We start from the raw sequence: 57,671 nt of genomic DNA, 5'->3' as shown, positions 1-57,671 counted from the left end.
CGTCGTAATCAGTCCCATCTCAATATCTTTTTCTTTGACGATATCTTTGAGGCGACGGGAACAGATGACTTCGAGACCAGAAATTTCTTCACCGATCTTAAATGGATCACAGTCAAATGCGCCAACAATATGAAAACCGCGACGTCTAAAATCTTGATGACGCAACAGTGCCTTCCCTAGATTGCCAACACCAACAAGCGCTGCGCGCCACGGGCGATTGATACCCAATGACTGCTTGATGGAAGAAACGAGATCCTTCACATAATAGCCGACGCCACGGACGCCAAATTCACCAAAATACGCAAGGTCTTTGCGTATCTGAGAGGGGTTGACGTTACACGCCTTAGCCAATGTTTCCGAAGAAACGACTTCGGCACCCTCTCGAGAAAACGTTTCCAAAATCTGGACATAAAGGGCAAGCCGCTTGATAGTCGCTCTGGGGATATGTTCGCTTTTGAGGGGCACGATAGTTTCTTTTTATTACATGTTTCGATGAGTAATGTGAAAGAAGGAACAATCTATACAAAAAAATGGAGGCCGACAAGGTCGACCTCCATTTTTTTGTCAATAAAGTCTTAGCCAATGAAGGGGTTGGCGAAGAGCAGGATCAAGTTAACAACCAAGGCGTAAATGGCCAAGGATTCGATGAAGGCCAGACCCAGAATGAGGGTAACGGTGATTTTACCACCAGCTTCAGGATTGCGAGCGGTGCCTTCACAGGCGGCGCGCAGACCCAGGCCCTGACCCAGACCACAACCAGCGGCAGCAATGGCCATACCAATGGCGGTGGCGAGAGAAGTCATGGAGACAACTTCAGGAGCAGCTTCAGCGGCGAAAGCAACGCCAGCAAGGGCAACCAGAGCAACGGTGTTCAGGGCGGTAAGAAGCAGTTTACGCATTGTGGATTCCTCCAAAAAGGTTGTATTGTGTTGGTCTTAGGACCATTTCCCCTATATGGGTGTGTACGACGATGATCGTTCGTTCATTCGGCTTAGTGAGCGTGTTCGAACGCACCTTTCAGGTAGATCATCGACAGCATGAAGAAGACGAAGGCCTGGATGCAGTCGGCCAGCCCGAAGAGGAAGTACATCGGGAAGGTACCGAGGATCGGAGCCAAGCTGAACAAGAGAATCAAAACGATTTCCTCGCCGCGGATGTTCCCGAAAAGACGGAGTGTAAGGCTGAGCGGACGAGCAAGGTGAGAAATAATTTCGATGGGGAACATCAACCACGCCAACCACCAGAAGGGGCCCATAAAATGTTTGATGTAGCCCGGCCCCCAGTTGATGACGCCCCAGATGTTGTAATAAACGAAAACAGTCAGCGCCATGGCGGCGTTGGTATTTACGTTATTGGTCGGAGAGTCCATGCCGGGGAAAAGCCCGATGACGTTGGCAGAAATGATGAAGAGGAACAGCGCACACAGAAACGGAAAGACCTTACGGCCAGATTCGCCCATGTTGGCGACGACAAAATCTTCTAGCCCGCCAATAACGAACTCGAAGAAATTCTGCCCTCCTCGCGGTACCATAGACAGTTTGCGGGTAGCCATGACGCCCAGGAAAATGAGCAGGGCCATGACGAACCAGGCATACGCAACATGCGCAGGCACCGGCAATCCGACGAGTTTGAATCCTTCTTCTACAAGAAGAACCGGATGTGGAAGTCCACCAGCCATATCCCTTAAGCCTCCTTCACGTTAGAACCGGCGTACCGGGCAATGGCCCAGCACACGAAGTTTGCCACGATGGTCGAAATGCCGGCCAGAAGCGCTGTGATGGAGGCTCCCGCCCAAACGACCAGGGCGAACAACGCCACTCCGGTCAATCCCAGGCGAAGATAGAACCTCACGAGCACGGAGGCGATCGCGCCCTTCGTCGTCATCGTAACGACGTGCTGACCAAATTTGGCCAGCGAAAAGAAATTGAGCGTGATGAGCACTGCGCCGGCGGCGAACGACCATCCCCATGGCTTCATCCCGGCAGCCACCAAACACCCAATGCTGCTCGCCAGCGCAATCAGCACTTGATTGCGAACTAGTGAACGCACGTCCGAATGAGTGTAACCCATCCGATACAAGGCGCTGTCAATACTACTGAGAATCCGTTCCATTGGTGTCGTTTACCCGTGGTGGTGCGCTTTTTTCTTGCGCATTTTGAATCTTTTTGGCTTCCAGGAGTACATTTTTAAACCCGGCTGCCACACCGAAAACGAGAAGCAGAATTGTCAACCAAGGCTTTGTGCCAAGCCACTTATCGAGCCAATACCCCATAAGCAGCCCGACAAATGTCGCCGACACGAGGTGCAAGCCCACGACCGATGCATTCTGCACCATATCCCAAGTTTCTCGGGATTTGTCGTCTTTCGGTCGTTTTAAAAACATGTGAATCCTCTCTGCGGGACTCATGCCCGGTTACGAGATCGTGCAATGATTCACAAGATGGGTCCGACTACCACAGGCCCTTTGATTCGTCAACGCACGACACGGCTTTTTTTTCACATCAACGCGGTGCAGTTGATGCCTGCGGCACTATGCATGGAAATCACAATCCAAGCAAGACCACGTTTTGAGGCTATTTTTTATAACGACAGGCTGTAACACAGTATTAACCCTGCGCGGCACGATATCCTTCCTTAATACGTTGAATAAGGTAACCCGTCATTTCTTCGCTATCGTCATGATCGAAACAATATCCATCCTGCCCTGCCAATCCACCAGGTACGGTATCGCCGCGGTCGTCCGGGTCGGAAATCATGTCCTGATAAAAGCAGACCGAAAGCCACCGAAACTCGGGATCATCGTCAATAATGTCAACCAGCGCAAAAAGAGGTCTTTCGTTCTGGTTTTTATGCGTTGCACGCAAGGAGTAGCTGACACCAGGGCGAGCGTTCACAGTCAAGGTCACGTCGTCCATTTTTTCCAACTCTTCACGGATTGTGCAAAAAGCGTTTTTCGCGTCGCACGCCTCCCACGTTGCAAGCATAGCGTCCAATTCCTTCATGATTCCTCCTTAACGATGACGAGGTTGCCATCGATGCGTTGATGCAAATTAATTCCGCACGATGGAGAGGACAATACACTTGACACTCGGCATGTAAAGTCTGTTTTCTAAAAACAAAAGCGAAAAGGTCCCGAGGTAGGGACCTTTTCGCTAGGAGGCTGTTCGGAGGCTGATGCCAAGAGGGGTGGCAACCATCGATCTCTATGGCTGCGATGAATTTCTTATGTCATAAAAGACATAATATGTCCACATGAAAATTACCCATGGCGAATTTTTAGGAACAAGACCATCCCTGCCAAAAGAAAAGTGATAACATTGGCTGCAACAACGGAAAACGACTCAATCATAAGCCCATACACTATCCACAAAAATACGCCCGATACAAAAATCGAGTACATTGATAAAGAGAGGCTTTTGGTATCTTTCGTTTTCAGCGCCTTAAGCGCTTGAGGCAAGAAGGAAAACGTTGTGCACATGCCGGCAACAATGCCGACCGACTCCATAAGCATGGACTGCGTAGCGGACATGGTCATGTTCTCCACTTTTTTTCAACACTGTAGACGGGAAGCCTCAAACGAGCAAAACTTTTATTTCTGTCGAAATGCCCTTTTTTGCCTTCCGCGGGTAAGTGTCGTATGCTCGTATTACGTCCGGCCTGTTCGCAGAGCCGGTTTTTTTCACTTGGTCGTTATACCATGAGAACGTGCAAGGAGTTTTACGATCAATGCGTGACAATATACTGACAATTCTAAAGAGTCGAGTTGTACTGGCCGATGGCGCCATGGGAACCATGCTGTTTGAAAAAGGAGCTGAGTCGGCACGGTGCTTCGATGAGTTCAATCTCAGTCGCCCCGAACTTGTCGGTTCCATCCATGACGCTTATATTGATGCTGGTGCCGAACTTATAGAAACCAATACTTTCGGAGCCAACCGATACAAACTCGCCGGGTTCGGTCTGGAAGGCCACGTCGAGGAAATCAACCGAACCGGAGCACACATTGCACGCCAACGCGCCGGTGAAGACCGTTGGGTTGCCGGCTCTCTTGGTCCCCTTGGCCGATTGCGCGATATAGCACCCTCCCCAAAAGAAATTGAAGACATCTATATCGAGCAGGCACAGGCTCTGGTCGCTGGCGGTGTAGACATACTCATTTTGGAAACCTTTTCCAGCCTGACCACCCTGTTGACGGCCCTCAAGGCGGTCAAACAGACCGTTTCCATTCCTGTTGTGGCGCAAATGGTTTTTACAGGCCAAGGGCAGAGTTTGGATGGTCGTGATCCGGCAGCCTGTTTCGTTGCGTTATGCCAAGCCGGAGCCGACGTTGTCGGTCTCAACTGCGGCATCGGCCCCAAAGGCGCCTTTGATGTCCTTTCTCATGCGGGGACGATTGACTGTCCGTTGTCGGTCTTTCCCAATGCCGGTTTCCCTGAACAACTCAATGACCGGCTCATTTATAAAAGCACCCCTGAATATTTTGCCCGCGTCACCGCACAGTGCGCCAGCCTTGGTGCCAGACTGATCGGCGGATGTTGTGGCACCAGTGCCGAGCATATTGCCGCTCTGCGCACAGCGCTGGAAGCCAAGCCGGGAATCTCTATCACGGCCCGAGCGCCTCACAAGGCATCTGAAACGGTAACCGCACCTACCAAGAGTGCCTTTGCACAAAAGCTTGGCACAAAGAAAATGATTCTTGTCGAACTCGATCCGCCGAAGCACATGGATCTCAGTGGATTGATCAAAGGGTCGCACGCACTCGCTCAAGCCGGAGCCGATGCCGTCACCATGGCCGAAAACCCCCTGGCCATTTCACGCCTCTCCAATATTGCGGCCGCGCTTATTGCACGGGAGAAAACCGGCATTGAACCGATCATCCACCTGACCGGCCGAGATCGCAACCTTGTTGGTATGCAATCGGTGATTATGGGGCTCGCCGCCCTTGGTCTGCAAAACATCTTGGCAATTACCGGTGACCCCCCTTCCGTCGGGGAAGAACGTGTGACCGGGGTGTACGATTTGAAATCGTACGAACTGATCAAACTCCTCGATTCGTTCAACCACGGCAAGAACGCCTCCGGGGAAGACATGAAACAACCGGGATCGTTTTGTATTGGAGCTGCGTACAATCCCAATACGGCAAATATGGCACTGCAAGTTCGACGCATGGAACGCAAAATAGAACGCGGAGCCAATTATTTCCTCACGCAACCGGTCTATTCCCGTGAAAAAGTCGATCGCATCCTGGAAATGACATCACATATCAAAACGCCGATTTTTCTCGGCATCATGCCCCTTGCCAGCTCGCGCAATGCCGAATTCCTCCACAACGAATTCCCTGGCATTGATATTCCCGAGTCAATTCGCAAACGAATGCACGAGGCAGGAGAAAACGGCATGCATGTCGGTGTTGATATCGCCTGGGAACTGCTTGAATATAGCTGGCCCCACTTCGCTGGCGTCTACCTCATCCCGCCATTTAATCGTTACACCATGGCGCTGGAGCTTATGGAACGATTGGGAAGACGAGCATAAACGATATTGGCGGTGAGGGAAGAGCCCAAGAGCCTTCACCTCACCGCAAACACACGACGCTCTGGGGCTAGCACCACGTCTGCGCCAATGCGACCGCCTCATCTACATAAAGTTGACGATCCTCAGCGGAAGACGATTCGACAAGTTTGACGGCTCGAATGACATGCCGCTCGCCCATACCATACGCTTCCATGAAGTACTGATACTGATCGACTACATCGTGAAATTCCGTTTCTCCTTGCCCCTGCGAAAGAATCAAGAGCCCTTTCTTTCCTTGAGGCAGTCGACAGGGATCGGGACGATTGAAAAAGTTGGGTTTCAGAAAGGAAAAGGTACGATCGAAAAACGTTTTAAATTGGCCTGTAACGGTGTGGTAATAAATCGGCGATGCCATAACCACCGCGTCAGCCTCAACAATGTCCTCCAATAACGCGGTGAGATCATCCTTGAGTATACAGTGTTCGTGTTGTTTCTTGCAGGACATACACCCCTGACATCCTTGAAAATTCATTCCATTGAGGTAGTACACGGAAACATGTGCCCCCATCGACTGCGCTTTGCGAGTAAAGGCCATCGCGATAGAGCTGGAGTTTCCCTCTTTTCTCGGACTTCCCAGTACGGTGACAACGTTCATTCTAAGCTCCTTGATGTTTAGACTTCGAAATGTTTCGAATTAACTTACCAAAAAATTTTACACTTTCAGAAGAGCCTGCAAGGCATCGGTGGCCTCTTTATCCACCCAGAAAAGTAAATTTTTTCCTTCACGCTTCATGTGAACCAAGCCTGCTTGTCGAAGTTCCTTGAAATGGTGAGAAACTGTAGACGGTGCTAAACCAAGACGTTCGGCAAAGTCCCCCTGACAATTGGTAAAATTCTCAGCAGGACTCGAGACCACATTCCCAGCCCAACATGAAGAAAGCTCCATAAAAATACGAAGCCGATGTGGGTTGGAGAGCGCCTTGAACATGCGAGCAGCGTCTTCCAGTTCCTGTTCGGAAAGCAACAATTCAGAGTTCGACATTTCTCGAAGTCTAAACGAGTAAAAATCGTCTGTCAATGGCTCGAAACACGTATGACAGCATACACCAATAACTTAAGACGCCTCTCTCCCCTCTTTCGACACCGATCTCCTCAAAACTTTTATGTGGTATGAGGATATAATTCTCCTCATCGAAAAAAAGAAAATCTCCCCAAACAACTCACAAGAGAAGACAACACGCACATATTCACAAATCAACAACATGAAATAATTGAGTTTTCATCAAAGCACGTAAGAAGGCTCATTCAAAATTTTTTACGTCACCGACGAAACTCTCCGTTGACGACGAATCTCTCTGACTGCTATACACTCAAACCGCGCGCCCGTAGCTCAGCCGGATAGAGCGTCGGACTTCGAATCCGCAGGTCGGGAGTTCGAATCTCTCCGGGCGCGCCAAAAAATTTCAAGGAGCCAGACTAATGCCTGGCTCCTTTCTTTTTGCGACAGGAAACAAAGAGATCACAAGAAAAACTGCCCCCGAAAAATATTTCCGGGGGCAGTTTTTCTTGTGAGGCGAATATTCACTTTATCCGCATGGCATCTTGAACATCAAACTTTCAATTCTTCCCATGCACGCACTAAACGCGGAATTGCTTTTCCTTCATCGTTGAAGAGAGATGAGGCCGTTGTACAGAACAACAGCCCCACGTCGAAATGCGAGAGAACTATTTGGTGATGACCATAGGAACAATCATCAAATCTGTTTCCGGCGTACCGGGGCAGCCAGTGGAATCGACAAGGCTTTTTGCGGGAGTGTCCGCGCATTGGTCCCAAGTATCAGGCACACCATCGTTGTCGGCATCTGAAACTTGCGTCGTTCCCGGGCAACCGACTGAATCAACAAGGCTTCCGGTTGGGGTGTCGGCGCATTGATCCCACCCATCCTGAACACCGTCATTATCGGAGTCGGCGATTTGTGTTGAGCCAGGACAACCGGTAGCATCAACAAGGCTTCCTTCGGGTGTATCTGTGCATCGATCCCAATTATCCTGAACTCCATCGCCGTCGGAGTCGACAACTTGCGTCGTTCCTGGACATCCAATCGCATCGACAAGACTTCCGGTCGGCGTATCTGGACACTGATCCCAACAGTCTTGGACTCCATCATTGTCACTATCGATGACGCTCATTGTTCCTGGGCATCCCGTCTCATCGACAAGACTTCCAGCAGGTGTCAATGGGCATTCGTCCCATGCATCTGGAACGCCGTCGGAGTCTGTGTCATCGCAAGTACATATTGGCTCATCAGGTCCAGAACTGCCAAAGTCTGATGGATATTGAAATACTGTTCCATCATCATAGCGAAGAGAGAATGGATTGTTAAAATTAATACCGCAGTAGGATGATGAAGGCTTAAAAAATGTTGTCACTGATGATGTTATATATTGATAAAAATTAAATCCATACTCATCAATGGTGTACATCATACATGTTTTATCATCTTGAGCAGCAGTCCAGTCAGATAATCCAATATAAAATTTTGATGTCGTTGGATCATATCGAATATACATATTTTCTGACGTATCTCTCCATATATACACATCAGACTCATATTGAGTAGTTATATATCCTTTAATATGTAGAGGAATTGTACCACTCGGCACATCAGGAAAATCAGCACATGCAATACCAGCGTTCAATACAATGCCACATGCGACAAGCCACGAAAGAATACGTCTTCGAATCATTTATTCCGCCTTTTTTTGATTTATATTTCCACATATTATATAGAATTTCTTTTATTATCAGACGCGTCCATTTTTTGGTATCAGGAAAACCATGAGTCAACTTATTAACCAACCTCATTTAATCAGTCTGCACTCGGCAGAATTCATTTTTACATCAATTCAAGAGTCCCATCGATCTTTCCTTTACCGCCCAATGAACACTGACGGTGCCGTGACGGTAAACAGCTATCACAACAGAAAGCAGCCCCCGAAATTTTTTTCCGGGGGCTGCTTTCTGTAAGACAAATATTCGTATTTTTCGCGTGTTATCCTAAAATATGTCGCTCTCCCACGGGGCCTTTCTTAATGACCTCCCCGGTTCGGGACACGACCCATTTTTCCAGGGCAATGGTCTTTCCGGAGTGAGCAACACCAGCTAAAATAACATTATCCAAGGCCTGACAGCAGGGAACTTCCATCTCCACCACAACAAGCGATGTCAGGTCGTTAGCCTGAATGATCTCAGCCAGCTTTGCCGCGTTGGCTTCGGCTTCTTCAAACTTGGGACAGGCCAACGCGATGACATGGCCGGCCGCATATCCAGGATTAAAACCGGCCAAGGCAACGGTGGCGCAATCGGCCGTGATCATCAAATTGGCCCCTTTGAGAAACGGTGCCTGGGGATTCATTAGACGCAACTTGACCGGCCAATGCGTCAATGCCGAAGCCGACGTTTCGTGCTGAACAGATGGTGTCGCCGGTTTTGGAGTAAACACCATTTGCGCCGATCCAGGACATCCTCCACGCGCTTTCGGTTGTGGATTCACAGCGTTTTCCTTGGCCAGCATATCATGCACAGCCTCTTCATCGAACGGATCGGATTCTTCTTGAATAATAGTCAAAGCGCCTTGAGGGCAATTCCCAAGACATGCGCCCAGGCCATCGCAATATTTTTCCGCTTTCAGTCGAGCTTTTCCGTCGATAATTTGAATAGCGCCTTCCGCACAAGCAGGTACACACTCTCCGCAACCATTACACAGCTCTTCATCTATTTTTACGATATCACGCATTACTTTCATCGGTCGCTCCTTCCGTGGCGTTCTTGCAGATGGACCATGCAGGCGGTCTCATCGGGGGAATTTTTTGTATCGATATCAACATAGCATCATGTGCTTCATGTGTCGTTGACATCATGTAATTCCGGTATAGCAATCTGGCTACGGGAAGGAGTTGATTCAAGTCAAAAAGTATTACTTTTTCTCAAAAATCGAAGAAGAGAGGCCAAACAGGCAGGAAATGCAAATTTAGCGGAATGTATAACTATTCTTGTGTGTGCTAGAGACGAATTTCATCCACGTGTCTCCCGTCTTTGTATAAAACAACACTTTGCGTCCTTGGTTGCCCAAAACGTCTTCACACGCGACATCAAGACCGCGTTTACTCAAAATGGATCGCGCCATCTCCACATTCTTTCGTCCCACATCCAATATCTCACCGAATTGACGCTTTTCGTCTGAATACATCGTCAATCCGCCCCCAAAAAGACGGACGGTCAACGATCGCACACTGATCTTTCTGAGCTCGAACCGAGCAAACAGACTTTCCAGCGCATTATCGACAAAATTGCAGGGCTGGTTGGGATTGCGGGCATTTTCAATAGATGGCAACATTGCGTGAAACATGGCGGCAAAACCGGTCCGCGGATGATAGAGGGTTGCCCCGACACAACTCCCCAGGACCGTGCTGATGATAAGGGGTCTCGACGTGAAGATGCACTCCCCAATTTTGAGATGCTCTACGCTTACCCCGGAATCAACAAGGGATTTGAGTTTACGATTGCTATCTTCGACCACGAAATACCATTATCCTTGTCTTCATGCGACCATAATCACAACTTGCAGCCTTTGACGATTTGAGCAACAAAACGATTGTGCGATATACGAATACATCATCATGCGCAAGGAAGGATTCATGAGGTTTACCGGCAGATTTTCTTGGCCGATTCTACAGTGTTATGGGATGATTCTTCTCACGCTCATAACACTTCTTGCTTCTGGATGTGGAACAAGTGAAAATACGGCGGTGCGCCGTTCCGGCACACAACGCCCCTATTCGGTTCGAGGGAAAACATACTATCCTCTCTCGAATGCTTCAGGCTATAGCGAAGTCGGTCGTGCGTCGTGGTACGGTCCGGGTTTTCACGGCAAACGCACTTCATGTGGCGAAGTCTATGATATGGAAGGCATCACGGCTGCCCATAAAATTCTTCCCATGCATACCAAAGTCCGCGTGACCAATCTCGACAACGGAAAGACTCTGGTTGTTCGCGTCAATGATCGAGGACCGTTTGTTTCCGGGCGCATCATTGATCTCTCTCGCGGAGCAGCCAGCCAGCTAGGGGTACTGAAAACCGGTACTGCCCTTGTTCGCGTGGAAACCGTGGAAAGTCTTCCAGGGGGAGGTCGTATAGATGATCTTCCTGGTCCATTTTATGTTCAAGTCGGTGCGTTTCGTAACAAAGTCAATGCCGACCGACTCCTGAACCAACTCCGACAAGCAGGCTACACCGGATCACGCCTCCACTACGGCATTGTCAATGGCTTGGGATACAATCAGGTTCATGCCGGTGCCTTCAAAAGTCTTGGCGCCGCCAAGCACGCACGCAACAGACTGGAACCCCGTTTTGCCGACGCCTTTGTCATTGCACAATAGCATGGACAAACCGGGAGTCAGCACGCACACCACACTGTCCAAGCCTCTTCATCAAAGGCTCGAACAGACAAGACATTGCACAATACGTGATACTACCGCCTGGACTCTCCGAGAGACAATCCAGGCGGTAGCGTTCCGTCCACAACGCAGTGGGTTAGACGAGCCCGCGTCTTTCTAACTACGAATCGGACAGGACTTCGTCAGGGTTCAATTCAGCCCGGAACTTCCGAGAGAGACGGAAGACCACCACTCGTCGAGGTGGCAAGATAATGCTGTCATTGGTCTGAGGATTTCTCCCCTTACGGGCTTTTTTGGCGTAGGCCTCAAACTTACCAAACCCACTGACCAACAGTGAGCTATCTTTTTTGATGGCCTGTTTCATGAGATCGAGCAAATTGTCCACTGTCACTTTGACTTCGGCTCGGTTGCGCTCGGTTTTCTCATAGATGTAGTCAACGATATCGGCTTTCGTCAGCGTTTTTCCGCTCATGCCGTCCTCCACGTCGTTTCGACGCTACTTGATTTGCTGGCGAATAGCAGCAGCCAGCCGTTCCATTTCTTCCATATCGTCGTACTTCCCAGGAGGCCAAAGCTTAAAACCATCGTCGGGGAAACGGGGAACAACATGGAAATGTGCGTGAAACACAACCTGTCCTGCGGCTGCGTGATTGTTCATACCGACATTGAGACCAGCCGCGTTCGTCGCTTCCATAACACCGCGGCCGACGCGTTTTATCGCGTCCAGAAGCTCTTCTCCAAGATCGTTCGGGATATCCAAGAGAGTTGGATAATGCTCCTTTGGAATAACAAGCGTGTGCCCTTTAATCACGGGACCAATGTCCATGAATGCCAGAACACGGCTTGTCGCATACACTTCGGCACAGGGAATTTCCCCTCGCACGATTTTGCAAAAAATACAGTCAGGATCTTTCATATTCACCCTCATGGCGGCCTGTTCGACGTTCTCAGCAGCGATCCTCGAACACAGCAAGCTGGCCCCCTCGACAGGGACAGGTATTTGCCTGAATTGAAAACTCGGTGTATCGAGTCTCAATCTTGTTTCAGTCTAACCACCTAATAGCTAAGCGATTTTTTTTTGGCAAGAAAAAAACGGAAAAAAGGTGTTGTTTGTTCACATCATGCAGTTCTCTTTCCTCGCAGGACATGCGGTTATTCAACATTTTCCTCGCATCACCACGGGTGATAGCGTGGGATAACCCCGTGCCCGAAAGAGAAAAATCACGTATCTTCCCGATATTTCTGCCTCATGCCGGTTGCCCTGGCCGATGCTTGTTTTGCAACCAGACGGCGCAATCCGGAACGGACGCCGCAACCAGCCATATCGCCTTGGAACAAACGCTTTCCGTCATTGCAACCGAACTGGAAGAACGTCGCCGACGCGCAGCCCCCCCCGTGGAAGTCGGATTTTACGGAGGAACGTTTACCGCGCTTCCTTATCCATGGCCGGAACGATTTCTTCATCTCGTTGCCGGTTTTCAAGCTGACGGCATTGTTTCCAAAATCCGATGCTCCACCAGACCCGATGCCATTACGCCTGCCCGCCTTGCTGAACTCGCTCCGTGTGGACTCGATACCATCGAACTCGGTGTGCAAACGTTTGACGATACCGTCCTGCAAACGTCCGGACGCCATCTCAACGCCGACACGATACGAACCGCCTGTCAGCTCGTTAAAGATGCCGGCCTGCGACTTGGTATTCAACTTTTACCCGGTCTTCCTGGTCACACCCCTGAACATTTTTTTGCTGACATCGATGAATCGATTCGCTTGGCTCCCGATCTTATACGTATATACCCTTGTCTGGTGCTGCGTCACACCGGTCTGCATACGCTGTATAAAAAAGGACTCTTTGTTCCCTGGAAGGAAGAGGACACCGTGGAAGCATTACGCCAAGTTCTTCCTCGGCTCTGGGCCGCCCGTATTCACATTGCTCGTATCGGACTGGCAGCGACGGAGGAATTATCGGCGGCTTTTATCGCCGGTCCTCACCATCCGGCAATTGCCGCCAAAAGTGCCGGACTTGCCCTGTTCGATACCATAAGGCCGCGTCTTCACCGCATTCCCGGTCCTAAGACCCTGTTTTATCCCGCCCGACTTCAGGGCATGCTGTACGGACACCGCGGACAATGCCGCTCCCTTTACGCCCTGCATCACTTGACGACCAAAACCATGCGCCCTTGGTCGCACCCACACTTTGCCCTCATCGCCGGTGCGGAGATGTCCTTGCAGGGAGCAGATTCCCCACACTCCAATCAGAGGATCGCATAACTATGCTGCTTGCCGACGGTTTTTACCGAATCCCCCGACTCGTCACCATGCATGGAGAAGACCGTCTTCGTGAAGATATGGGCTGCATTGTCCATGCTGGTCGATTCACCGATGTGGGGCCGTACGCAGAGCTTGCGCGGCATACCTTCAAGCCTGTCGAACTCTCGAACGATATTTACGGACCGGCATTCATCAACAGTCATTGCCATCTCGAACTGTCGTTTCTTCGTGGCCAGGCTCCGCGCGGGCTTGGATTTGAGGGATGGGTTGCCTGGCTGATCCAACAAAAACCGGCTTCCCCTGAAGAACTTGATGTCCATCTGGACACGGTATTGAGCCAGGCGAAAGAGAGCGGAACCGTCTCATTTGCCGATATTACAAGTCGCGCTGTCGAACACGTTGCCGCCGCAATTGCGCGAAATACCCTGGATGCAACGCTGTTCTATGAATTTTTCGGATTTACACCGCCGCCCGAAACCCCTTTCTCTTTTCCGGCTCGTTTTCATGCGCTTACTTCCCGATATGATTCGGTGCGTCTTGCACCAGCCGGGCATGCTCTCTACTCTACCCATCCCGAGACACTGCGCCGAGCCAAAGCCTACGCCAATGCTGCCGGCCTTCCTTTCAGCTTGCATTTAGCAGAACATCCAGGCGAAATCGAAACACTGGCCACAGGACGTGGCGCGTTCGCCGACATGCTGCGGGTCCGGGTTATCCCCAAAGATTTTACGCCACCGGGGATGTCTCCGGTCGCTTATGCCGACAGTCTCGGACTCCTCGACGCCAACACCCTTGTCGTTCATGCTGTGCATGTCGATAATCGCGACCTTACCCTGTTACAGGCGCGCCGCGTCACGGTCTGTTTGTGTCCACGGTCCAATGCGTATATCGGCGTCGGAGAGGCCCCGGTTCGACAGTATCTTGACCACGGACTCCCGCTCTGTGTGGGAACGGACAGTCTCGCCTCCAATGATGATCTCGATATTGGCCAGGAACTCAGTGCTCTCGAACATCTCGCAGGCCGCGCTTTGACACCACAGGAGGCATTCACTATCGGATCGACAACCCCGGCGCGACTTCTCGCGCCTCAATTCGGGTGTATTGCTTCCAGCCAGATGGCCGCCGTCGCCTCGATTAAAACACACACGGCCTGATGTACGCCGTCACGGAGCATTTTGAAGCTCACTCCATGCGTCATAGGACACGCTGAAAACCTTCAAGGCCCCTCCACACATCACGTCAAAAATGCAATTTCGACCCGCACCGCCGAGGTATCATCTCCATTGGGATCAACGCCGATAACTCGACATTCAATCGGCACCTCTTGCGACAACATTCCTGCGATCCGTTCCTCTTCTTCAGGGGGGACCGCTCCAACAGGGGCTTCCCGGTACATCAGCCAAAGCCCAGACTCTCCATCGATTGCCCCAAACAGCAGGGTATCACCACGACGCAAACATTTGCGAATACGGGGCACACAAACCCGCTCCACATCGACGAGAGGAAACCGGGCCAAAGTAACGGATTGGCGTGGGACCGAAAGATCCGTCGTCTTGAATGTATTCTTAATGGCGCTCCATAATGATTGTTTTGCCATACGTCCTCCTTCGTCGCGGCATAACGGATACGACAACGACCATTTTCAAGTTTGAAATCACATGGCTTTCCGTACTCTCTGGTCAAAAGGTGTTTTCAATGAAAGCACTTTTCGCGACAAGACAAATCAGCTATGCAATCGACATCTGTCTACAACTCGCAATTGCGCCGCAATGCTCCACAAAGAGAGAAATCATGCTCGATACCCGTTTCAGTACAGCACGCGTCGGTGGGTTTGTTTTGCTTCTTTTTGTCATGTGGGCGGCATCTTTTTGCCCGGTCCATGCCGCTCCCATGCCGTTCAACCCCATGTCAGTCCTCCCGAAAAAAGCGGCCGAAACGCCAAAAGCAACGCCGGAACCAATGCCCACGAAGATACCGGCACTGAAATCAGACAAAACCGTCGAAGAATATTTCCACGAGGTCGTTGATGACCTTGATGAGACCGGCGATACAATCGAATCTCGTCTCGATGCCATTATCGCCGCAATCAACAATACCGGGGCTGGAGTGCGCATTGCGTTATCGCGTGTTTCCGATCAATACAGCGGCTCCATTTTTGCCGGGCTCATTGTCGCCGCCTGTATATTTCTTTTTGCCGGTTTTTTTGAATGGATCTTCAGGCGGATTATCCGTCCGGCCAGGCAACGCCTCGAATCCTATCCTTCGGAAAATCCATTTTCCAATTATCTCCGCGCGTTCCTTTTACTCCTTCTGCATGGCGCCGCCATTGCCATCTTTTTCAGCATTGCTCTTGCTTTAATCTCCTGGTTTCTTCCCAAAGAGAGCATGGCCCGACATCTTGCCGTTCTTTTTTTGCCGCATCTCTATTATATCCGAGTGTTCGTGTTGGGATTGCGCATTATTCTTGGGCCCAACGCTTCAGCCGCCCGCCTCATGCCGATTTCTGACAAGGCGGCCCTCTATTATTACCGTTGGATTGCGTTTATATTCATCCTGAGCCCTTGTCTCAGTTTTGCAAAGAGCATCCTCAAATCCGGCGGTATCAACCCCAATCTGGTTGATGCATTCGATATCATCAATGTCATCATTCCCTGCTTCATTATTGTCTTCTTGATTTGGGCCGGCAAAGAGAAAGGGCGTCGCGCCATACTCGCTATGGCAATGAACCCGGAACGTGACCGCTTCACTCCGGCATTTGCCAATTCCTGGCATGTGCTGGCCACAGCCTATGTCCTCGGTTTGATGCTTGTTCGAATCGCGGCCACCATCATGAATGTCCCCAATATGGGGTGGACATTGTTACTGAGCTTTTGCAGCGTTCCCGCGGTGATTACTCTCGACCGTATGGCTTGGAACACCTTGAAGTCGGCGCTTCCCCCGCCGCCTCATGAAGACCACGATCATGACTATGACCACGATGACGATAAGCCACGATTCAATCACCACGCCATCACTATTCAGACTGGTTTTCGATTGTGCCTTGCCTTTTCCCTGCTCTTTCTGCTCATGCGCATTTGGGGACTCGATTTCAAATTTGGCGACACATTCATTAAAGCCGTCTTCAGTATCATAGGTACGGCAGTTGCCGGATTTTTTGCTTGGGAATGGATTCGCTCTGCCATCGACAAACGCCTTGCTCCTGAGCCAGGAGAAGAGGAAGAAGAAGCCGAAGAAATGGGCGCTGGCGGTTCGCGGAAAACCACACTGCTGACCCTCTTTAAAAAATTCATCTTGTTTTGCATCTTTTCGGCAACAATACTTATCATCCTGTCCGCCATCGGCATCAACATCGGCCCACTTCTTGCCGGGGCAGGTATTGCCGGTGTCGCCATCGGATTTGGCGCTCAAACGTTGGTAAAGGATATTCTTTCCGGCATTTTCTTTTTACTTGATGACTCTTTTCGCATCGGTGATTACGTGGAAAGCGGCTCCAACCGCGGAACAGTGGAACACATATCCATTCGGTCGTTGCGTTTACGACATCCACGAGGGAAAATTCAGGTCATCCCGTATGGCTCTCTCGGTTCCATTACCAACTACAGCCGAGACTGGGCGGTGATGAAACTTGATATTCGTGTGCCGTATAATACCGATCTGGAGAAGGTACGGAAAATCGTCAAGAAAATCGGCAAGCGTCTGGGGGCTGATGAAGAACTCGGACCAAAGTTTCTTTCACCACTCAAATCGCAAGGCGTTCGCGAAATTGACGATTCCGCATTGATTATGCGCGTGAAGTTCAAAACACGTCCAGGAGATCAATTTATTCTGCGTCGTGAAGTCTACAAAAATATCCAGCAAGACTTTGCCAAGAACGGCATTGAGTTCGCGCCGAAAAAAGTCACGGTGCAACTGCCTGAAGCAGGGTCGGACGCACCGGTCGACAAAGCGGCTTTGGCTGCGGCTGCTTTGGCCGCCAGCGAAGAGGCTGGAAAGAAAGGTGAGTAACAAAGGCAACAACGTCGAAAGCCTCAGTGATAACACTGGGGCTTTTTTACTGGCTGCCAAAAGTAATAACCAGAATCCTATGAAGAGCTCATTCAAGAAGGATAAACGCCCGTATCTCCTGAGACCGAAGGCGGATCGGTCTCAGGAGATACGGGGTTGATGATACAGGAAAAGGGTAAGTAACTTCGTCCCGTGGCCTTATGTGGGCGATTAGACCAAAAGACTCCACGTTTCCGATGCAACGACGTTTAATGTCGCGTCCTGCGCGGTGAAGGCGCTGAAGCATTATCGAGAAACCATGACTGATTGGACTGGGTCGTGATCTGTTCCGAAGATGATTCACCACCTTCGGACATATTCATCGCCATGGCGTTGGGATCGGGCGGAGCTCCCCAGACATTCTCCAATGCCGTGCGCAGGTCGCTATTTTCATCTTCAACAGCCGCACTGAGTTCGCTTTCATTCAACTCACCATCACCATCCGTGTCGATACTGGAAAAAGCCTCTTCGGAGAGTGTGCTTTCTTCAATACTCAGACTCCCGCTTTCGTCCTCATCAAGATCGGTAACGGCTCGGCTGGCAATATCGCTTGCATCGGGTTTGGGTGGGCGTTGTCCTTGCAGGGACATCGTGAACCCAGAGGCGGAAGAACCAGAGATACCACTGATCGACATAACTCGCTCCTTTGTTCGTTGTACAATGTCCCTCCCCACAAGCCTCAACCACATATCAAGAGTTTTGAGAAAAATGATAGAGAGGTTACACGACAAAGGAAAAAAATTCTTTATGAAAGAAAAATTCACAGAGCAATAAAGGCAATATATTATAAGATGTTAAAGAGATAAATCCAAAGGCAATGAAAACGTAAATGTCGATCCTTGATTCGAGGCACTTTCCAGCCAAATTTTCCCATGGTGCCCGGTGACGATACGTCGAACAATAGCCAGCCCTAAACCTGTACTTTTTTCACCAGCCGTCCCCTCGTCTCTCGTTTTATGGAACGGCTCAAAGATATTCTCCTGCTCTTCTTTGGGAATGCCCACGCCATGATCACGAACCGAGATGTTTACATAGCCTGCCGCCGTAAAGAGGCTGACTTGAATGCGTCCTTTCGGATGAGAATATTTGATGGCGTTCGAGAGAAGGTTATTGAGCACTTGGTCAATTTTCAACGAATCGATGGAGATGAGAGGAATGCTTTCAAAACACTCAAAGACTAACTCGATCTGTTTCGCAGCGGCAATAAACGTATTGAGTTTGACATTATGTTTGACGAACTCGACAATATCGACCGGCTTGATTCAAGACTCAATCTTCCCGACTCAATACGCACGAAATCGAGCAAATCATCAATAAGCCCCAGCATATAACGGCTTGACGATGTGATTATTTCTAAAAACTCTATTTGCTCTGACGATAAGACGTCGGCTTCTTCTTGAAGAAACATTCCATAGGCCAAAATCCCCCCAATCGGGTTACGCAAATCATGCGCAGCCATGCCGATAAAATGATTCTTGAGATCATTGAGTTTGGTGAGTTCGGCATTTGCTTTTTGTAACTTCCTGGTCGTAGTGGCCAATTCCGTTGTGGAGGAAAGAAGTTCCTGCTGCAGGAACGCCAGTTCAGCGGTGTCGGCTTCTCCAATCACACAGACCCTGCCGTCGGCTGGGAAAAAACGCACTCGATACGATTGAGGTGAGCCTCCGGGGACAGAAAAATGCAGCAAGTGTGGTTTTCCGGAATGTTCCAACATGCCCTCGAATTGAAAATATCCATTGAAATCCACCAGAACATCATGGAAATGGACGTCTTGTTTTTCAAAATCGCGTTGAGTCATCCGGCGTGCGGTGTCATTGGCAAACAGGATACAACCATGGCTATCACACTCAAAATAGACCAGGCCGGACGCTTCACAAACGAACGCATAGACGGTCTCAGGCACAGACAACAACGTCATAGCGATTTACCTTGGATAAAATTTTCAAGGGCGCTGAGGCTCGGTATATACGTGACATCAGGAAACAATGTTCCGATATCAGTACCGCCCCATCGAAACGCTTGACCACCGGTCCAAATGGGAGTCGTTGGAAATCGTTCTCGGATGTGTTTTATGAGATCAACGAGGTGAGAAAAATTGAAATAAATAGAGAGCGAAAGACAAATGGCATCAGGTCGTTTTTCCTCGACAAAAGTCAACAGTTCCTCAACGGGAGTGTTGACACCTAAAAAATACGCGTCCCAGCCATGAAGCTCGAGGACATCAGCCACCATCTTGGCGCCAATTTGATGATACTCATTGGCCACGCAGGCCACAATTGCTGACTTTCCAATGCGCTCACCCTGAAATAGCCGAGGGTAGACCAACGTCAAGGCATGTTCCGTAATTGCCGTTGCCATATGTTCAATAGCAACAGACACTTTTCCCGTCTCCCAAAGTGCACCGATCTCATAGAGGGATCGCTGAAATAAGCGAATATACAACGTATGGAGGTCAATGTCCTCGTCGAGCAATTCCGTAACCACGGCAACACATGCGCGTTTGCGCCCGAAAATGAGATGCCCCAAATATTCTTGATATGTTGTTTCGGTAAGCATGTGTCTGTGCACCCTGCAATGCATGCCCAGTCTCAGAAAAATCGGTTCCCTAAACACCTCACCTGCTTATCCATACTACATGGTAACCAAGATCCAAACAATCAATCTTTTAGCGGGTCCGTTTCGTTCTCGTATTCCGACGAGACGGTATAGAGTTCATCGGCAAAAGCAGAAGTACCATCGTACATCGTGGCCCCATCGACGCGTTCACGCCAAAGGACTCGATCGACGATGTAGCGTACAAGCGGACGCAATCCTTCGCGACTCAAGGCAGAGACAGGGATTGCATCGGGATACCTGGACAGAATAATTTCGCGAGTGGCCGGCGTAGCAATATCCCACTTGTTGAGCGCCAGTATAACGGGAATGTCTCCTAAATCCATCTCATGCAAAATGCCGTTCACAGCCTCGATACGATTTTCCAACTCCGGATGCGCTGCATCGGCTACGTGAACCAGCAGATCGGCTGCTTCAAGTTCTTCCAACGTCGCTTGAAACGCTTCCCGTAATTCGGCAGGTAATTCACGGATAAATCCCACCGTATCTGTCAGAATGAGTTCCTTGTCTTGTGGAAAACGCAATCGTCGGCTTGTAGGGTCTAAGGTGGCGAAAAGCTTGTCTTCAGCCAAGACTTTGCTTTTCGTCAGGGTGTTGAGCAGGGTTGATTTACCGGCATTCGTATATCCAACAAGAGAAACAACAGGCAGCCCAACTTTCGCCCGTCTGGCACGAGTATTCCCACGACGCTTACGCAATTTTTTCAGATCCGACTTGATACGGTCAATACGTTCGCGCACCTTGCGTCGATCCATCTCCAGCTTGGTTTCACCGGGACCGCGTCCACCTATTCCCCCCATGAGACGAGACATGGCATGGCCTTGCCGTACAAGACGCGGCAGCAGATACTTGAGCTGTGCCATTTCTACTTGGAGTTTCCCCGAACGGGTAGTGGCGTGTTGCGCAAAAATATCAAGAATAAGCTGTGTGCGGTCAATAATTTTTCGTTCCGTGACTTCGGCCAAGTTGCGAATCTGCGCGGGTGACAGCTCGCGATCGAACACCAATGTCTGGGCTCCCGTACGTAATGCGAGAATTTCGAGTTCGGCCACCTTCCCTTTGCCCATGATGAACTTGGGATTGACCTTGGAAACACGCTGGATGACCGTTTCGGCCACACTCAAACCGGCAGTTTTCGCCAGGTCGGCCAATTCTTCCAGTGAGGCTTCGGCTTCTGCCCGTGGCTGACTTGAGACATTGACCAAAATAGCAACACCTTCACGCCCCGTCTCGTCACGGGCCAAAGCTTCGCCACTTCGACCAAGCTCATCTTCCAGAGCAATCGCCTGCCCTTCGAAATCAAAATCAACCTGATCAAAACGAACCGGTCCGAATATACGATACGGCTCATCATCCGGACCAGGTTGGCCAGGGGGCAACAAATGAGCCCAATACATCATGCCGGGTTCGGCCATTGCCGTCACGTTAAGTGCTGTGATGCTATCCAGGCGCAAAAAGAGCATGTCGGTCAGGTCTTCTTCGGAAAGGCCTTCTCCACGCAAATGGGTATGCACCAAACGTAAGCCACGCAAACGCGTTCCAGCGACACGTGATCGAGAGAGGTCAGGAATATATATACCGTCCGGCGTCCCTACGATGACCATTGAGGGTCTGCCTTTACGATCGATAAGCACCCCGACCTGCCGACCGATACCGAATGAAATGGCGGCCAATTCACGGGCTTGCTCATTACTGACACCGCCAACCGACGGATAGCGGCGCTGGAACAGTCGATCCAATGCCCGAATCTGACTCGCTTTCAGGCCTTCGATATTACCTTTTACTTTCGTAGCGATGATGATCCCTCATCTTTCAATAGCGTTATTTGGACAATGTCACCACAGATCAAAAGGACCGAGCGACGTAACAGGCACAGAGAGAAAACCGTCTTTGTTGCTTCATTCCCACTCATGATGTGACTTTCAAAAAGCCTCGCGACGAGTGTACCTCACGCGGCCGTTGTTCCTTATGCCAGGGCTCTTTCAGCAGTCAGCCCATGCTACTCTAAAAAAACAATCGTAGAATGGTCTTTCCCCCTCCCTAAGGGAGAACCCAGAACATATTTCCTCTGGATCACGAAACATCAAAACGAAGATGTATTCAGCGTGAACCAGTAGAGGTATGAAAGCAAGTCAATTGTAGGGATCACAAGAACAAGTTGCATTTCGACGTCATAACAAGACAGCCTGGTATTGATTTTACTCGACGCCAATACGTCGAAGTGGCGCTTGCATTGACCAGGGCTGTCTGTAGCCCTAATAATGAGGACATTCCTTAGGCGAATTGGCTATCAATTTTATGACAACGAGGCAAATACAAAACCGTGCCCTTTTTACTCCCCTTTCATAAAAACAGGCCAGAGGAAAAACGCCTCTGGCCTGTTTCACGAAGGCGGCGATCTATCACTCTGCCACCATCTTCTTTTTTTACTTTTATACCAATTAATTACGATTGTTCTCGACACCCTGAAAGAGATTCTTCAGCAGTCTCCGCCGCGTCTTCTTTACATGACGGATCACCAAAGTAATCTTTGGTTACTCTCAAAATAACCGGGGAGAGTAAAAGCAAACCGATGAGGTTGGGTACCGCCATCAATCCGTTGAAAACATCGGAAACCGTCCAAACAAAACTCAACTTTGCAATAGCGCCCAGTCCCACAAACAGAATGTAAACAAGGCGGTAGGGCAAAATTGCTTTCACGCCTAAAATGTATTCAATAGATTTCTCACCGTAGTAACACCATCCCAACACGGTGGAATAAGCAAAAAGAGAAAGCCCCAGCGAAACGATATATTCGCCTCCGGCAATGGATTTTCCAAAGGCGATGGTCGTTAATTCAGCACCGGTAATACCCGAATTCCATGCACCGGAGAGAATTAAAACAAGGCCAGTCACGGTGCAGACGATTATCGTATCAATAAAAGTCTGGGTCATGGAGACAAGCGCTTGGGTTACCGGGTGGTTGGTTTGTGCGGCTGCAGCCGCGATCGGCGCAGAACCAAGACCGGATTCATTGGAAAAAACGCCTCGTGCCACACCGAATCGAATACTCATCATCACGGTTGCACCGATAAATCCCCCTGTGGCGGCCGTATCCGTAAAAGCTTCTTTAAAAATGAGTGCAAATGCATCGGGCACGCCGGAGATATTCATCAAAATAATGAGTAACGCCCCTCCCATGTAGAAAACAATCATTGCGGGAACGAGCACACCGGCAACTTTACCAATACTCTTAATACCGCCGAGGATAACAAATGCGGTTGCCAGCATAAGACCAATTCCGGTGATCCAGGGGGCGATACCAACCGTGGCATGAAGAGCGTCCGCGACAGAATTTGCTTGCACCATATTGCCGATCCCGAACGCGGCAATGGATGCGAAGAACGCAAACAACCAACCAAGCCACTTGAAGCCGAGGCCTTTGGAAATATAGTACATCGGCCCGCCGCTCATTTCTCCATTTTCATCAATTTCTCTGTACTGAACCGCAAGGACAGCTTCAGCATACTTTGTAGCCATACCAAGCAATCCCGTAACCCACATCCAAAAGAGAGCACCAGGCCCTCCAATAGCAATGGCCGTTGCTACGCCAGCGATATTGCCCGTACCGACCGTAGCCGAAAGCGCGGTCATAAGCGCTTGAAAATGACTAATATCGCCAGCCCCTTCTTCACGTCGTTTTATGAGGGCCAACCACAGGGAATAGCCGAGTTTCCGAAACTGAAGCCCCCGAAGAATAATTGTAAGGTAAAATCCTGTCCCCACAAGCAGGATAAGCATCGGTGGGCCCCAAACAAAATTCCCCACTTCCCCAAAGAAAACTTCAACCGGTTGGAGAAACGCGCGTATGGATGCAGGATCAATCATGGTCCACTCCTTCTTCTTACTGTCTTGACAGATAATTTTGTATCTTCATTGCTGCCGGAGGCTTTGCGCTTTCCGACAATCCCCCCTTCCTCTTCAGGAAGCTGAATCAATCACATTCCCCCAGTGATATCTCTTCCTCATCTTCAAACTCGCCGTCTTGCACTGAACACGACGTGGAAACAAAAAATCGCTCATTACATATAAAAAAAAGCCGGAGCGAAAACCCCGGCTTCATATTGCGACTTATTGCAAAAAGGTTCCGACATCCACGAATTCCAGATCAAACGCATCGGCAACACCTTTGTACACGACTTTACCGTCTATGATGTTGGCCCCAAGCTTGATTTCCTTATTTTCCTGCATGGATTTACGCCAGCCCTTATTGGCAATCTCCAGGGCATAAGGCAGTGTCGCGTTCGTCAGAGCGATAGTTGAAGTTCGCGCAACGGCGCCTGGCATGTTCGCCACACAGTAGTGGACAACACCGTCAACCGCATAAACCGGATCTCCATGCGTCGTGGCTTTGGAGGTTTCGAAACAGCCTCCCTGGTCAATAGCAACATCGACAATAACGGCACCATTCTTCATTTCTTTCAGCATGCTCTTTGTCAGCAGCTTCGGTGCCTTAGCACCCGTAACGAGCACGGCGCCAATAACGACATCTGCTTCACGGCATAATTTGCGCAATACGGCAGGTGTAGACATCATGGGAAAACAGTTTGCCGGCATAACATCAGACAAATAACGCAGACGGTCGAGATTCATGTCGAGCAAATACACTTTTGCTCCAAGACCGCAGGCCATTTTCGCAGCGTTTGTTCCAACGACTCCACCACCGATAACCACGACAGTAGCGGGCTCAACGCCGGGCACTCCTCCCAGCAGTACGCCATGTCCACAATGGTTCATTTCCAAATACTTCGCTCCCTCTTGGATGGACATCCGGCCTGCAACTTCGGACATGGGAGTAAGCAAAGGCAAGCTCTTATCATCTTTCTCTATTGTTTCATATGCAATGCATATCGATTTACTCTTTATAAGAGCATTTGTCAGTGCTTCATCTGCTGCAAGATGGAGATATGTAAAGACGATTTGCCCTTCACGAATAAGATCATATTCCGATGGCAATGGTTCTTTAACATGCATTACCATCTCTGACTTTTGATAAATTTCATCAGGAGTCGAAATAATTTTTGCTCCTGCGCTCTCATACATCTTGTTAGTAAATCCTGTTCCTTCACCAGCACTTTTTTCAACGAGAACAGTATGTCCATACTGAACCATAACTTCAACTCCAGACGGAGTCATGCATACACGATTCTCTTCTGACTTAATTTCTTTAAGGATTCCAACAATCATTTAAAGTTCTCCTTTGGTATTTTAGGCATGAGAATAAACACAAATTCTCAATACAATAGTCTTGTTTGAGAGAAAGTACATTGATAAAGCAAGAGGCTTGCCAAAGGAGAGAGAAAAGATCGAAGAAGAGTCCCCCCCAAAAGCAGAGAGGAATAAAACAATTTTTTACCAAATAAAATCAAATAGATACAAAACAACAAAGCTTCCAATAAACATATCTTACTTCTCACGTCTCATTTTCTTGAAAGATTGAGCAATCAACCCAGTGGCAACCTTTCGTGCCAACTCAAAATATACTTTTTCATTAACTAATTATTTTTATTTATATTTTATTTTGGAACGAAATCATTCCAGTGGTTCATTTTCATTCCACTCTATATTGTATTTTTTTATTTTATTTAACAGAGTTGTATGAGAAACTCCTAAAGATCTTGCTGTCTTTCTTATACTCAAATTTGCTTCAAGTGCTTTTTGGAGTAATGCTTTTTCAAAGTCTGCAACTTCTTTCCGTAATCCTCCTGAAAGTACTTTTTCTGAATCCTGAATCCCATCAAAAGACGAATTTCCTTGCAATTCATGACTGAAAAGTATGAATTCGTCCTGGATAAAACTTTTCTTACAAAGAATTGCAGCACGCTCTACTACATTTTTCACTTCCCGAACATTCCCAGGCCAATCATGATTATAAAGTTTGTCCATCGCTTCCTGGGAAAAACTATGACACGGAATATCCAGCTTTGCCTTTAAGCAATCCAAGAAATATTTAGCCAGTAAAGGTAAATCAGACATTCTATCACGTAAGGACGGTATATACAGTGGGAGAATGTTTATCCTATAATAGAGGTCACGACGAAAACGCTTCTTCTCAACTTCTCGTCCCAGATCCCTATTTGTTGCAGTAATAATGCGGGCAGATATTGGAACTTCATTCTCTCCACCAATCCTTCGTACTTTGTTTTCCTGAAGAACTCTGAGAATCTTCACTTGAGACGACAAAGGCATGTCACCTATTTCATCAAGAAAAACCGTTCCTTCCCGAGCCACCTCAAACAATCCCAATTTTCCTTCTCTTTTTCCTCCTGTAAACGCACCGCGCTCATAACCAAACAGCTCACTTTCTAAAAGCTGTTCTGGCAATGCAGCACAGTTAAGAGCAACAAAAGGCCCCTGCCTTCCACTTTCTGTATGTATTGCTCTTGCAAAAAGCTCTTTTCCTGTTCCACTTGCACCTTGAATTGAGATAATTGAATCCGTTTTAGAAATAGTTTGCGCCATTCGAATAGAGTTCAAAATCGCTGGATGCTGTCCAATAATGCTATAGAAATCAATTTCATCTTTATTTGATAGTGTCTTCGCTAATGTTCGAATTGTTTTTATGTCTTTTGATATCTGAACAGCTCCCAACACTCTTCCGCGAACATCGCATATTTTTTTTACAGAAGAAAAAAAATGCATATTCCCTTTTGTCGTACTAATTATCTTCTTTACATCTTCGAACTCTCCACCACTCAAACATTTTAACAAATCAACATCACCTGGAATAATATCCTTTATACTCCTCCCTATGACATCCTGATCCCCGCCGGTATACATTTGCGCAGCAACTTTATTAATCGTTTGCATCCTTCCATATGCATCAATAGATATTATTCCATCGCTCATATTGTCTAAAATGGTTTTAAAACGATTTTCACTTTCTTCGCGAGGAAGTGTATTGATGAATTTGATATCGAGTATATGAGGTATACGTACTAATGATTTAAATAATTGCCGAATGGCATCAATGCTTCTGATGGAATGTATCTCTGCAAAAACATTTGCAAGCCCTTTTTTTACAACAACTTCAATAGATTTTATGTTCATATCCATGCCAGCAACAACTCTCGATATGTCAGCGACAACACCAACTCTATCTTCAAATATCAACTTTATTTTTACTTGCATGAAGTTCTCTCCGTATCACATATAAAAAGAAGTAGTTGGCACATAAAGACAACGACAAGTTCATACCATACATCATTCAGAATGATTTCTTATAAAAGAAAATAACAATTATCATCACGACAATAAAATCGACACTAAACGAACAATAAACACCTCATCTTTCCGACATATGAACAAAGAATACACTTCAACATACGATAAGCAACAGACAATAAACCCATTTAATGGTCAATATACATCAGATTTGTAGACCACAGTGTATCGGACACTTTCAAAATGCATCCTTAAAGACGCCTGTAATATCTTCATGCTTCACTCGGTCGGCCTTCGGGTAATTATCCCATCATTATCAAGCAACCAAGTATCAAACATCATGCCACGAAGAGTCCGTTTCGTTGTTTTAATCCCCTTTCAATGATCCGACGTGGTCTACTCGACCATGGGGTCATAAAAAAATGATTCTAGCCAGCAAAGTTCCTCTGCCTTGTCGGAAGCAGATATGTATACCGCTAACGACATCATCCAAGCATTCATGACGGGAAAAGAATTCGAAACAGCAGAGTATCTTCGAATTATCGCAAATCGGATATATCGAACAATAAACGAATACCAATCCCAAAAGGATTGCTCCGTGACGTTTCTTTAGGATTTAATTCGAGAGATGAAGGCTATGAGCACAGCTCTACATGGCATGAGCGGGCTACGAAGCTCCCTTCCAAAAAACAAGTGTATTTGGATGCTCCAGACCTCAGCATTATATGCACACCAACGATGGGGGATGTGACGCGGGCATGAAAAACAGATCGTCGTCGACACTAAAAAGAAAACACATCCGGGAGTGTTCATTTTCTCCCGGATGTGTTTTGAGTTCACGCGTCAGTCGAACTCAGATAATCCGTGATCATGGCATCATATTCGGCGGTCAAGGCGAATGTTTTGGTGGCCATGTCTTTACGGAGCTTGAGGGAAGCCGCGAAGTCATTCGCGTCGAGGTCGGCTTTGATCACATCATATGTCTCGGGGCCGGGAGCGACCAGCATGCCGTGAAAATTTTTGGCTGCAGCACGCAACATGGTCGGTCCGCCAACATCAATTTGTTCGATGGCTTGTTTCAACGGCAGTTTATTGGCTTTCGCCTGGGCAAAATTATATAAATTGACGCAGACAAGATCAAAAGGCCGCAAATTGAATGACTCAAGGGTCGTCAAGTGTTCCGGATTGTCTTTATCCGCTAACACACCAGCGTGAATGTTGGGGTGCAGTGTTTTCACACGGCCATTGAGCATTTCAGGGAAACCGGTCACATCACTGACCGAGATGACGTTCAATCCGGCGTCGAGCATTTTTTTCCGGGTTCCTCCGGTGGAAACCAACTCAACACCGTTGTCTTGGAGATAACCGGCAAATTCAACTAAGCCGGTTTTGTCGGTGACGCTCAAAAGAGCGCGTTTGATAGGCAAAAATTCCATGGATGCCTCGCTTTTTCACGAGGCGATGCCAGATTCATGACGGCTTGGCAAGCCCCCAGCGCATCCTTGCGCACATCCACAGGGCCGGTCCTTGGCACAATTACATCATTTCCCCGTTTTATTTTGATTCTTGGCCTGCTTGCATCCGCCCTGCATGTCAGGCCAAGAATCAAATGGGGAGGGGATATGTGATCGACGCTGTCTGTTATGCAGCGTCGGCTGCAACGTATTGCATCAACTCCGTCGCGGCAGCATGGCCGGGTTCGTTTTCAAGAATGTATTCAAGTTGTTGGCAGGCTTCTTCGACTTCGCCCAAGCTCACCAAACAACCGGCCAGCGAGAAACGAATGTCATTTTGAAGCGGATCATTCTGCAGGCAATCGCGCAGATGCGGAATGATACGTTCCAGGTTATTGTCCATATGTCCCAAACGGACCAGGCCGAACAGGGCAACATGATTTTCCGGATTCAACGTAACTGCCCGGGAAAAATTAATATAGGCTTCATCAAGGCGTCCGCTTTCAAGCTCAATCAAAGCCATGCCAGCAAGGGCGCGGTCATTTTCTTCGATCTTGCTTGCCTTCACGTACAGGGCATATGCCTTATCCAAGTCGCCAAGCTGCACGGCAATAGTAGCAAGCCCGAGATATGGTTCAGCATGAACACCGTTACTGGCCACGGCCTTCTTGTAGTATTCTTCAGCCTTGTCCATTTCGCCCATGAAAAGATAGCATTCGCCGAGTTCTTTATTGATTTCGTAATCGAGATGACCGCTCATAATATAACCCCTGTGTTGCTAAAGATGCTCCCGGAGTATCTTCACCAGGCTTTGGCATCTTTACTAATCCCTTGCCATGTACCGGGAAAAAATTCTCATCCCGGGTCCCCTTCCATTAACACGCATCCCTTATAAGGTTTCTGCAGGCTCCACCGAACGGTTCCAACGCAGAGGGCGGAAGGAATACGCAGTTGCCTAGCTTCAAGCAGAAAGCGTGCCATCCCCAAAGAAAAACACCACATCGAGAAAAAAACATGTTCTTCGGTCTCTATTTATACAACAATAACAAGAGATTAAAAGAACACCCCTCTCAGATTTCCCACCAATTTTTTGTTCTCTCTCCCGGCAGGACTTGCCGCCAGACCGCCAATGCGCCGACCTTCTCCAGAAGAGGAAAGCGTCAATACAACAACGCTGCCACCTCTCCCCTTTTTATCAATATTAAAAATTAATACTATTATATCAATCAATTATACAGAATGGTACACAAGTTGCTTTATACCAGCCAACCTGCCTCTCACGCTCACATCCAGCCGGCAGGGAATGAAGAAACTTCCAGGAGCTACGACATGAAAACTTTTTTTCCTTCGGAAATCGGCCTGACAAGCAAGGTTCTCGACATCCGACTTGATCGTCAAAACATTGTCATGTCCAACCTGGCCAATGCGGACATCCCCCAATACAAAGCCCGCCGTATCGAGTTCGAAGAAGAGCTTCAATCAGCTCTGGGTCGAGATGCTCGCGGCAAAATGACACAGACGACCAAAGAACACATGCCCTCCGTGTTCAACCCGAACACGTTTGAAGGCGAATTCGAAGAGAAATGGAAACCCAGAGCTGTTGCCGGTGCCGATGCCGTGGATCTGGACAAAGAAATGACCATCATGGCGAAAAACACCTTGATGTACGATGCACTGACTCAGGTGATCAAAAAGAACTTCGAAGGCATGAAAAACGTCATTCAGTCTGGCAGCAGATAAGGAAGGGTAAGCATTATGGATTTCATGACAGCACTCGATATCGGCGGATCGTCACTGTCTGCTCAGCGCACAGCCCTGAACGTGACGTCGATGAACCTGGCCAATGCCAAAACAACCCGCACGCTGCAGGGTGGGCCATACCAACGTAAGACGGTGGTCTTCGAATCGACCCCTGTTGATACCCCGTTCTCTTCCGCCATGCAGACTGCCATGGATCGTGACACTCACGGAGTCAAAGTTCTCGGCATTGTCAACGACGACCGGCCATTTCGCATGCAGTACGAACCGGGGCATCCTGACGCCGATGAAAACGGCTATGTGGCCTACCCCGACATCAACGTCATCGAAGAAATGGCCAATCTTATCAATGTTTCTCGCAACTACGAAGCCAGTGTAACGAGCATCCAGTCGGTTAAACAGATGTTCAGCAAGGCTCTTGCAATCGGTCGTTAACCAACGAAAGAAAAGGGAGAACCTCCATGCCCATCTCGTCCACCGCACTCAATGCCTACAAGGCTGCTATGTCCCAGGCCCGCAGTATCGAAAATAAAGTCGATAGAAGTCTGGCAACAACGCCTGCTCCTCGGGAATCATTTTCCCAAACGCTCCAGAATTCGCTCACGAACGTGAACGATCTCCAGTCGAACAAAGCTAACATGATCGAAGCGTTTGCCTCCGGGGAAAAACAGAACGTGCATGAGCTCATGATCAGTCTGCAAAAAGCCAGCCTGGCCATGGAAATGACGACAGCTGTCCGTAACAAGGCTCTTGAGGGATACAAAGAACTCGTCAAAATGCAGTTCTAGGTCCATATATCACTAACGATTTGAACGCCGGAGATTATCCATGCCTTCCTACCTTGCACAGACCTGGGAAAAGGTTGCCCGCTTTTGGTCCGATCGTACCATGGCCCAACGAGTTCTGGTCGCTGGCTTGGCCACCTCGGTCATTCTTGCCTTTTTCGTCATGGTCTACTTTCTCAATCAGACCGACTATAAAGTATTGTATTCCAATCTCGGTCCTGAGGACGCAGCCAAGGTTGTGGAAGCGCTCAAGGCGGACAAAATCAACTTTAAATTGGAAAATGGCGGTACCACTGTCCTTGTTCCGGCCGACATCGTCTATGAAAAGCGTCTTCAAATTGCCGGAGAAGGCAATCTCGTCGGCAGCGGTATCGGATACGAAATTTTCGATGAATTGAAAGTTGGTCAAACCGACTTTGTACAGCACATCAACTACCAGCGCGCTCTGCAAGGCGAGTTGGCACGAACCATCTCAGAATTTCCTGAAGTCGAAAAAGCGCGTATTCACTTGGTTTTACCGAGTAAAAGCCTGTTCATCGAAGAGCAACGCCCTGCTACGGCGTCTGTTGTTTTGACGCTTGTCAAAGGCAAGAAGCTCAATCCCAAGCAAGTCCAAGGTATTGTCAATCTCGTAGCAATGTCTGTTGAAGGCTTAAGCCCCGACAACATTACGGTTACCGACACAACCGGCCAGATTTTGTTCCAGCCCAAGGGAACGGATACGATTGACGGCATGACGTCGACACAGCTCGAGTACAAGACCAACTTGGAAAGCACGCTGGAAAATCGGATTGAACAACTGCTCACTCCCATCATCGGACCGGGGCGTAGCATTGCTAAAGTCAATGCCGACCTCGATTTCAATCAGCGTACGATCCGGAAAGAAATGTACGATCCCGACGTGTCTGTTGTGCGAAGTGAGCAACGTAGCGAAGAAAGCGCGCGCGGCAGCGCAGCGGTTGACGCGGCAAACGCCGGTACCGGCGCAGCAGCAGCCCAGACCAATAATTTCCAAAATAGCGGTTTCAGCGGTACGGAATCCACGTCTCAGACCACGCGAGAAACGCGCACCACAAACTTTGAGCTCAACAAAGAAGAACAGAACATCGTCACGGCGGTGGGTGACATCAATCGCCTGAGTGTCGCCGTCATAGTCGATGGCACCTACGAGCAAAAAGAAGGTACGTCTGAGTATACCTTCATCCCCCGCAATGCTGAAGAGCTGGCTCGCATCAAGCAAATCGTTGCCAACGCCGTCGGCATGGATACGGCACGCGGTGATAGCGTCGACGTCTCCTCGTTCTCCTTCGGCGAACCCGATATCTACGTCGAACCCAGCCTGATGGCGGCGATGCTCGAATACGCTCAACGCCTCGGCAAGCCTTTCCTCAACGGACTCTTGATCTTCCTCTTCCTCATCCTCGTCGTCCGCCCGGTCGTCCTGGCGCTCATTCGCCCCCGTGTGGCCGAAGAAGATGTGGAAACGCTGGAACGACTGCCCGAAGGCGAGCGTCGCATCGCCTTGGCCGAGCCCGAAGAAGAAGAACTTGGCCTCATGGAAACCTCCAAGCGTCTTGACAATGCCAAGCTGCTGGCACAACAGTTGTTTGAGTCTAACATGGACCAGGGCATTACCGTTCTGAAAACATGGCTCAAACAGGAGGCTGCTTAAACCGTGCCGCCACAAGTGCAATCCCAGTATACCGGTCCCCAGAAGACAGCAGTCCTCTGCCTGGCCTTAGGGGAAAAGTTTACCGGTGAAGTATTCAAACGCCTCGATCGATCTGAGATCGCCCGCATCTCCAAAGCGATGCTTGAGATCGATTCGATACCCAAGGAGGACGTGGAAGATATCGTCAGAGAATTCAACGAGACCATGCAATTCGGCCAGGAAATGATCATGGGTGGCCCCGAACAGGTGAAGCGCATCCTGACCAAATCTTTGGACGGAGACACGGCCAAGTACATTATGGATTCCCTAGAAATCGATACCGGTCCGACCCCGTTTCAGGAACTCGAAAACGTGTCACCGAGAATTCTGTCCCAGATTCTGCGCAACGAGCACCCGCAGACCCTGGCCCTTATTCTCGGACACCTTCACCCGGATCAGGCAGCCGAACTTGTACAAAGTCTGCCTGGCGGTGTGCGCTCGGAAGTGCTCATGCGCTTGGCCCGGCTGGAAGCCGTGGCCGAAGACATGCTCCTCGAAGTGGACAAGGTGCTGCAAAGTCAGCTTATCGCCATGGGTGGGAAAGAAGGCAAGAAAGTCGGTGGTGTTCCGTCCGTCGCCGAAATCCTCAACGCCGTCGATCGTGCGACTGAAGAGGAAGTTCTGTCGGAAATCGAAGAAGAATCGTCGCAAATGGCCGAAGATATCCGCAACCTCATGTTCGTTTTCGAGGATATCAAGGCGCTGGACGATCGTGCTGTTCGCGAATTGCTCAAAGAAGTGTCCAACGACGAATTGACCTTGGCTCTGAAGGGCGCCAGCGAAGAACTCAAAGAAAAGTTCTTCAAGAACCTGTCCGAGCGGGCCTCCACGATGATTGCGGAAGATTTGGAAATCATGGGCCCTGTCCGGTTGGCCGATGTGGAATCCGCTCAGCAAAACGTGGTCAAGGTCGTCAGACGCATGGAAGCCGAAGGCAAGATAGCTATTGGCCGAGGAGGTGGCGATGTCTTTGTCTAATACGACCGAAATAGAAAACAGCAATCCTATTCTGGCTTCAGGTCGAGTCATTTTAGGTCTTGGCTCCAACGGTCCAGAAGAAACCAGTGTTGGTCAGCTTGAAGGCAACCATGGTCCGCAGTACACAGACGCAACCGCTGCAGAATTCTTTGAGCGTGTCCGTGCCAAAGCGACAAACAAAGCCAAAGCAATCATCAGCCAAGCCATGGCCGAAGCGGAAAAAATCAAGCAAAAAGCCATGGAAGACGGATTTGCCCAAGGCATGAGTCAAGCTGAAGAGCAGGCTGCACAGCAGATTCAGGACATGGCGGATGCTTTCGGGCAGACATTGACCGAACTTCAGTCCCAACGCGTCAATTTATGGAATGAGTATCATCAGGACTTCATCACCCTTCTTCGGTTAGCCGTGGAAAAAACACTGCATCTCCAACTGGCTGAACATCGCATGGATATTTTAGGTCATCTTCTTGACCAGTCGTTGGAGGTCATTGATTCCCGGACCGAACTTACCATCAAGGGACATCCCGACGACGTGCCCGCTTTGACCGACCTGCTCGGCATGGCCACGCAAGCACGACCGGGGCTGAAGAATTGGCGTGTCAAAGGTGACCCGAACATTCATCCTGGTGGCGTCCTCATCGAAAGCGGTGAAGGCATGGTCGACAACTCGATTGAAGGACGTTGGGCCATGGTCGAACAGATTCTCAGCCAGCTCAGCGTTGATGACGATACCCCCGAGCAGGCTCCCCCGGTTGAACACGACCAGGAACCAGAACCGGCACCAGAAAACGGCGAATAATGCATTAAGGCTGTATCATGCTCAACTTGCAGGCCATTACCAATTTGATGGAAGATCTCGAACCGGCGCGCACCTATGGCAAGGTGAGCAAGGTCGTCGGTCTTATTGCCGAAGGCCAAGGCATTAAGGCGCCTTTGGGATCGGTATGTCATCTGCTGCCCGACGACTCCGGATCAACGCCGATTGCGGCCGAAGTGGTCGGTTTTCGCGACGGTGCCTGCTTGTTCATGCCATACGGTGATATGCGCGGTATCAGTCCGGGATCGCTCATTCAGAACTCAAGTTCGCCTCCGCTTATTCCGGTCGGACAGCGCTACCTCGGACGAACCATCGATGCTTTCGGCAATCCCATTGATAAAAAGGGACCGATCGTACCGAGACGCTACTATCCGATTTTTGCTGACGCTCCGAGTCCGCTCGATCGTCCTCGGATCAATGCACCACTTGATGTGGGTGTACGAGCCATCAACGGTTTTTTGACACTCGGGAAGGGGCAGCGTGTAGGGATCATGGCCGGTTCAGGTGTCGGAAAATCGACGCTCATGGGCATGATTGCACGGAACACAACGGCCGATATCAATGTGATTGCGCTTATTGGAGAACGAGGTCGCGAAGTCCTCGAATTCATGGAGAAAGACCTTGGACCTGAGGGTTTGGCGCGCAGTGTGCTTGTCGTGGCGACGTCCGACCAAAGTCCATTGATTCGTATTCGTGCAGCCTATGCGGCAACAGCTGTTGCCGAATTTTATCGCGACCAAGGAGCGGACGTGATCCTGATGATGGATTCGGTCACACGCTTTGCTATGGCCGGTCGGGAAGTTGGATTGGCCGCCGGTGAACCTCCGACGACACGCGGGTATACCCCAAGCGTCTTTGCTCAACTGCCGAAATTGCTCGAGCGAGCCGGCAAAACAGAATCGGGATCAATTACCGGCATTTATACGGTACTTGTTGACGGCGATGACTTCAACGAACCCATTGCTGACAGTACACGCTCTATTCTGGACGGACATATCGTGCTGACACGCGACTTGGCTGACCAAGGACATTATCCGGCAATTGATGTTCTGCGCAGTGTCAGTCGTTTGCGCTCCGATGTTACGCCAGAGAATGTCGTCAAAGCGGGCCGAAACCTCGTGAAACACCTGGCAACATTTAAGCGCGTGGAAGACATGGTCAACATCGGGGCATACGTCCGCGGCAATAATCCGGATATCGATATTGCCCTCGATATGCACGGCCCCATCACGACGTTCCTCCAACAAAGTGTAGACGAACGCCAGACGATGGAAGAAACATTCCAAGGTCTGCTCGACCTGGACCAAAACCAAAGCCAACAACAGCAATAGGTGCAGTCAGGCAAGCAAAAAATGGGGACAGGCAAAATTTTGGAGACGCAATAATGGCACGAATGATACGACTTCTTGTCGAAGACAGACCCACCATTTATCATGTCATGTCGCGGACTGCTCTTGACGGATATCCACTCGGTGCTGTGGAAAAAGACTATCTACTGAGCTCTTTCAAACGATTTTCTGCGCTTTATTTTGCCGAAATTTTAGGCTTTTGCATCATGGGTAATCATTTTCATCTGCTCGTACGCATGATGCCAGCCGAGATGATTGACGACAACGAGATGGATCGCCGTATTCGTCATGCTTTTGGCCCCGATGCTGTGATAGCTCCTGCTCTTCGAGAGCGACTTCGGCTTAAATGGTCGCGTCTTTCCGAATTCATGCGAGAAATAAAGCAAACATTTTCACGTTTCTACAATGCCAGGCATCATCGTCGTGGATATTTTTGGGGCGACCGCTTCAAAAGTGTGATTATTGAGGACGGTCGAACAACCATCCATTGCTTAGCCTATATCGATCTCAACCCCATACGTGCTGGCCTCGTTCGTCGACCTGAAGATTACCGATGGTGTTCCATTGGCTATCACCTTCAATCCAACAACGCCGATGCGTTTCTTTCCACCGATTTCGGGTTGGAGGACGATCACCGCAACACGCGAGATCGTTTACGTCTCTATCGACGCTTTCTCTATGAACATGGTCAGGAGGCTTCACCCAAAGGGCCGGGGATTTCAACTCGTCTTGTCGAAGAATCGGCCAAATCCGGATACGAATACTCCGTCACCGACCGTCTTCGTCTCCGATCCCGTTGGTTTACAGACAGCGGTATTCTCGGATCACAAGCCTTTATCACCGAACTCATCCAAAAATTCGATTGTATTAAAAATCGAGTCAAGTCCCCCAAGGAGATTGATGGACTTGACTTTTTCGCACTCAAACGATTCAACGAATCACAGTGATATTAGGCCATTCCTTCTTTGACTACCCGGCCATGGTGTCGTTGTGTTTGTTTATGATGAGGTAGCGATCAGTCCTAGCCCTGTTTCGATGAGGTTATATGCTGTCGGGAACGTTGTATTCGGCATCAAAGTGAACGACGCCGGTGTCGTCGCGCTCTGGAACAACGAGGCCAATGTTGTTATATCTCCATCGTATGCGGTATCGATACCCTCTTGAACCATTGTTCCAATACCCTCAGGCAACACGTCAACCAATGTTTCACCAACAGAATTGACGATTTCATTGACAATCGGCGAAACAGTTTCTTCAGCGGCAAACCCGAATTCAACCGACTCGACCATGGTTTTGACTGTAAAAACAGTTTGGGCGGCGTCGATAACAAGGCTTTCGTATGCCGACTCAGGTTCGGCATTGCTCAAATTGAGAATGAACTCCATGTCGGCGTTATACACATCAGCAAACTCCGGAGAAGGATCGCTGTACCCCGTTGACGCATCATGGATCATGGCTGCGGCATCAAGACCACTCACCGGCAACAGACTGAAGTTGCCTCCATCGAGCCCAGGTCCGACATAGTTGCCGAATATGGCTGACTGGCTTATGGCTTCGCCAATCCCGGCAGGATCCAAAAAGGAAGAGATGGTGTCTGTCATGTCGCCAAAATTGAATGCGTCCATAATGATTTCCTTCTTTTCGTTTGTTTATTTTTCATTCCTTAAACCTGTGCTCTCGTCAAGATGGGGTTAAACGGGTTCGGCGGATTCACGGTGACACCACTTGCTTCAGAGGACAAGCCTCGGTAAGGTATTCTAAACGGGTGAGGGACGAATGACGAACGAAAAGACACAGAAGAAAGAATATCGGGTCGGCATCGTCGGAGACGGACTCTTAACCCGAGCCATGCTCGAAATCCTGTGGAAAGAACGTCCCGGTGGAGTCTTCAACAAAGTACGAGTGGTTGGGATTGTCATCCCCAACGCTCAAGCACCTAATATCGACATGCTTCGCTTGGACGTGCCCGTATATACTTCCAAAGAAGATCTTCTTGCCTGTCATCCCGATCTCGACATCCTTTTTGATCTCGAGATGGATAAATCAGGAACCGTGGGACATGCCGGAGTCAGCCTCATAGATCAAAATGCCGTCACCTTCCTCACTGAACTCTTCGATGACGAGCCCGTAGCCGAATCTTGCCAAATCGACTTTTCTCGCACCCGCACACTTCTCGACACCATTGTTGATGAAATAAAAGACGAGATTATCCTTCTTGATCCCAAAGGTCTCATCATGGACCTCAACAAGGTGGCGTATTCGCGTACAGGAAAAGATCGCAACGATTTCTATGGCAGATACATATGGGAAGCGTTCGACGCATTTCCCAATTTCTGCACGTTACCGCGCGATGATGTCCAACTTTGGAGTGCTGTGGCCCATGATCAACGTGGCGAGGAAGTCCAAAGCCAAGTCGATCCTGACGGGCGCATGCTCTATTTCAAAGTCTTTGCGTATCCGGTCAAAAACACATCGGGTGAACTCGGCAATATTGTCATCCTCCGCCGCGACATCACCCAACGGACGTTTATGGAGCATCGGTTGCAAAAAGCGGAACGCCTCGCCGCCATTGGAGAACTCTCGACATTCATCGCCCATGAAATTCGAAATCCCTTGTTCGCCATTGCCGGATTTGCCAACTCACTTTTGCGAAGCAATACCCTCGTCGATAAAGACCGTGAAAAGGTCGGCATCATCATAGAAGAATCAAATCGACTGGACAAAATCCTTAAAAGCATTATCAATTTCGCTCGTCCGACCCAAGGCACCACAGGAGAAGTCGAACTTGCCACGCTCATTAAATCCACAATGGATATCATGAGCATGTCATGTAAAAAACAAGACATCGAAGTATTTGTCGAACTTCCCGACAAAATTCCCAATGTTAAAGGGGATGCGGAACTTCTCCGGCAATCGCTTATCAACCTTATCAAAAATTCCATGGAAGCCATGCCCGATGGCGGAACCATTATTGTTTCCGTCACGACTCAACGGGATATGGTGCGAGTTACCGTCAAAGATACAGGTCGAGGCATTGAACCTGACCACCTCGATCAAGTCTTCAATCCATTCTTCAGCACCAAAGATCAAGGGTCCGGTCTCGGATTGCCCATGATCAAAAAAATCCTCGACGATATTGGTGGAGGAATCGACGTGAAAAGCCGCGTCGGTGAAGGAACAACCATTACCTTGACCTTGCCACCGTATTTCGCCGTTCCCGGGAAGAAAACAATATGACAGCGCATACCATCGTGCTCGCGACTCGAAATAACGGAAAAATCGCTGAAATTGAGGCGCTCTTGTCCGATTTCAACGTTGTCGTCAAAGGCCTTGGCGACTATCCTGAAATCGGTGAAATTCCAGAAACGGGCACAACGTTTGCTGAAAATGCCCGAATCAAAGCGTGTGCCGTCGCCCAAGCCACCGGCCTCGTGGCTTTAGCCGACGATTCCGGACTGGTTGTCGATGCCTTGGACGGAGCACCAGGAGTCTATTCCGCTCGATTTGCCGGCGAAACGGCATCCGACGATGACAACAATACGAAACTTCTCAACGAGTTGAAAAACGTTCCCGATGACCAACGCCAAGCCCGTTTTGTTTGCGTGCTTTGTGCGTGTCGCCCTGATGGAGAAACGCTCTTTGCAGAAGGCTTCTGGGAAGGCGAAATTTTACGCGATCTGCGTGGCACGAATGGTTTCGGCTACGACCCGCTCTTTTACGATCCAGCAGCCCAAAAAGCCTCCGCCGAAATGACTCGAGACGAAAAATCGAGTCGAAGCCATCGTGGACAGGCTCTCGCTGCACTCAAAACACAATGGCTGACATTTTTCGTCTAAACCAGAGTTCGCCGGAACAACGACGGAGGGGTTGACAATATATGTGTGGAATCATTGGATATTGTGGACACAGACCGGCTGTATCTGTACTTGTTGAGGGACTGAGACGACTTGAGTATCGCGGATATGACTCGGCAGGCGTGGCATTTTTGCAGCATAACGGGCTGGAGGTCGTTCGCGCCGCCGGGAAACTCCATGCGCTTGAAGAAAAATTGGCCGAACTCAATGTCTATCAAGCGACATCCGGGATAGGCCATACGCGCTGGGCAACCCATGGTTTACCCACAGAACGCAATGCGCATCCCCACTGCGACCCCGAACGACGATTAGCACTCATTCATAATGGTATTTTCGAAAATTACCAGGAACTCCGTGATGAACTCGCAGCAGAGGGCGCACAATTTTTGTCTGAAACAGACACGGAAGTGTTTACCCACCTGCTGGCGCGCGAATTAAAAAAAGAAAAATCCTTCAAGAAAGCCTTCTCTTCAGCCTTATCACGCGTTGAAGGCGCCTATGCGCTTGTTGTGGTAAGCCTGGATCATCCCGGAACGCTCTTTGCCGCACGCAAATCCAGTCCTCTCGTCATGGGTGTCGGCGAAGGGGAAAACTTTCTTGCCTCGGACATCCCAGCGTTTCTGCCCTACACTCGTGATGTCGTTTTCCTTGAAGATGGGGAGATGGTCCAAATCGATGCCCACTCCTGGTCCGTTTTTGATGTCGCCACCCTTGCGCCCGTTTCCAAAAAAACCACCCATATTTCGTGGGATCTGCAAGCTGCGGAAAAAGGGGGTTATAAACATTTCATGCTCAAGGAAATCTTTGAGCAGCCTCGTGTAATTTCCGATTGCATGACCGGTCGTGTGGATGCTTCGACGAAGAAGGTTTTACTTCCCGAGCTTGATGACATTCCGGTTCCGGAGAACCTTTTTATCGTCGCCTGCGGCACCTCATTCCACGCTGGTCTGTGGGGAATGTACCTCCTTGAGTCGTGGTCCAAAATCCCGACGCGCGTCGAAATCGCCTCAGAATTTCGATATCGAAACCCGATTCTTCACAAAGGTGATGCCGTTTTGGTTATCAGCCAATCCGGTGAAACCGCCGACACGCTCGCTGCAATCCGCCTTGCCCGAGAATGCGGTGCCTACGTGATCGGGTTGTGCAATGTGGTGGGATCAAGTATTGCCAGAGAATCTGACTGCGTTGTCTATACACAGGCCGGACCGGAAATCAGTGTCGCTTCGACCAAGGCCATGTGTAGCCAACTTGTTGCTTTGACGTTGGTGGCTTTGTCGTATGCCGAGAAGAAAGGCACGCTGGATGAAAAGGAACGTCAGCAGTTGCTACAGTCTTTGGCTGAAATTCCCAATCGTCTCGAAAACGCCTTGCCATCCATGCGTACATACGCGCAAATGCTTGCACGCATGTACTCCGAAGCACGGAGTTTTATGTTTCTCGGACGAGGCTTGTCGTATCCCTTGGCGCTTGAAGGCGCACTCAAGCTGAAAGAAATCTCGTACATCCACGCAGAGGGACATGCCGCAGGAGAAATGAAACACGGTCCCATTGCGTTGATCGATCCGAAGTTTCCGACGTTTGCACTGGCACCATGCGACGAGCTTTACCCCAAAGTGAAATCAAATCTCGTGGAAGTTCAGGCCAGAGGCGGAAAGATCATTGCCTTGACACATCAGGGATCAGACTTGGTCGTAGACAATGCATGGGAAATTCCGAGCACCAAAGGACCGCTCGACACGTTTTTCATGCTTCCCGCACTCCAACTTTTTGCTTATGAAATGGCGGATTACCTTGGAAAAGACGTTGACCAGCCACGCAATCTCGCCAAAAGCGTCACAGTTGAATAACCATAGCCCATACCGCCTGCTGAAGGCGGCGCTGGTCATGGTTATTGTGATAGTCGCCTGTGCGACTCCGCTTTTGGCAGCTTCCCCTAACGCTGTATATCGGGCGGCGCTTCTTGATTTTCGTCGGCTCATCAACAACGAGAAAGCTGCCTCCAAACGAGAAAACTGGCTCGACTTGGATAAACGGCTCAATGCGCTCTACAAGATGGACAAGACCGGCCCGACAGCGCCCAAAGCGCTCTTTTATCGTGGCTGGGTCTATCAGGAGTTGGCCGATCGTTCCCACATCAAGAACGATTATCTCCAGGCCTTAACGTTTTACCAACAAATGGCGGACCAGTTTCCAAAGCATACGTGGACAGATGACGCGCTCTTTCGCAAAGCCGAAATCTACTCGAACAAGCTTCATGAAGACGATGTTGCCAGACTCGACCTGGAACGTATTATTCGCTCTTACAAACGCGGCGACCGATACGACCGAGCGAAAGACATGCTTGCCAAACTTTCCTCGTCGGGAACACAGGACGACGAGGTCGTCATAGCATCGAGCGAACGTCTCTTTTCACAACATGCCGCGTTGTTGGATTCATTGCCTCCCCTCTCGGAAAAAGAGCAGGCAACCTCAAGAAAACCCGCGTATCTGACAAGTATTACGAGTGTCAGCGGAAGCGATTACACGCGTGTTATCCTGAACGTCGACCTCCAAACCAAATATCGATATCAGTTACTTCCACCGTCCAAAGACGCGAACAAACCGCGTCGGCTCTACATTGATTTGGACAACACCCGTCTTGGCAGGGGGATAAGAAGTAACACCGTCGTGTCCGATGGTATTCTCAAACGCATCCGTGCTGGCCAAAACACGCCGGAGATAACGCGTATTGTCCTCGATATCGATTCTATCGACAAAAAGCATGTCTTCACGCTGGATAACCCCTTCCGCGTAATTCTTGACGTCTATGCCGATGAAAATGTCGTTGCCAAGGCCAACAGCTCCACAAAGACAGGGTCACGCGTTGTTGCCAAGGTCAGCACGCCGTCAAAAGCTTCCTCCAAAACATCATCGACATCGAGCACAAAGTCTTCACGCTCATCATCTGCAAGTAAGTCAAAAACAAAAAACTCCACACAAACGGCCAATCGTTCCTCTTCCTCCGTACGCCATAGCGTTCGCAAACCGGCAAAATCAACGGCGCGACATGAACCCTACAAACTTCCTCCAGGAAGCAAACAGCAAGCAGGAGAACTGCTTGAACAACTTGGGTTGACCGTAGATACTGTTATGATTGATGCCGGGCATGGCGGCAAAGACCCCGGCGCGCAGGGTCTTTATGGAATTAATGAGAAAGACATCAATCTCAAATTCGCCAAAATGCTTGGTGCATTATTACGCAAAAAAGGATTCAAAGTTCTCTACACCCGGACGACGGACACCTTCATTCCTTTGGAAAAACGCACAGCCCTGGCGAACAAAAACAAGGCTGATCTCTTCGTTTCGATCCACTGCAACGCCCATTCGGATAAACGCAGTTCCGGTATTGAAACATACTCTCTGAACCTGGCAAGCTCGAAGCGAGCGGTACGCGTTGCAGCTCGGGAAAATGCCGTTGACCCGCGCAAAATTAGCGATCTTCAGTTTATCTTGACGGACTTGATGCTCAATTCCAAAATGCGCGAATCACGTGACCTTGCGTCAAGTGTCCAGACGAATGCCGTTAAAACAATCAAACGGAAGTACTCCATTCGTGATCGCGGTATTCAAGAAGCCCCATTTTACGTGCTCATGGGCGCTAAAATGCCATCGATCCTTGTTGAACTCGGGTATGTCACCAACCCGGGAGATGCCAAACACCTAAAATCCAGAACATACATGCGACGATTAGCCGTAGGTTTGGCCGACGGGATTTCGGCCTACAAACAGCGTATCGAACGATACGCCAAGCTCTAGATGTTTATCGTTTATGTTGAACAACTTGAAATTCCGACAGATATACCGTTCATTTCAAGTCATACTGTAACCATTTAAAGTTTTTGAAGATTATTAAGAAACTTTTTCCAAAAAGTTTCTTAATCCGCCGGAGGCATTCTTCCGTTTCACTGAAAAACGCTCTAATTCATTACCCCCCCAATACATTCAAGGCGTCGAGAGAATCCACCTCTCGACGCCTTTTCATTACGGATGGGCCAGGATGACTCCCGCCACCAAATATGCGCACAGGGAAAGGGAAAACAAAGCCCCCCTCTTCAGATTCTTACGCGTTTGTCGTTATGTCGTATATTCCCCATTAATTTTGACATACTCAGCAGAAAGATCGCAGCCCCATACGGTGCATTCTGCGTCTCCTGTTTGCAGGCTCACATGGATATATACGGTATCATCCATGAGAAGACGTTCAAGTTGTGTGAGGTCAGACGCTGAGACTTTCCGGGGAAAGACCTCCGTAGAACCGAAACGAATAATGGTCCGCTCAGGAAGGATATCCAACTCATCTTCGCATTTCCCGATGGCCATGGCGATACGCCCCCAATTCGGATCTGCCCCATGAATCGCCGTTTTGACCAACGGAGAATTCACAATGACTTTCGCAACCTTCTTGGCTTGACGCTCGTCGCGAGCCTGATCGACATGGACTTCAATCAATTTCGTTGCGCCTTCACCATCGCGAGCGATTTGTTTGGTCAAATACAACGCGATGTCCAGTAATGCAGCTTCAAAGGCAACATTATCCACAGGCCCGGCCAATCCATTGGCAAGTATAGTTGCCGTATCGCTGGTTGATGTATCCGTATCGACACTGACACAATTCAAAGTCTTATTGATCACGCGTCGAAACATAGCATCTAACACGTCACGCTCGATTGCGGCATCGGTAAAAAAGAAAGCCAGCAGCGTTGCCATATTGGGTTCGATCATGCCGACACCCTTGACGATACCGACAAGAGCAGCATTCCCGACTTGTATTGATGCGTATTTCGGCACCGTGTCTGTCGTCATGATGCCATGTGCTGCATTGATGAAATCGGACTGTGCTGAAGCCTTCGAAAGGGTACGCACACCAGCCAAAATTTTGTCCATAGGATATGGCCGTCCAATCACTCCCGTCGAGCCAATCAGCACATCATCGCTTTGTATCGCCAGTCTGTTGGCAACCTCGTCGATAATGGTTCGTGTATCGGCTTCACCCTGCTCTCCATTGGCAACATTTGCATTTTTTGAAATGGCAACAATTGCCTGGGCACGGCCATTCTTGATATTTTCACGGCTGCGGGTAACACTTGGGCCTGAGAATCTGCTTTGTGTAAAGACGCCAGCGGCATTGCATTGTACATCGGAAAATATACACACAAAATCTTTGGTATTGTCCTTAACACCGACATTTAACACGATACAGTGAAACCCTTGTGGGATATGCTGCAATGATTGCGTATTTCCCTGCAGTTGAACACTCATCGGTATGTATTCCTTTCCGTGTTCTCTTAACCAAGCCACGGGTTAAAATATCCGAAAGCCAAATCCGGAGCCGACGCCTTGAGTCGCTTCATGAAATTCCCAAGTCCCATTGGGGCTCGCTGACCTGATAAAGTCGTGTTGACGAGATTCATATACATGTCCGGATCAAGATTGAGATTGCGCATTTGAATGAGATCGACGCGCTTATCCGCAATGAGCGGTTCCAACGCCTCCAGTTCATCCTCGGTGTCGGTCACTCCCGGAAAAAACAAGAGATTGAGAGAAACATACACCCCACGCTTTTTCGCAGCATCAATGGATTCCAGGACATGCTCAAACCGATAGCTCGGATTGTGATAGGCCATATAGAGCGATTCCCGTGCGCTGACCATGGTCACGCGCATGGAAGACAACCCGACATCACCCAGTTCAGCCACAGCTTCAGGAATACCGGCATTCGTGTTCACGTTGATTGTGCCTTCACGCGATGTTTCGCGATAGCGCTTTGTTGCTTCAACCAATAGAGCTCCTTCCGTCAAAGGATCCCCTTCGCAGCCTTGACCGAAAGAAAAAATAGGGCGTGGCTCACTCGCAGCATGTTCAAGCATAAGGCTCACCACTTCTTCAGGCGTCGGCGTAAAAGAAATACGGTTCTGCGTTGACGGAAAGCCCGCGCTTTTCGGTTGGAGAGAAATACATCCCAAACATTTTGCATTACATGCCCGTGATGTTGGCAACGGTGCTTCAAATCGACCCAACGCAAGGTTGCGTGCTGCCGGACAGCATGAGGTCAATGCGCAGCCTGCCAAATGCTCAACCAAACGATTCTCCGGCAATGCACGGCGTAAACGGGCCACGCCTTGACGAATGCGTTTTTTAGGAATGCCGGTGAACACCTGCCGCATATCCGTATCGGTACGCGTGGCGCAGACGTAAATCCTGCCATTGGCATAACCGGCCGCACCGTATGCAAAAAGTGGCAATGTTGGAGCATCGTCCTGTGCAACGTACGCTGTTGTCCCAGACAACGTATGCCCTGGACAGACAAACGCTGCGACGGCATTCTCTTCAATCTGGACTGTTTGACCGGTTTCCGGGTCCAACCCCAGCGCATGGCGTCCCGGCAAAAAGAACAGATCGGATTCTTCAGGGAGAGCAATGAGTTCGTCCGGCCGGGGCAAACCGATCTCATTCCCCCGCCTGGTCAGCATGAGCAAATCAGGATGATCGTAAATGGAGCCATCACTCTCGGCAAAGAGCAAGCGGGGACGGATTTTTTTAGAAGCCATGGCCAAATCCTCAGTTAGGTGTTTGACGAGAAATATTTTCGTATCGTATTGACATTTCCCTATGCCAAGGGGATAAATTATTCATACTTTGCGCGTCCACAACGTGACCAAGAAGGGGGAACACTTTGAGACTGTCAACGCGAAGCCGCTATGGAGCCAGAATGGTTCTCGACATCGCCATTCATGGCACAAACGGACCAGTCCGTATTCACGAGATTGCCGAACGTCTCGGCGTCTCGGTCAAATACCTGGAAAAACTTGTCCGCATACTGAAAACCCACCGCTATATCACAAGTAAACGCGGCCCCAAAGGAGGCCATGTTCTGTCTCGACCAGCAGAAGATATTTGTGTCGGCGAAGTCGTCCGTGTACTCGAAGGAGAATCCGGACTGACCCATTGCTCTCAAAACAGCGAAGCGTGTCCGCAAATCGACGGATGCATCATGCATCGGGTCTGGACGCAGGCCAGCCAAAGCATGTTCGCCAAGCTTGATTCCATCTATTTTGACGAGCTTGCCGAGCAATCCCAAGAAGTTGGCTCATCCAGCGTATTTCCCTGCGAAAAAGTGTAGTTTTTTTCGTACGACAAAAAGAAAGCGGAACCGTGGAGACCACAGTTCCGCTTTGAAATATAAGCGACGAGATCGCCAGGCGATTAACGTTTCGAATACTGGAAGCGAGCGCGAGCGCCACGCAGACCATATTTTTTGCGTTCTTTTTCGCGGGCATCACGAGTGAGGAGACCGGCTTTCTTCAAGGAGGGGCGCAGTTCAGGATCAAGTTCAATCAGCGCACGGGAAATTCCGTGGCGAATGGCTTCTGCCTGACCGGAAATACCGCCACCGTCGACCGTCACCTTGACATCAACTTTGCCCAAAGTCTTCGTCAGGTTCAGAGCCTGACGGACAACACCCTGCAACGTGGGAAGAGGAAAGTACTCTTCGTACGGGCGTTTGTTGACGAAAATCTGTCCGTTGCCTTTATAAATGCGGGTTCGGGCCACGGCACGTTTTCTTCTGCCGGTTCCGTAGTAAAAATCTTCGTTCATGGGGTTTCTCCAAAAATGAACTTACAGTTCCACGGGCTGAGGCTGCTGGGCTTCATGGGGGTGAGCTTCACCGGCATAAACCTTGAGCTTCTTGAGCATGGCCCGACCGATACGGTTCTTGGGAAGCATCCCGCGAACGGCCTTGTAAATGACATCAGAAGGTTTTTTATCCAGGACTTCACGCAGGGTGTTGCCTGTCAGGCCGCCAATATATCCGGAATGCCGGTAGTACATCTTCGTGTCCATTTTGCGGCCGGTTACTTTGATCTTTTCGGCGTTGAGCACGACCACGAAGTCGCCCATATCCATATGAGGGGCGTATTCAGGTTTATGCTTGCCCATCAGTCGGAAAGCGATTTCCGAAGCCAGGCGACCGAGGACTTTATCTTTGGCGTCGACTACGATCCATTCGCGGTCGCGCTCGGCGATCTTGGGAGAATATGTTTTCATCATCTGCTCCATGCGGTTGACTCGAAAGACGGATTCCATAGCCGTATATGAGTAAGACTGTCAAGTCCAATCCTACTTTTTTTCCATCTTCTTGTTCTTTCAGTGTTCACAAGCTAAGATTTTTTATATTACTCGTATGAACCAAAAACATCAACAATCGACCGCACCAAAACAGGAAATCCCATGCCTATTGTCCGTAAGAGCCTTCTTCAGCTCGTCTTTTCCGGAGCGTACATGCAACGCTGGAATGACAAGCATCGCACAATGACACTCACAGAAATCGACAAGCAGGCCCATAAAATGATGGTTGCGTGGATGCTGTTCCATGAAAACAGCCGTTCCATGCCGCCTGAAGATCGGCTTGCACTGGGAAATCGTATCGTGGAGGGTGGAATTTTTGAATATCTATATCGTTTGGTCATCACGGACATCAAGCCACCAATATTCTATCAAATCCGGGCCAACCCTGCGCATTACCGCCAATTGACCGATTGGGTTCTTGCCGAACTCGAACCGCGCGTTCGTTCCATGGGCGAAGCATTCTGGTCGAGACTGTGCGAATATTTGGCGGTCCCCGAGGCGGACGAACCGGCCAGACGGATTCTTGATGCCGCTCATGTCTACGCAAGCGGTTGGGAACATCAACTCATCAAACCAGCCAACCCCTGGGATGATGAACTTATCGACATCGAAACGTCGTTTCGACAGGGTTTGGAAAAAGCGGTGGATTTACGCGGAGTGCCACAACTCATCAGTGGATTATTCGGCGAGAAAAAAACACCGCTAGGGCACTTCGCTCAAATTTGTGGGCAACTGCGCTTCCAGACGCGATGGTCTCAAACACCACGCATTCCGGAAACATCCGTCTTGGGACATTTGTTCATTATGGCGTGTTACGCCTATTTTCTCAGCCTCTCGGTCGATGCCTGCTCAGCACGTCGACAGAATAACTTTTTTGCCGGTCTGTTCCATGATCTGCCGGAGTTGTTGACTCGTGACATTATTTCCCCTGTCAAAAAGTCGGTCCAACGTATTGGTGACTTAATCAAGGAATATGAAAACAGCGAACTCGACCGTCGTATTCTCACACCTTTGCGTCAGGCCGGCTACGTCAGCCTTGCCGATCGCCTCTCCTATTTTCTCGGCTTAGCTGTGGGATCGGAATTCTTTGAAACCATCATCATGGACCGGCATACACGCAAGATCGACCCCGAACAGCTCCAATCCGATTACAACAGCGACGATTTCGATCCCAAAGATGGCGCGCTCCTCAAAGTGGCAGACAGTCTCTCCGCGTTCCTTGAGGCCTACACCGCCATACGCAACGGTATTGCATCAAATCATCTGCAACAAGCGTTATGGCGTATCCGCAATCAATATTCCTCGGTCACGCTTTTTGGCCAGGTCCATATTGGAACATTGCTCGCCGATTTTGACTAATCCACCGTTGCTCCAATCGAGAAATACGATGGTGAAACACTTGGGTTTCGGCTCTTCAAGAGCCATGGAAATCTGAAATGTTTTCATGTACCGTCATCGGACGGTTGCTGCGCTAAGTCTACACCTTGCAGCGCAAGGCCTTCCATTATTTTGCATGACAACGTCAACATGCTTCGGAGACCGAATGTCTGTCCCCCGTTTTTTTGGGTTATGCTGCTATTGGATTCTTTTTATTATGCTTATGGCGGCAAGCAACACAATAGCGAAATCCAATACGCAAAAAGAAACGGCGCAGACCATCTCCACGACACCGCGAGCCAAACCTGATGGTTCATTGTGGCGTATTGGGTACTTCCAGGGAGGCGACTACAAAAACTATGTTCCGGTTTTGGAAGCCATCGTCTCAGGCCTGAAAAAATATGGTTGGATAAACAATATACCGGATATCTGTTTCACAGACGGCATATCGGGAGAACAGGCTTGGCGCTGTCTGAGTGAAGCGACATCTTCGCGCTTCATCACGTTTGCTCCCGATGCATTTTGGGATGCGAAGTGGGATAACACCCTTCGCCACGAGTGCAAACGCAACGCCATAGACAGGCTCGCCAACGCAAAAGACATTGACCTCATTATTGCCATGGGAACATGGGCCGGACTTGACCTGGCAAACAATGAACATCACACCCCAGTTATCGTTGCATCCTGTTCCAACGCCCTCGACACCGGCATCATCAAGAGCGTTGGAGACTCTGGTTATGATCATGTTCATGCACGTATCGATCCGACGCGTTATGCGAGACAAGTCAAACTCTTCCACAGAATTTTTCCCTTCAAACGACTGGGCATTGTCTACGAAGATTCACCCGAAGGCCGAAGTTACGCCGGACTCGATCAAATCGAACCGTTGACCGACCAACTCGAATTCACTCTTGTTCCCTGTCTTGCGCCGGCTTCTGAGGTTGATGACGAAACCGCACGACGAGCGGTACTCCACTGTCATCAATTACTCTCCCCCAATGTCGACGCGTTTTATCTGACAACACATCGTGGAGTCACAACCCAAAATATCAACACCCTTTTGACTCCATTTTTTCAATACAACATACCGGTGTTCTCTATGGGGACCCAATACGAAGTCGCACACGGGGCACTCCTTTCTATGACCGCTCCCGATCTTTCTTTTACCAGCGACTTTTACGCGCGAACCATCGCAAATATTTTTAATGGAGCCAAACCACGAGACTTGGTACAGCTTCTCGAAGACCCGTATAAACTCAGCGTCAATATCGAGACCGCCAAACGCATCGGATTCCATATTCCTCTTGATGTCTTAAGCGAAACAGATGAAATATACGAAGCCATCGAGCAAGACGAAGGTGTTGTGGAGCGATATCCACCAGATTTTTAACTCTAATAATACGACAATAAGACATCCCCATGTCCATGCCCATCAAAGTTCTTACTTCACTTGTTATCGCTTTTACCTGCGTCATACTTGCGGTTGTCATCATTACAAAAACAAATATTGAACGTCTCTCTTTCAATCAACGTGAAGCGAATGCCAGGACAGCGTTGGACCTTGTCAGTCTCAGCATTCAGGATCAATTCAACCGGCTCGTCAATTATGAAGTCGAACTCGTAAAAAAACAACGCGCCTTGCTCTTCGACAACAACGCTCTCATCCTTGCAGCGCTCCGTGTCTTCCATTCGTTAGCCGCAGCCGGAGAACTCACAGACAACCAGGCGAAAGAAAAGGCACTCGACTGGATCAAAAAGAACAGTACCGGACCTCAGCTTTCCATTATAGATGAAAAACTCGTTGGTCTGTATCACCCCGACCCGATGTTTGTCGGGAAGTCATGGACTGGATATCGTGATATTCGTGGGAACGACGCATTTCGAACAATTCATAGTATCCTTACTCGTCAAGAGAATCTCTACTCACTCATCTACATGCAGTCGCCACACTCAAAACTCATGTTGAAATACCTCACCTTCTCAACGGCCTTTCCGGATTGGGGATGGACGATCACAAGCTTTACTCCCATGGACAAAGCGGAATCCGAAGTCAATCACCAGGTTGATACCGTCGTCATGCAACTCACAAGTATCTTCAAGCGCAGCCAAGCGAATCTGGCCGGACAACTTACTCTCTTCAGCGGAGACGGAAGCGTGCTTATTCCGCTCTCTACGCCTGAAGGACTGACAAGTCTTCCTCAAGGAGCGACAATATCTCAGGAAGCGATGGAGAAAATCAAAAAGGCTGCCACTCAAACAGAGATGGTGCAACTTCCAACATCCTACTTCTTCACCAATGCTCCCACAGGATACCGATCCGCCTTCGTCAGCCATTTTGTCCCGTTAGATTGGTACATTACCTACTCTCTTTCCGAGGACAGCCTCCACACTCCAGGACAAATATTGGCGACACGGAATACACTCATCCTGATTATTATTTTCAGCGCCATCTTCCTCATGTTGTTTATTCTTCTCATGTACGCCATACGCCCTCTCTCCATACTCGCTCGATCGCTTTCCAACTTCGCCGAAACACATTGTATGTTGTCCGAGGAACAACATCGCAGCATGACATTACTCTCCAAATGCGGATCGACGGAAATACGTCGTATTGCCAACGTGTTATTAAGCATGCATGCTGCTCTTTCCCGTCATCATATCGAGTCCACTGCCTCATCCATTTATTCGGTTCCTCCAATCAAGCTCGATGCGGCCCCTTTCGGAGCTGGAAACAGCACGGAGGCGTCATCGCTCCGTTCCAATGTAGAACGTAAAGAGACCGATGCGGGCAATATGTCTGCAATGAAACCGGAAGCACCGTCCAACACAGCACACGATTCTCCGCTGCGCGCTTTTCTCAAAGCGATCAAGCGCCCCAAGCACGAGCCACTTGATGTGGAAAGCAGCACGAATTCGCATCAAAGTACAACTGCAGACCACACAGATGAACACACACTGCACAAACATCGCCCTGCATTCGACCCTCTCCAGGAAACACCCGACACTATTGTTGACGCCCCCATCCCTTTCCATCTTGGGGAACTGATCACCTCACTTCGTGTTGCCATATCGCCAACACTCGAAAAAGCAGGATTGCACCTCGTATATCATATTGAATCCGGACTTGATCTGAATCGACGAGGTGATCCAACCACTATCAAACACATTTTGCTCTCTTTGCTCACCGATGTGACCAAAGAAGCAAAGCAGGGGCAAATCTGGCTTGAAGTCTCTGCCCTTCCCATACCTATCCATTTCTCCAGGGACGATGCTGTTACCTTCAAAATAAGCAATACCGAAATTGCAGCCGAAGAAGGGCAATCAATGTTCCATCGGACGTCATTCGATCCCTCCCACGAAGAGACAAATCCTGACACGAGTCCCCATGTACAAATAGAGACGGCTCGCTTGGTCAAAGCTCTCGGTGGAAAACTCCATTTTTTCCGGAACGATGATGGGGGGATAACGGCGGTAATATCGCTTTCCCTTCCCCGATTTCAGCACATGGCCCCTATCCACCCCAAAATAGACATACAATCCGCTATGCGTATTCTTGCCGTTGATGACAATGAGCCTAACCTCCATTTGCTTCGCCTGTATCTCGAGAAAGAGAACGTTATCCTCGAAACCGCGCGCAACGGGCAGGAAGCGTTGGACAAATTTATGTCTACCCCATTTGACGCAGTCCTCATGGATGTTGAAATCCCTGTCATGGACGGCCCAGAAACCACACGGCGCATTCGGCAATTCGAAGCCCAAACCAATCGGCCGGCCGTACCCATCATCGCCTTGACCGCCCACGCTTTTGAACAGTTTCGAACCATCTGCAAAGATGCCGGATGTACAGATTTCATTGCCAAGCCCTTCAAAAAAACCCAACTTCTTGACAGTTTACGCCGATGGGTCCGACAATCGGACAGTACGACGTCAGCATAATCCCATCATAGCAACTGCAACTGGATTCAATGTTACATGGAATATATTATCATGCGCCTAGCACGGCGATTCGTGTTTTCGGATTCCTTATTACGCCATATTGGACGGTTTATTCCATATTATCAAACCAATGTCGGCGTCGTCGATCCTGCATCCATTGCCTCCCTGTTTCTCAAACATCTTGACGATCTCCGTGTCTCCCTTGAAGGAAAGACCATACTTGAAATTGGTTGTGGACAAACCATGGCTGTTGGATATGCGTTGGCAGCCAGCAGAGGATGCAATGTCATCGGGTATGAACCGTATGTGCCGTTCAATCCCGCTCTGGACACCCGCCTCAAAGCCACGCTGTTCTGCCAATCCCTCTCCAGCGCACCCACGGTACGATGGACGTCCGATCTTGGAAGCATCTCTCCTACAAGCATTGATATTGTGGTTTCGAACTCGGTTCTCGAACACGTGACCGATGTCGATTGTCTCCTTGCCGATCTGGACCCACTCCTCGTTCCCGAGGCGATTCACCTTCATCAAATCGATTATCGAGATCACTTTTTCAAATATCCGTATGAATTTCTCACGTTTAATCAACGCATATGGAATCGCTGGCTCAATCCCGGCGATCTTCCACGCTTACGGCTTGATGATCATATCGCACGTTTCCACACGGCAGGCTGGGAAGTCTCCATTCGAGAGCGTGACGAAGACCCCACGGCGTTCCAGCGTGTGGAATCGCGTCTTCATCCCGATTTCGCAAGCCGGTCTGCACTCGCCCAACGAACAACCCGCGCACTTCTCTCTGCACACCGAGCATCCGCGCATAGTGATTCTTCGAAAGCGCAGTAAGTCATACCACTATATGCGTTCAGCAGCGGCCTTATATCGCACCATAAATGTATCGAGAAAAACACTCTCAATATTCTGACAAATTCCAAAGGGAGGAAAAGACAAGAGGGACATGGAGAAAAATACCATCATACAATGATATTTTCCTCCAGTCAGATTATAGGAATATCACTCTATGGAAAAATCGTATCTGCTGTTGCAACGGTAAGACCACCAACAAGAAGACCATCCAATTCTCCAAAGCATTTGACAAAGTGAGGAGCATTTTTGTGTACTTCAAACGCTTCAGCATCTTTGTAAATTTCAAACAGGTGAAATAGATCTTTGTCTTCATGGTCTTGAACGACATGGAACATAACGCAGCCGGCTTCGTTTTCTACAGAGCCTTTTCCGTCGCCAATCAAGGCATCGATAACAGCTTGACGATGTTCGGGTTTCGACTTCACTTTGGCAACTACGGCAAACATGAATCCCCCTATTCGTTTTCATGGTTTGTCCGTTCAGTACCACATACCGAACGGTGACGCGAAAGCGTCAACTTCGACGTGAGAAATTCATAATCAGGTTTCGACCACCATTGTCAAAACAAAACTCAACGGGCAAACCGGCTAATTGGATTGACAAGCCGTGCTGTATTGCCCCAAAAAAAGGGCTTCACCATAGAGGGAGACGGCATGACAAAAAAAACAAAAGCGGAAATTGAGGCCATGCGTAAATCTGGGCTGCTTCTTTGGCAGACCCATCAAATCGTCGTCGATATGGTTGCGCCTGGCGTGACCACGGCGGCCATTGACGCGGCCGTTGATGAATTTATTGCCAAAAACGGAGCTTTGGCTCTCTTCAAAGGCGTCCCAGGAAAATACCCCTATCCTGCGGCAACGTGCATTTCTGTCAACGAAGAAGTTGTTCACGGCATTCCCGGCGACCGTGTATTACAGGACGGAGACATCGTCGGGGTTGATATCGGCCTCAAACTCGACGGATGGTGCGCCGACTGCGCACAAACGCTGCCAGTGGGCACCATAAACGAAGAAAAACAGCGCTTGATCGACATCACAGAGGGTTGTCTTCGTCTCGCTATCAAGGAAATGAAACCTGATGTCAAATGGAGCAAGATCGCCAAAAAAATGGCGAAATTTGCCCGTAACGCGGGTTTTTCTGTTGTAGAAGACTTGATTGGTCACGGTATTGGCCGTGATATGTGGGAACGTCCTCAGGTGCCGAACTATTGGGCCATTAGCCTACCCGATTTTCGGCTCAAACAAGGCATGGTCCTGGCCGTAGAACCCATGATCAATGTCGGTGTGAAATCCATCAAAACACTGGCCGATCACTGGACCATTGTCACCGCCGACAAAAAGCCGTCGGCCCATTTCGAGCATACCATTGCCATTACCGCTTCGGGAGCCGAGGTCATGACCTGCGGTCCCAACGGTGAAGGTTGGGCAATACCGTAACGCTCCATTTCGGCAAGACTCTGTTTTACACATCGGTGGATGCGCCACGGGCTGCATCTACCGATTTCTTTTGTATAAAGCCGACCACACCGCCGATAAACGCGCCGGCCGGAATCGTTACAGCCCCGAAGATGAAGAGGCTCCATAAACTAAACACTCCCGCGCCCAATGGAACTTCAAACATTGTCATAGGAGCTTCACCCAAGGAAGACAGCGGCATATGCATCGTTAAAAAAGTAAACCGCCAGAAGATCATCGAGAAGAGCCAGCACAACCAATGGGAAACAATACCGGCAAACGCCCCCGCGACGATGCCACGACCCACTGTGGGCTTGACAGAAACAAAGGCGAGCCACATCGCAAAGCCGGCCACGAACGCAGCCACGCCGGCAAAGACAAAGAACCATCCCCAGCCTCCCCCCTGGGCTGTCATCGAAACATATCCCCCAACAAGCACCCCGACCGGGGCGTATGCTTTGCCCATGGTCATTGCGCGGCGCCAGGGTGTTGACGAACGCGTGCGAACCTTTTTTTCCCAAGGCGAATAATTCTTCATGTGCGTTTTCCCGATGATGAAATCACTCCACCAACCGAAAGTGATGGAGATCGGGTTGGACGATTCGTCAGATATACCCCGGTCAAGACCAATATACCACCCACAACAAGAGAGGTACCGATACGCTCATTCAGCATGAGAACGCCAAGAATCAACGCGGTGACAGGCACAATATTGATAAAGACAGCAGCTTTGGACGCGCCAATCGCTTTTACCCCTTCATAAAACCACGTAAAACCAAGTACCGTCCCGAAAAATCCGAGATAGATGATATCGAACCAAACGTGCATCGGTGCAGCAGCAACCGATGAAAAGAAACCGGATTGAGTTACTGCTACCGGCAACAACATGGCCGTCCCAAGCAGACATGACCACGTCACCGAACCGTGTGGTGTCAGCCGTTTCATACTCACTTTTCCGATAAGAGAGTAGGTTGTCCATGATGCCACACAGCCAAATATTGCCAAATCTCCGGACGATATCCCACCATGGACAAGAGAAGTGAGGTCTCCCTGACTGATAACAGCAGTAGCCCCGCATACAGACAGAAGGATTCCCATGATTTTATTCCGTGTCAGCGGTTCTCCGAGAAAAAGCGCTGAAAACACGGCAATCGATATGGGATTCAGGGCAATAATCACCGCCGCTCTTCCAGCTGCAACGGTCTGTAAGCCGGTAAAAAAGAAAATATTATAGGTAAATATCCCCGATAGACCAAGCAATGTAACCGCAAACCACTGTTTACCCGACACAAGAGGCAACCGTCCTTCCCTGTGGCGCACCACGAAGACAAGTGCGACTGAAGCGACAAGAAACCGAAAAAAAGCAGCGGTATATGGACTGAACCACGGAGCAAGGTCGCGGCCGGCAATAAACGTTCCACCCCAAAAAAAGGCAGTGGCAACCAATTTGATGTAGACAATCATGCCCTCTCCTTTTCACAATGTAGCTCGGAAACGTTGCCGAGAAGACATGCCATGTCAAGATGGGATATCCTTTGATGCGCAGATATGTCTCTAGCTGTGTCTGCCGCATTCGCGTAGCTCACACTTGTCTTTTGCGAGGGGATTGTCCATAAGGACAAGGTTTTGACGAAAGGAGTATAAATGAAGAAATCCCCTGCACCATTTAACCGTCCCGTCGTTTTTTCCATTGTCATTCCATGCTTCAATGAAGAAGCGACCCTGCGTGAATGCGTTGAAGCCGTTTTACGCATAGCAGATGACATGCTGAACCTTGATATTATCATCGTTGACGATGCATCTAAGGATGCATCGCTCACTATTGCGCAGACACTGGAAGAAGAATTTGAAGCCGTACGCGTGGTTTCCCATGCGAAGAACCAAGGGAAAGGGGCGGCTCTCCGTACAGGTTTTGCTCTGGCTCGCGGAGAATTTGTCGCTGTACAAGATGCAGATCTGGAATACAATCCGTGTGAATTGCGTGGTCTTCTTGCTCCTTTGGTGGACGGGCGGGCCGATGTTGTTTTCGGCTCCCGGTATCGGGGGATGAGCGCGCACCGGGTGCTCTA

At 49.4% G+C, this 57,671-nt stretch carries 57 protein-coding genes and 1 tRNA gene (2 of these 58 running past the window's edge); 25 read left to right on the top strand and 33 right to left on the bottom strand.

Translation table 11 applies throughout. The features are described 5' to 3' along the window. The 7 genes from G451_RS0112395 to G451_RS0112365 all read right to left on the bottom strand — a co-directional run. Positions 1 to 468 carry the 5' portion of a redox-sensing transcriptional repressor Rex gene (locus tag G451_RS0112395; RefSeq protein ID WP_169727874.1) on the bottom strand. It extends 180 nt beyond the left edge of the window, so 468 of the gene's 648 nt are visible here — the first part of the coding sequence; the start codon lies at positions 466 to 468; the stop codon falls past the left edge of the window. A 107-nt stretch (positions 469 to 575) separates the two neighbouring features. Then, positions 576 to 899, bottom strand: coding sequence for an ATP synthase F0 subunit C (gene atpE / locus G451_RS0112390; protein WP_027184511.1), 324 nt, complete (start codon positions 897 to 899; stop codon positions 576 to 578). Positions 900 to 991: 92 nt separating this feature from the next. After that, positions 992 to 1,678: a F0F1 ATP synthase subunit A gene (gene atpB / locus G451_RS0112385; protein ID WP_027184510.1), complete on the bottom strand. Its 687-nt coding sequence runs from the start codon at positions 1,676 to 1,678 to the stop codon at positions 992 to 994. A 5-nt stretch (positions 1,679 to 1,683) separates the two neighbouring features. Next, a complete protein-coding gene (locus tag G451_RS0112380; protein WP_027184509.1) occupies positions 1,684 to 2,112 on the bottom strand; it encodes an ATP synthase subunit I in 429 nt (142 codons plus the stop codon). After that, entirely contained in the window at positions 2,093 to 2,383 is a 291-nt protein-coding gene (locus G451_RS29150; RefSeq protein WP_051261441.1) for an AtpZ/AtpI family protein, read from the bottom strand. Before G451_RS29150 ends, G451_RS0112380 begins: the two co-directional genes overlap by 20 nt. A gap of 223 nt (positions 2,384 to 2,606) precedes the next feature. Beyond that, positions 2,607 to 3,002, bottom strand: a complete 396-nt coding sequence (locus G451_RS0112370; protein WP_027184508.1) for a hypothetical protein — start codon at positions 3,000 to 3,002, stop codon at positions 2,607 to 2,609. A gap of 257 nt (positions 3,003 to 3,259) precedes the next feature. Further along, positions 3,260 to 3,529, bottom strand: a complete 270-nt coding sequence (locus G451_RS0112365) for a SemiSWEET transporter (RefSeq protein ID WP_211236348.1) — start codon at positions 3,527 to 3,529, stop codon at positions 3,260 to 3,262. A 197-nt stretch (positions 3,530 to 3,726) separates the two neighbouring features. Here G451_RS0112365 and G451_RS0112360 point away from each other — a divergent pair, with 197 nt between their 5' ends. Beyond that, a complete protein-coding gene (locus G451_RS0112360; RefSeq protein WP_027184506.1) occupies positions 3,727 to 5,532 on the top strand; it encodes a bifunctional homocysteine S-methyltransferase/methylenetetrahydrofolate reductase in 1,806 nt (601 codons plus the stop codon). A 67-nt stretch (positions 5,533 to 5,599) separates the two neighbouring features. Here G451_RS0112360 and G451_RS0112355 read toward each other — a convergent pair whose 3' ends face one another. Both G451_RS0112355 and G451_RS0112350 read right to left on the bottom strand, forming a co-directional pair. Beyond that, on the bottom strand, positions 5,600 to 6,166 hold the full coding sequence (locus G451_RS0112355; RefSeq protein WP_027184505.1) for a flavodoxin family protein: 567 nt from the start codon (positions 6,164 to 6,166) through the stop codon (positions 5,600 to 5,602). A 57-nt stretch (positions 6,167 to 6,223) separates the two neighbouring features. After that, entirely contained in the window at positions 6,224 to 6,553 is a 330-nt protein-coding gene (locus G451_RS0112350; protein WP_027184504.1) for an ArsR/SmtB family transcription factor, read from the bottom strand. A gap of 337 nt (positions 6,554 to 6,890) precedes the next feature. Between G451_RS0112350 and G451_RS0112345 the strand changes: the two genes are divergently transcribed. Continuing rightward, positions 6,891 to 6,967: transfer RNA gene (locus G451_RS0112345), tRNA-Arg, on the top strand. A gap of 269 nt (positions 6,968 to 7,236) precedes the next feature. On the opposite strand, the gene G451_RS32735 is transcribed toward G451_RS0112345, so the two are convergent. From G451_RS32735 to G451_RS29140, 3 genes are all read right to left on the bottom strand, one after another. Further along, entirely contained in the window at positions 7,237 to 8,259 is a 1,023-nt protein-coding gene (locus G451_RS32735; RefSeq protein WP_051261440.1) for a thrombospondin type 3 repeat-containing protein, read from the bottom strand. 305 nt (positions 8,260 to 8,564) lie between these two features. Beyond that, entirely contained in the window at positions 8,565 to 9,317 is a 753-nt protein-coding gene (locus tag G451_RS0112330) for an ATP-binding protein (protein WP_027184503.1), read from the bottom strand. Between the two features lie 225 nt (positions 9,318 to 9,542). Next, positions 9,543 to 10,091 carry a chemotaxis protein CheD gene (locus G451_RS29140; RefSeq protein ID WP_051261439.1) on the bottom strand — a complete coding sequence of 183 codons (549 nt, stop codon included), beginning with the start codon at positions 10,089 to 10,091 and terminating at the stop codon, positions 9,543 to 9,545. 118 nt (positions 10,092 to 10,209) lie between these two features. On the opposite strand from G451_RS29140, the gene G451_RS35190 reads away from it, so the two are divergent. Then, complete coding sequence (locus G451_RS35190) at positions 10,210 to 10,950, top strand: septal ring lytic transglycosylase RlpA family protein (protein WP_034642019.1); 741 nt, start codon at positions 10,210 to 10,212, stop codon at positions 10,948 to 10,950. Between the two features lie 178 nt (positions 10,951 to 11,128). On the opposite strand, the gene G451_RS0112315 is transcribed toward G451_RS35190, so the two are convergent. Together G451_RS0112315 and G451_RS0112310 are read right to left on the bottom strand one after the other, a co-directional pair. Next, positions 11,129 to 11,440 (bottom strand): integration host factor subunit alpha, encoded by a 312-nt coding sequence (locus G451_RS0112315; RefSeq protein ID WP_027184501.1) that lies wholly within the window; start codon positions 11,438 to 11,440, stop codon positions 11,129 to 11,131. Between the two features lie 24 nt (positions 11,441 to 11,464). Next, positions 11,465 to 11,884 (bottom strand): HIT family protein, encoded by a 420-nt coding sequence (locus G451_RS0112310; RefSeq protein WP_027184500.1) that lies wholly within the window; start codon positions 11,882 to 11,884, stop codon positions 11,465 to 11,467. Positions 11,885 to 12,171: 287 nt separating this feature from the next. Here G451_RS0112310 and G451_RS29135 point away from each other — a divergent pair, with 287 nt between their 5' ends. Together G451_RS29135 and G451_RS29130 are read left to right on the top strand one after the other, a co-directional pair. Beyond that, entirely contained in the window at positions 12,172 to 13,239 is a 1,068-nt protein-coding gene (locus tag G451_RS29135) for an elongator complex protein 3 (RefSeq protein WP_051261438.1), read from the top strand. Positions 13,240 to 13,241: 2 nt separating this feature from the next. After that, complete coding sequence (locus G451_RS29130; protein ID WP_051261437.1) at positions 13,242 to 14,393, top strand: amidohydrolase family protein; 1,152 nt, start codon at positions 13,242 to 13,244, stop codon at positions 14,391 to 14,393. Positions 14,394 to 14,473: 80 nt separating this feature from the next. Here G451_RS29130 and G451_RS0112295 read toward each other — a convergent pair whose 3' ends face one another. Continuing rightward, positions 14,474 to 14,836 (bottom strand): hypothetical protein, encoded by a 363-nt coding sequence (locus tag G451_RS0112295; RefSeq protein ID WP_027184499.1) that lies wholly within the window; start codon positions 14,834 to 14,836, stop codon positions 14,474 to 14,476. A gap of 194 nt (positions 14,837 to 15,030) precedes the next feature. Here G451_RS0112295 and G451_RS29125 point away from each other — a divergent pair, with 194 nt between their 5' ends. Then, the gene (locus G451_RS29125; RefSeq protein WP_051261436.1) at positions 15,031 to 17,244 is read left to right on the top strand and encodes a mechanosensitive ion channel family protein; all 2,214 of its coding nucleotides are present in this window, start codon (positions 15,031 to 15,033) and stop codon (positions 17,242 to 17,244) included. A gap of 248 nt (positions 17,245 to 17,492) precedes the next feature. On the opposite strand, the gene G451_RS0112280 is transcribed toward G451_RS29125, so the two are convergent. The 10 genes from G451_RS0112280 to G451_RS0112230 all read right to left on the bottom strand — a co-directional run bounded on the left by G451_RS0112280 (position 17,493) and on the right by G451_RS0112230 (position 29,313). After that, complete coding sequence (locus G451_RS0112280; RefSeq protein ID WP_027184498.1) at positions 17,493 to 17,918, bottom strand: EF-hand domain-containing protein; 426 nt, start codon at positions 17,916 to 17,918, stop codon at positions 17,493 to 17,495. A 159-nt stretch (positions 17,919 to 18,077) separates the two neighbouring features. Then, positions 18,078 to 18,416, bottom strand: a complete 339-nt coding sequence (locus G451_RS0112275) for a sensor histidine kinase (protein ID WP_027184497.1) — start codon at positions 18,414 to 18,416, stop codon at positions 18,078 to 18,080. 44 nt (positions 18,417 to 18,460) lie between these two features. Then, positions 18,461 to 19,201 carry a histidine kinase dimerization/phospho-acceptor domain-containing protein gene (locus G451_RS0112270; protein WP_027184496.1) on the bottom strand — a complete coding sequence of 247 codons (741 nt, stop codon included), beginning with the start codon at positions 19,199 to 19,201 and terminating at the stop codon, positions 18,461 to 18,463. Then, entirely contained in the window at positions 19,198 to 19,839 is a 642-nt protein-coding gene (locus G451_RS29120) for a cobalamin B12-binding domain-containing protein (protein WP_034642017.1), read from the bottom strand. Before G451_RS29120 ends, G451_RS0112270 begins: the two co-directional genes overlap by 4 nt. A gap of 101 nt (positions 19,840 to 19,940) precedes the next feature. Then, a complete protein-coding gene (gene hflX, locus G451_RS29115) occupies positions 19,941 to 21,644 on the bottom strand; it encodes a GTPase HflX (protein ID WP_211236349.1) in 1,704 nt (567 codons plus the stop codon). Positions 21,645 to 22,341: 697 nt separating this feature from the next. Further along, positions 22,342 to 23,763 (bottom strand): alanine/glycine:cation symporter family protein, encoded by a 1,422-nt coding sequence (locus G451_RS29110; RefSeq protein WP_034642016.1) that lies wholly within the window; start codon positions 23,761 to 23,763, stop codon positions 22,342 to 22,344. Between the two features lie 243 nt (positions 23,764 to 24,006). After that, entirely contained in the window at positions 24,007 to 25,122 is a 1,116-nt protein-coding gene (gene ald / locus G451_RS0112250; RefSeq protein WP_027184495.1) for an alanine dehydrogenase, read from the bottom strand. Between the two features lie 345 nt (positions 25,123 to 25,467). Next, positions 25,468 to 27,066, bottom strand: coding sequence for a sigma 54-interacting transcriptional regulator (locus G451_RS0112245; protein WP_027184494.1), 1,599 nt, complete (start codon positions 27,064 to 27,066; stop codon positions 25,468 to 25,470). Between the two features lie 869 nt (positions 27,067 to 27,935). Further along, positions 27,936 to 28,535, bottom strand: a complete 600-nt coding sequence (locus tag G451_RS0112235) for an IMP cyclohydrolase (RefSeq protein WP_027184493.1) — start codon at positions 28,533 to 28,535, stop codon at positions 27,936 to 27,938. A 205-nt stretch (positions 28,536 to 28,740) separates the two neighbouring features. Further along, positions 28,741 to 29,313: a tetratricopeptide repeat protein gene (locus G451_RS0112230; protein WP_027184492.1), complete on the bottom strand. Its 573-nt coding sequence runs from the start codon at positions 29,311 to 29,313 to the stop codon at positions 28,741 to 28,743. Positions 29,314 to 29,882: 569 nt separating this feature from the next. Here G451_RS0112230 and flgB point away from each other — a divergent pair. Genes flgB through G451_RS0112190 form a run of 8 tightly spaced genes read left to right on the top strand, consistent with a single transcriptional unit; the run spans position 29,883 to position 36,898 of the window. Continuing rightward, on the top strand, positions 29,883 to 30,293 hold the full coding sequence (gene flgB, locus G451_RS0112225) for a flagellar basal body rod protein FlgB (RefSeq protein WP_027184491.1): 411 nt from the start codon (positions 29,883 to 29,885) through the stop codon (positions 30,291 to 30,293). A 15-nt stretch (positions 30,294 to 30,308) separates the two neighbouring features. Beyond that, the gene (gene flgC, locus G451_RS0112220) at positions 30,309 to 30,746 is read left to right on the top strand and encodes a flagellar basal body rod protein FlgC (protein WP_027184490.1); all 438 of its coding nucleotides are present in this window, start codon (positions 30,309 to 30,311) and stop codon (positions 30,744 to 30,746) included. Positions 30,747 to 30,772: 26 nt separating this feature from the next. Beyond that, positions 30,773 to 31,099 (top strand): flagellar hook-basal body complex protein FliE, encoded by a 327-nt coding sequence (gene fliE, locus G451_RS0112215; RefSeq protein WP_027184489.1) that lies wholly within the window; start codon positions 30,773 to 30,775, stop codon positions 31,097 to 31,099. 40 nt (positions 31,100 to 31,139) lie between these two features. Next, positions 31,140 to 32,768: a flagellar basal-body MS-ring/collar protein FliF gene (fliF, locus tag G451_RS0112210; RefSeq protein ID WP_027184488.1), complete on the top strand. Its 1,629-nt coding sequence runs from the start codon at positions 31,140 to 31,142 to the stop codon at positions 32,766 to 32,768. 3 nt (positions 32,769 to 32,771) lie between these two features. Continuing rightward, positions 32,772 to 33,785: a flagellar motor switch protein FliG gene (fliG, locus tag G451_RS0112205; RefSeq protein ID WP_425387500.1), complete on the top strand. Its 1,014-nt coding sequence runs from the start codon at positions 32,772 to 32,774 to the stop codon at positions 33,783 to 33,785. Continuing rightward, complete coding sequence (locus G451_RS29105) at positions 33,772 to 34,584, top strand: FliH/SctL family protein (RefSeq protein WP_051261435.1); 813 nt, start codon at positions 33,772 to 33,774, stop codon at positions 34,582 to 34,584. The genes fliG and G451_RS29105 overlap by 14 nt, the downstream gene beginning before the upstream one ends. A 17-nt stretch (positions 34,585 to 34,601) precedes the next feature. Next, positions 34,602 to 35,933, top strand: a complete 1,332-nt coding sequence (locus tag G451_RS0112195; RefSeq protein WP_027184486.1) for a FliI/YscN family ATPase — start codon at positions 34,602 to 34,604, stop codon at positions 35,931 to 35,933. A gap of 53 nt (positions 35,934 to 35,986) precedes the next feature. Continuing rightward, positions 35,987 to 36,898, top strand: a complete 912-nt coding sequence (locus G451_RS0112190; protein ID WP_027184485.1) for a transposase — start codon at positions 35,987 to 35,989, stop codon at positions 36,896 to 36,898. A gap of 51 nt (positions 36,899 to 36,949) precedes the next feature. On the opposite strand, the gene G451_RS0112185 is transcribed toward G451_RS0112190, so the two are convergent. Then, on the bottom strand, positions 36,950 to 37,576 hold the full coding sequence (locus tag G451_RS0112185; RefSeq protein WP_027184484.1) for a hypothetical protein: 627 nt from the start codon (positions 37,574 to 37,576) through the stop codon (positions 36,950 to 36,952). A gap of 151 nt (positions 37,577 to 37,727) precedes the next feature. Here G451_RS0112185 and G451_RS29100 point away from each other — a divergent pair, with 151 nt between their 5' ends. The 4 genes from G451_RS29100 to G451_RS0112165 are packed head-to-tail and all read left to right on the top strand — an operon-like array spanning position 37,728 to position 43,600. Beyond that, positions 37,728 to 39,188: a two-component system sensor histidine kinase NtrB gene (locus tag G451_RS29100; protein WP_034642015.1), complete on the top strand. Its 1,461-nt coding sequence runs from the start codon at positions 37,728 to 37,730 to the stop codon at positions 39,186 to 39,188. Beyond that, complete coding sequence (locus tag G451_RS0112175) at positions 39,185 to 39,787, top strand: XTP/dITP diphosphatase (RefSeq protein ID WP_027184483.1); 603 nt, start codon at positions 39,185 to 39,187, stop codon at positions 39,785 to 39,787. Before G451_RS29100 ends, G451_RS0112175 begins: the two co-directional genes overlap by 4 nt. 41 nt (positions 39,788 to 39,828) lie before the next feature. Further along, positions 39,829 to 41,652 carry a glutamine--fructose-6-phosphate transaminase (isomerizing) gene (gene glmS / locus G451_RS0112170; RefSeq protein ID WP_027184482.1) on the top strand — a complete coding sequence of 608 codons (1,824 nt, stop codon included), beginning with the start codon at positions 39,829 to 39,831 and terminating at the stop codon, positions 41,650 to 41,652. 37 nt (positions 41,653 to 41,689) lie between these two features. Continuing rightward, positions 41,690 to 43,600, top strand: coding sequence for an N-acetylmuramoyl-L-alanine amidase (locus G451_RS0112165; RefSeq protein WP_051261434.1), 1,911 nt, complete (start codon positions 41,690 to 41,692; stop codon positions 43,598 to 43,600). 318 nt (positions 43,601 to 43,918) lie between these two features. Here the strand turns inward: G451_RS0112165 and argJ are convergent, their stop codons facing one another. Together argJ and G451_RS0112155 are read right to left on the bottom strand one after the other, a co-directional pair. Then, complete coding sequence (argJ, locus tag G451_RS0112160; RefSeq protein WP_051261433.1) at positions 43,919 to 45,103, bottom strand: bifunctional glutamate N-acetyltransferase/amino-acid acetyltransferase ArgJ; 1,185 nt, start codon at positions 45,101 to 45,103, stop codon at positions 43,919 to 43,921. Positions 45,104 to 45,129: 26 nt separating this feature from the next. After that, positions 45,130 to 46,392, bottom strand: coding sequence for a radical SAM family protein (locus tag G451_RS0112155; protein WP_027184479.1), 1,263 nt, complete (start codon positions 46,390 to 46,392; stop codon positions 45,130 to 45,132). A gap of 125 nt (positions 46,393 to 46,517) precedes the next feature. On the opposite strand from G451_RS0112155, the gene G451_RS0112150 reads away from it, so the two are divergent. Then, complete coding sequence (locus G451_RS0112150; protein ID WP_027184478.1) at positions 46,518 to 46,964, top strand: RrF2 family transcriptional regulator; 447 nt, start codon at positions 46,518 to 46,520, stop codon at positions 46,962 to 46,964. A gap of 83 nt (positions 46,965 to 47,047) precedes the next feature. Here the strand turns inward: G451_RS0112150 and rpsI are convergent, their stop codons facing one another. Both rpsI and rplM read right to left on the bottom strand, forming a co-directional pair. Beyond that, positions 47,048 to 47,440 (bottom strand): 30S ribosomal protein S9, encoded by a 393-nt coding sequence (gene rpsI / locus G451_RS0112145; RefSeq protein ID WP_027184477.1) that lies wholly within the window; start codon positions 47,438 to 47,440, stop codon positions 47,048 to 47,050. Positions 47,441 to 47,461: 21 nt separating this feature from the next. Beyond that, the gene (gene rplM, locus G451_RS0112140; RefSeq protein WP_027184476.1) at positions 47,462 to 47,890 is read right to left on the bottom strand and encodes a 50S ribosomal protein L13; all 429 of its coding nucleotides are present in this window, start codon (positions 47,888 to 47,890) and stop codon (positions 47,462 to 47,464) included. Between the two features lie 183 nt (positions 47,891 to 48,073). On the opposite strand from rplM, the gene G451_RS0112135 reads away from it, so the two are divergent. The 4 genes from G451_RS0112135 (at position 48,074) to G451_RS0112120 (ending at position 54,127) form a co-directional block, all read left to right on the top strand. Continuing rightward, the gene (locus G451_RS0112135) at positions 48,074 to 49,330 is read left to right on the top strand and encodes an HD domain-containing protein (RefSeq protein WP_027184475.1); all 1,257 of its coding nucleotides are present in this window, start codon (positions 48,074 to 48,076) and stop codon (positions 49,328 to 49,330) included. A gap of 184 nt (positions 49,331 to 49,514) precedes the next feature. After that, positions 49,515 to 50,738 carry an ABC transporter substrate-binding protein gene (locus G451_RS29095; protein ID WP_051261432.1) on the top strand — a complete coding sequence of 408 codons (1,224 nt, stop codon included), beginning with the start codon at positions 49,515 to 49,517 and terminating at the stop codon, positions 50,736 to 50,738. Positions 50,739 to 50,767: 29 nt separating this feature from the next. Then, positions 50,768 to 53,284: a response regulator gene (locus tag G451_RS32730; protein WP_051261431.1), complete on the top strand. Its 2,517-nt coding sequence runs from the start codon at positions 50,768 to 50,770 to the stop codon at positions 53,282 to 53,284. A gap of 36 nt (positions 53,285 to 53,320) precedes the next feature. Then, complete coding sequence (locus G451_RS0112120) at positions 53,321 to 54,127, top strand: class I SAM-dependent methyltransferase (RefSeq protein WP_034642012.1); 807 nt, start codon at positions 53,321 to 53,323, stop codon at positions 54,125 to 54,127. 173 nt (positions 54,128 to 54,300) lie between these two features. Here G451_RS0112120 and G451_RS29085 read toward each other — a convergent pair whose 3' ends face one another. Continuing rightward, complete coding sequence (locus tag G451_RS29085; RefSeq protein WP_051261430.1) at positions 54,301 to 54,594, bottom strand: putative quinol monooxygenase; 294 nt, start codon at positions 54,592 to 54,594, stop codon at positions 54,301 to 54,303. 207 nt (positions 54,595 to 54,801) lie between these two features. On the opposite strand from G451_RS29085, the gene map reads away from it, so the two are divergent. Next, on the top strand, positions 54,802 to 55,584 hold the full coding sequence (gene map, locus G451_RS0112105) for a type I methionyl aminopeptidase (RefSeq protein ID WP_027184473.1): 783 nt from the start codon (positions 54,802 to 54,804) through the stop codon (positions 55,582 to 55,584). 25 nt (positions 55,585 to 55,609) lie between these two features. Here the strand turns inward: map and G451_RS0112100 are convergent, their stop codons facing one another. Then, complete coding sequence (locus G451_RS0112100) at positions 55,610 to 56,140, bottom strand: hypothetical protein (protein WP_027184472.1); 531 nt, start codon at positions 56,138 to 56,140, stop codon at positions 55,610 to 55,612. Beyond that, complete coding sequence (locus tag G451_RS29080; protein ID WP_051261429.1) at positions 56,137 to 57,066, bottom strand: DMT family transporter; 930 nt, start codon at positions 57,064 to 57,066, stop codon at positions 56,137 to 56,139. The genes G451_RS0112100 and G451_RS29080 overlap by 4 nt, the downstream gene beginning before the upstream one ends. Before the next feature lie 180 nt (positions 57,067 to 57,246). On the opposite strand from G451_RS29080, the gene G451_RS32725 reads away from it, so the two are divergent. Continuing rightward, positions 57,247 to 57,671, top strand: the beginning of a protein-coding gene (locus G451_RS32725) for a bifunctional glycosyltransferase family 2/GtrA family protein (protein ID WP_051261428.1). 706 nt of this gene lie beyond the right edge of the window; the window shows 425 of its 1,131 coding nt (coding positions 1–425); the start codon lies at positions 57,247 to 57,249; its stop codon lies off the right edge, out of view.

It is taken from the genome of Desulfovibrio inopinatus DSM 10711 (assembly GCF_000429305.1).
GTDB lineage: Bacteria > Desulfobacterota > Desulfovibrionia > Desulfovibrionales > Desulfovibrionaceae > Alteridesulfovibrio > Alteridesulfovibrio inopinatus.
This window is presented reverse-complemented; position numbering and strand designations above follow the sequence as displayed.

Coding starts and splice junctions, on each gene's coding strand:
- atpE (WP_027184511.1), bottom strand. CDS start 899: ATGCGTAAACTGCTTCTTACCGCCCTGAACACCGTTGCTCTGGTTGCC.
- atpB (WP_027184510.1), bottom strand. CDS start 1,678: ATGGCTGGTGGACTTCCACATCCGGTTCTTCTTGTAGAAGAAGGATTC.
- G451_RS0112380 (WP_027184509.1), bottom strand. CDS start 2,112: ATGGAACGGATTCTCAGTAGTATTGACAGCGCCTTGTATCGGATGGGT.
- G451_RS29150 (WP_051261441.1), bottom strand. CDS start 2,383: ATGTTTTTAAAACGACCGAAAGACGACAAATCCCGAGAAACTTGGGAT.
- G451_RS0112370 (WP_027184508.1), bottom strand. CDS start 3,002: ATGAAGGAATTGGACGCTATGCTTGCAACGTGGGAGGCGTGCGACGCG.
- G451_RS0112365 (WP_211236348.1), bottom strand. CDS start 3,529: ATGTCCGCTACGCAGTCCATGCTTATGGAGTCGGTCGGCATTGTTGCC.
- G451_RS0112360 (WP_027184506.1), top strand. CDS start 3,727: ATGCGTGACAATATACTGACAATTCTAAAGAGTCGAGTTGTACTGGCC.
- G451_RS0112355 (WP_027184505.1), bottom strand. CDS start 6,166: ATGAACGTTGTCACCGTACTGGGAAGTCCGAGAAAAGAGGGAAACTCC.
- G451_RS0112350 (WP_027184504.1), bottom strand. CDS start 6,553: ATGTCGAACTCTGAATTGTTGCTTTCCGAACAGGAACTGGAAGACGCT.
- G451_RS32735 (WP_051261440.1), bottom strand. CDS start 8,259: ATGATTCGAAGACGTATTCTTTCGTGGCTTGTCGCATGTGGCATTGTA.
- G451_RS0112330 (WP_027184503.1), bottom strand. CDS start 9,317: ATGAAAGTAATGCGTGATATCGTAAAAATAGATGAAGAGCTGTGTAAT.
- G451_RS35190 (WP_034642019.1), top strand. CDS start 10,210: ATGAGGTTTACCGGCAGATTTTCTTGGCCGATTCTACAGTGTTATGGG.
- G451_RS0112315 (WP_027184501.1), bottom strand. CDS start 11,440: ATGAGCGGAAAAACGCTGACGAAAGCCGATATCGTTGACTACATCTAT.
- G451_RS0112310 (WP_027184500.1), bottom strand. CDS start 11,884: ATGAAAGATCCTGACTGTATTTTTTGCAAAATCGTGCGAGGGGAAATT.
- G451_RS29130 (WP_051261437.1), top strand. CDS start 13,242: ATGCTGCTTGCCGACGGTTTTTACCGAATCCCCCGACTCGTCACCATG.
- G451_RS0112295 (WP_027184499.1), bottom strand. CDS start 14,836: ATGGCAAAACAATCATTATGGAGCGCCATTAAGAATACATTCAAGACG.
- G451_RS29125 (WP_051261436.1), top strand. CDS start 15,031: ATGCTCGATACCCGTTTCAGTACAGCACGCGTCGGTGGGTTTGTTTTG.
- G451_RS0112280 (WP_027184498.1), bottom strand. CDS start 17,918: ATGTCGATCAGTGGTATCTCTGGTTCTTCCGCCTCTGGGTTCACGATG.
- G451_RS0112270 (WP_027184496.1), bottom strand. CDS start 19,201: ATGACGTTGTTGTCTGTGCCTGAGACCGTCTATGCGTTCGTTTGTGAA.
- G451_RS29120 (WP_034642017.1), bottom strand. CDS start 19,839: ATGCTTACCGAAACAACATATCAAGAATATTTGGGGCATCTCATTTTC.
- G451_RS29110 (WP_034642016.1), bottom strand. CDS start 23,763: ATGATTGATCCTGCATCCATACGCGCGTTTCTCCAACCGGTTGAAGTT.
- ald (WP_027184495.1), bottom strand. CDS start 25,122: ATGATTGTTGGAATCCTTAAAGAAATTAAGTCAGAAGAGAATCGTGTA.
- G451_RS0112245 (WP_027184494.1), bottom strand. CDS start 27,066: ATGCAAGTAAAAATAAAGTTGATATTTGAAGATAGAGTTGGTGTTGTC.
- G451_RS0112235 (WP_027184493.1), bottom strand. CDS start 28,535: ATGGAATTTTTGCCTATCAAACGCGCTCTTTTGAGCGTCACCGACAAA.
- G451_RS0112230 (WP_027184492.1), bottom strand. CDS start 29,313: ATGAGCGGTCATCTCGATTACGAAATCAATAAAGAACTCGGCGAATGC.
- flgB (WP_027184491.1), top strand. CDS start 29,883: ATGAAAACTTTTTTTCCTTCGGAAATCGGCCTGACAAGCAAGGTTCTC.
- flgC (WP_027184490.1), top strand. CDS start 30,309: ATGGATTTCATGACAGCACTCGATATCGGCGGATCGTCACTGTCTGCT.
- fliE (WP_027184489.1), top strand. CDS start 30,773: ATGCCCATCTCGTCCACCGCACTCAATGCCTACAAGGCTGCTATGTCC.
- fliF (WP_027184488.1), top strand. CDS start 31,140: ATGCCTTCCTACCTTGCACAGACCTGGGAAAAGGTTGCCCGCTTTTGG.
- G451_RS29105 (WP_051261435.1), top strand. CDS start 33,772: ATGTCTTTGTCTAATACGACCGAAATAGAAAACAGCAATCCTATTCTG.
- G451_RS0112195 (WP_027184486.1), top strand. CDS start 34,602: ATGCTCAACTTGCAGGCCATTACCAATTTGATGGAAGATCTCGAACCG.
- G451_RS0112190 (WP_027184485.1), top strand. CDS start 35,987: ATGGCACGAATGATACGACTTCTTGTCGAAGACAGACCCACCATTTAT.
- G451_RS0112185 (WP_027184484.1), bottom strand. CDS start 37,576: ATGGACGCATTCAATTTTGGCGACATGACAGACACCATCTCTTCCTTT.
- G451_RS29100 (WP_034642015.1), top strand. CDS start 37,728: ATGACGAACGAAAAGACACAGAAGAAAGAATATCGGGTCGGCATCGTC.
- G451_RS0112175 (WP_027184483.1), top strand. CDS start 39,185: ATGACAGCGCATACCATCGTGCTCGCGACTCGAAATAACGGAAAAATC.
- glmS (WP_027184482.1), top strand. CDS start 39,829: ATGTGTGGAATCATTGGATATTGTGGACACAGACCGGCTGTATCTGTA.
- G451_RS0112165 (WP_051261434.1), top strand. CDS start 41,690: ATGGTTATTGTGATAGTCGCCTGTGCGACTCCGCTTTTGGCAGCTTCC.
- argJ (WP_051261433.1), bottom strand. CDS start 45,103: ATGAGTGTTCAACTGCAGGGAAATACGCAATCATTGCAGCATATCCCA.
- G451_RS0112155 (WP_027184479.1), bottom strand. CDS start 46,392: ATGGCTTCTAAAAAAATCCGTCCCCGCTTGCTCTTTGCCGAGAGTGAT.
- rpsI (WP_027184477.1), bottom strand. CDS start 47,440: ATGAACGAAGATTTTTACTACGGAACCGGCAGAAGAAAACGTGCCGTG.
- rplM (WP_027184476.1), bottom strand. CDS start 47,890: ATGAAAACATATTCTCCCAAGATCGCCGAGCGCGACCGCGAATGGATC.
- G451_RS0112135 (WP_027184475.1), top strand. CDS start 48,074: ATGCCTATTGTCCGTAAGAGCCTTCTTCAGCTCGTCTTTTCCGGAGCG.
- G451_RS29095 (WP_051261432.1), top strand. CDS start 49,515: ATGTCTGTCCCCCGTTTTTTTGGGTTATGCTGCTATTGGATTCTTTTT.
- G451_RS32730 (WP_051261431.1), top strand. CDS start 50,768: ATGTCCATGCCCATCAAAGTTCTTACTTCACTTGTTATCGCTTTTACC.
- G451_RS0112120 (WP_034642012.1), top strand. CDS start 53,321: ATGGAATATATTATCATGCGCCTAGCACGGCGATTCGTGTTTTCGGAT.
- G451_RS29085 (WP_051261430.1), bottom strand. CDS start 54,594: ATGTTTGCCGTAGTTGCCAAAGTGAAGTCGAAACCCGAACATCGTCAA.
- map (WP_027184473.1), top strand. CDS start 54,802: ATGACAAAAAAAACAAAAGCGGAAATTGAGGCCATGCGTAAATCTGGG.
- G451_RS0112100 (WP_027184472.1), bottom strand. CDS start 56,140: ATGAAGAATTATTCGCCTTGGGAAAAAAAGGTTCGCACGCGTTCGTCA.
- G451_RS29080 (WP_051261429.1), bottom strand. CDS start 57,066: ATGATTGTCTACATCAAATTGGTTGCCACTGCCTTTTTTTGGGGTGGA.